Raw genomic sequence first — 55734 nt, forward strand, 5'->3', positions numbered from 1 at the left:
GTAAATCGCTCAGGTGCTTCCCCCACACAGCGGCGCCATCGTGGACCTGAACACGATGGCGCCGCTGTGCTGTGCGCGTACGCCCGCGGAGGCCGGGGCCTCTCGTTCGGATCTTGCTGGGCTCGCGACGCCTGGACCCTAGGCGCGCCCCATCGCCCGCGTCAGGGCGATCTCGATGACGACCCGGTCCGGGTTCGGCGTCGGCGTGCGGCCGTAGCGGGCCGCGTAACGCTCCACCGCGTCCGCGACGACCTCCGGCTCCGTACGGATCGTCGCGACGCCCTCCAGGGTCGCCCAGCGCCCCTTGTCGACCTGGCACACCGCCACCCGCGCGCCGCCGGGGCCCGCCGCCAGGACGTGGGCGACCTTGCGGCTGTGCTTGTTGGTGATCACCCGGGCGATGCCCTTCTCGCCGCCCTCGGGGTCGTACGTCACGCCCACCGCCACCACGTGCGGCGTGCCGTCCGGCCGGGGCGTGGTCAGGGTGGACATGTGGTACTCGCGCCAGAAGCCGAGGTACGAGTCGCCGGGGTTGCGGGGGTCGATGGCCATGCCCGCGAACCTACCGGCGACCGGTGTCCCCAACCACCCTTGAGTGGAATAGACTCAACTTTACGTACGTTCGATGAGTCATAGTCGTCAGACCCGCAGCACCGAGGAGGAGAGACCGCCCGTGGACGCCGAGCTGACCAACAAGAGCCGGGATGCGCTGAACGCCGCGACCAGCCGTGCCGTGTCCGAAGGACACCCGGACCTGACCCCCGCGCACCTGCTGCTCGCGCTCCTCGCGGGCCAGGACAACGAGAACATCACCGACCTGCTCGCCGCCGTCGACGCCGACCAGGCCGCCGTGCGCTCCGGCGCCGAACACGTCCTCGCCGCGCAGCCGAGCGTCACCGGCTCCACCGTGGCCCCGCCGCAGCCCAACCGCGAGCTGCTCGCCGTCATCGCCGACGCCTCGCAGCGCGCCAAGGACCTCGGCGACGAGTACCTGTCGACCGAGCACCTGCTCATCGGCATCGCGGCCAAGGGCGGCCGGGCCGGGGAAGTGCTGGAGCGGCAGGGCGCCAGTGCGAAGAAGCTGCTGGACGCGTTCGAGAAGACGAGGGGAGGGCGCCGCGTGACCACACCGGACCCGGAGGGCCAGTACAAGGCCCTGGAGAAGTTCGGCACCGACTTCACGGCCGCCGCCCGCGACGGCAAGCTCGACCCGGTCATCGGCCGGGACCAGGAGATCCGCCGCGTCGTGCAGGTGCTGTCCCGGCGCACCAAGAACAACCCGGTGCTCATCGGCGAGCCCGGCGTCGGCAAGACCGCCGTCGTCGAGGGCCTCGCCCAGCGCATCGTCAAGGGCGACGTCCCCGAGAGCCTGAAGAACAAGCGCCTGGTCGCCCTCGACCTCGGCGCGATGGTGGCCGGTGCCAAGTACCGGGGCGAGTTCGAGGAGCGGCTGAAGACCGTGCTGTCCGAGATCAAGGACAGCGAGGGCCAGATCATCACGTTCATCGACGAGCTGCACACCGTCGTCGGCGCGGGCGCCGGCGGCGACTCCGCCATGGACGCGGGCAACATGCTCAAGCCCATGCTCGCCCGCGGCGAGCTGCGCATGGTCGGCGCGACGACCCTCGACGAGTACCGCGAGCGCATCGAGAAGGACCCCGCCCTGGAGCGCCGCTTCCAGCAGGTCCTGGTCGCCGAGCCGACCGTCGAGGACACCATCGCGATCCTCCGCGGCCTCAAGGGCCGCTACGAGGCCCACCACAAGGTCCAGATCGCCGACTCGGCCCTGGTCGCCGCCGCCACGCTCTCCGACCGGTACATCACCTCCCGGTTCCTGCCGGACAAGGCGATCGACCTCGTCGACGAGGCCGCGTCCCGGCTCCGGATGGAGATCGACTCCTCGCCCGTCGAGATCGACGAGCTCCAGCGCGCCGTCGACCGCCTCCGCATGGAGGAACTGGCGCTGAAGAACGAGTCCGACCCCGCCTCCGTACAGCGCCTGGAGAAGCTGCGCCGCGACCTCGCCGACAAGGAGGAGGAGCTGCGCGGCCTGACCGCCCGCTGGGAGAAGGAGAAGCAGGGCCTCAACCGCGTCGGTGAGCTCAAGGAGCAGCTCGACGACCTGCGCGGCCAGGCCGAGCGCGCCCAGCGCGACGGTGACTTCGACACCGCCTCCAAGCTGCTGTACGGCGAGATCCCGGCCGTGGAACGGGAGCTGGAGGAGGCCAGCGCGGCCGAGCAGGAGGCCGCCAAGGACACGATGGTCAAGGACGAGGTCGGCGCCGACGACATCGCCGACGTCGTCGGCTCCTGGACCGGCATCCCGGCGGGCCGCCTGCTGGAGGGCGAGACGCAGAAGCTGCTGCGCATGGAGGACGAGATCGGCCGCCGGCTGATCGGCCAGACCGAGGCAGTACGGGCGGTGTCCGACGCGGTGCGCCGCACCCGCGCGGGGATCTCCGACCCCGACCGGCCCACCGGCTCGTTCCTCTTCCTCGGCCCGACCGGTGTCGGCAAGACCGAGCTGGCCAAGGCGCTCGCGGACTTCCTCTTCGACGACGAGCGGGCGATGGTCCGCATCGACATGAGCGAGTACGGCGAGAAGCACAGCGTCGCCCGCCTCGTCGGTGCGCCCCCCGGCTACGTCGGGTACGAGGAGGGCGGCCAGCTCACCGAGGCGGTGCGCCGCCGCCCGTACAGCGTCGTCCTGCTCGACGAGGTGGAGAAGGCCCACCCGGAGGTCTTCGACATCCTGCTCCAGGTGCTGGACGACGGCCGGCTGACCGACGGTCAGGGCCGCACGGTCGACTTCCGCAACACCATCCTGATCCTGACCTCCAACCTGGGCAGCCAGTTCCTGATGGATCCGGTGACCCCGGAGGAGCAGAAGAAGGAGCAGGTGCTGGAGGTGGTGCGGTCCTCCTTCAAGCCGGAGTTCCTCAACCGCCTGGACGACATCGTCGTCTTCTCGGCCCTCGACCGGGACCAGCTCGCCCACATCGCCCGGCTCCAGATCGACCGCCTGGCGGCCCGCCTCGCCGAGCGCCGGCTCACCCTGGACGTCACCCCGGCGGCCCTGGACTGGCTCGCGTCCGAGGGCTTCGACCCGGCGTACGGCGCCCGCCCGCTGCGCCGCCTGGTCCAGACGGCCATCGGCGACCGGCTCGCCAAGGAGATCCTCTCGGGCGAGGTCAGGGACGGTGACACGGTCCGGGTGGACCGCTTCGAGGACGGGCTGATCGTGGGGGCGGCGCGGTAGGCCCGGCCCCGGCTCGGGGGCGGATGCTGTCAGCTCGCAGCGGATCGCCCGTGTCCGGGGTTGCCACCCCGGGCCGGGCATGGGAGAGGATGGCAGGAATCGTTCGAAGGGAAAATCACGGTGAGCATCGACCCGGCCTCCATTCCGAATTTCGGTGGCCAGCCCCAGCCTGAACAGGCCGCAGGACCGGCGGGCCCCGTCGTCCCCGACCAGGACCTCGTCAAGCAGCTCCTGGAGCAGATGGAGCTCAAGTACGTCATCGACGACGAGGGCGACCTCGCGGCTCCGTGGGAGGAGTTCCGCACGTACTTCATGTTCCGCGGCGAGGGCGAGCAGCAGGTCTTCTCGGTGCGGACCTTCTACGACCGCCCGCACCCGGTCGAGAACCGCGCGCAGATCCTGGAGACGATCGACGACTGGAACCGCCGCACCCTGTGGCCGAAGGTCTACACGCACCTCCACGAGGACGAGCAGGGCGGCGCGACCGTGCGGCTCATCGGCGAGGCGCAGATGCTGATCGGCACCGGCGTCAGCCTGGAGCACTTCGTGCAGTCGACGGTGAGCTGGGTGCGCGCGTCGATCGAGTTCGACAAGTGGCTCGTGGAGCAGTTCGGCCTGGAGTCCGAGGGCGACGCCGAGCCCGGCGACGAGGCCTGAGCCCCGCCGGGACCTACAGCGCCATCGGGGCGAGCGTCAGCAGGTACGTCCCGTAGCCGAACGACACCCCGGCGAGGGCGGTGACCACCACGGCCGCCGCCCTCGGCCGGGCCCGGCGCAGCGCGCACGCCACCGGCACCAGCAGCGGGAACGCCGGGAGCAGGAAGCGCGGCTTGGACTCGAAGAACCCGGACCCCCCCACCGCGATCACCACCAGCACCGCCGTGTACACCAGCAGCGGCAGCGGTGGCCGCTCCAGCACCAGCAGCGCGCACAGCACGACCCCCACACCGGTGAGCAGCAGCGCCACCGTGAAACCGAGGTCCATCGGCCGGGTCAGCACCGTGCGGACGAACCCGAAGGTCCCCACCCCGAAGTCGAACCGCGACGTCCAGCCCGCCTGCACGGTGAAGTACCCGCCCAGCGGATCGCCCTTGCGCACCCCCACCCACAGCAGGTAGCCCACCCAGCCCACCGGCGCCACCGCCGCCCCGGCCCACAGCCGCCAGTCGGTGCGCCGCTCGCTGCGGAAGAGGCGGTAGCCCTCGTACGCCGCCGCCGCGCCGACCGCCGCCGCCACCGCGATCCCGTTCGGCCGCGCCGCCCCGGCCAGCGCCGCGAGGGCGCCCGCCCACAGCCAGCGGCGGGTGAGCACCGCGTACAGGGACCAGGCCGCGAACGCCGTCAGCAGCGGCTCCGTGTACGCCATGCACAGCACGATCGAGTGCGGCAGCAGGCCCCACAGCAGCACCAGCGTGGTGGCGACGCCCCGCCCGTACAGCCGCTCGCCGATCAGGAAGATCCCCCACGCGGCCGCGCCCGCCGCCGCCCAGGCGACCAGCAGCCCCGCCGTCCCGCCCGCCACCGGCACCAGGGTCGTCACCGCGCGTACGAGACCGGGGTACAGGGGGAAGAACGCCAGGTCCGACTGGACGGCGCCGTCCGGCCAGTACAGGGTCGTGCCGTAGCCGTACGCGGCGATCGCCAGGTACCAGTCGGAGTCCCAGGACAGGGCCAGCAGGGCGCGCGGCGAGCGGCCGGTGTGCCACGCCCACAGCGCCATCACCGTCATCCCGGTGAGCCGGGCCGCGGCGAACAGCCCCAGTGCCGGTGCCGCGCGGTGCAGGGCGGCGAGCCGGCGCGGCACCGGGCGGGCGCCGGAGGCTGTCACGTGGTCGAAGGTCTCGGCGGACAGGGTGCACCTCCGTGCGCGCGTGAACGGTCACCCCGACCTTGGGCGCCGCCCGCCCCGGGCGCGACCGCTGGGAGCCCGCCCGGGTGGTCCCCTCCGCCGGGCCCCCGCACGCGTGCGTGTCGCCGTGACAGGGGGCCCGCCGCGCGCTAAAGGGTCGCCAGTCGCTTCACCGCGTCCTGGAGGACCTCGGTCCGCTTGCAGAAGGCGAACCGCACGAAGGGCGCACCCTGTTCGCGGTGGTCGTAGAAGACCGCGTGGGGGATGGCGACGACACCGCAGCGGCCGGGCAGCGCGCGGCAGAACTCGATGCCGTCGCGCTCGCCCAGCGGGCGGATGTCGGTGGTGATGAAGTAGGTCCCCCGCGGCCGGAACACCCCGAAGCCCGCCGCCGCCAGCCCGTCCGCGAGCAGGTCGCGCTTGGCGCGCAGGTCGTCGCGCAGCCTGGTGAAGTACTCCCCCGGCAGGCGCAGCGCCTCGGCGACCGCGTACTGGAAGGGGCCCGCGGAGACGTACGTCAGGTACTGCTTCGCCGACCGCACGGCCGTGATCAGCTCGGGCGCGGCGGTGACCCAGCCGACCTTCCAGCCCGTGAACGAGAACGTCTTCCCGGCACTCGAAATGGTGACCGTGCGCTCGCGCATGCCGGGGAACGTGGCGATGGGGATGTGTTCGGCGTCGTCGAAGACGAGGTGCTCGTACACCTCGTCGGTGACGACGAGCAGGTCGCGCTCGACGGCGAGCGCGGCGATGGCGGCCAGCTCCTCGCGGGTGAGGACGGTCCCGGTGGGGTTGTGCGGGGTGTTGAGCAGGATGAGGCGGGTGCGGTCGGTGACGGCGGCCCGCAGCTCGTCCAGGTCGAGGACGAACCTGTCGCCGTGCGGGCGCAGGGTGACCGGGACACGGGTGCCGCCCGCCATGGCGACGCACGCGGCGTACGAGTCGTAGTACGGCTCCAGCGCGATGACCTCGTCGCCCGGCTCGACCAGCCCCAGCAGGGCCGCGGCGATCGCCTCCGTGGCGCCCGCCGTGACGAGGACCTCCGTGTCGGGGTCGTACGCCAGGCCGTACCGCTCGCGCTGGTGGCCGGCGACGGCGGTGCGCAGCTCGGGGACGCCGGGGCCGGGCGGGTACTGGTTGCCCCTGCCGTCCCGGATGGCGCGGACGGCGGCCTCGGCGATGGCCTCGGGGCCGTCGGTGTCGGGGAAGCCCTGGCCGAGGTTGACCGAGCCGGTGGAGACGGCGAGGGCGGACATCTCCGCGAAGATCGTCGTTCCGAACTCGGCGAGGCGGCGGTTGAGCGGCGGTCGTGTCATGGCGGCCATCCTGGGCCGAAGCTCTGGAGTTGCTCAAGTGTGCTTTGGCGCGTGATCACCGGGGGGATCTCCCTGCCAGATAGCCGGAACGCAAGAGAAGAGGCAGGTGAGGGCCATGGTGGACGCGGGGGTCTTCGAGGTGATGTTCATTCTGGTGGCCGTCGCCATCGTGGTGGGCGTCGTCCGGTCGGCGATCGGCGGCGGCCGCCGGAGGGGGCGCCGGAGCTGGTGGGCGGACGGCGGCGGCTCGTCCTCCTCCTCTTCGTCCTCGTCGTGTTCGAGCTGGTCGTCGTGTGGCGGCGGCTCCAGCTCCTCGTGCGGAGGCGGAGGCGGATCGTCCTGTAGCTGAACCTCTGGACTTGCTCAATTCGGATTAGCACGGGTGTGGGCGGGGGCATCCCCCTCTCACGTACGACACGGGGGATGGTGATTCGCATGGAGATGGGCCTGATCGCCGCCGGCATGATCGTCGTGGTGGGTTTCCTCATCGCGGTCGGTGTGGCGGGCGGTGGCAAGACCCGGCGCCGCTCGCACTACGGGGGCTCCTCCGGGGCTTCCGCCGGCGGCAGTTGGTGGGCCGGTGACGGGGGCGGATCGTCCTGCGGCGGGGGGTCGTCCTGCGGAGGCGGGTCCTCCGGGGGCGGCGGTGGATGTGGTGGCGGAGGTAGCTGACACGGGGCAGCCGGTCCGCGACCACGGGGAAGGCGCCCGGCAGTGAACTCCCGCCGGGCGCCTTGCCGTTGGCAATTTTTGTAGGGGTTCTCGGTTGATTCCTGTTGAACAGTTGAACCGGCTGGCCCCCCAGGGGATGGAAACCACGCCAAGTTGGGTAAAAACGCTGTGAGTTCGCCGCAGTTCATGATTCGCTCGCTGTCGAGAACATCCAGTCCTTGGACCTCGTGCGTGGATTTCGAGACGGAGATCCCCCAGTCCCCCTGAAACGTCTTCCGGGACGCCCCGGTCCACCGTCAAACCGTGTTTGCGGAGCCGACCCATGCTCACGACGCTCAAGACCTCCTACACCGATACCCGCGCCGCCGACCTGGCATGGGCGCTGGGCCGGGAGGCGCTGCCCGCCCTCGCCGTACTCGACCTCGAACTGTCCGGCGCCACGCTTCAGCTCAGACTCCTCGGTGCCTCCCACCAGGTCCTGCTGGAGGAGGAGCGGGGCCGCTGTTCGGAGACCGTCGCCTGCATGCCGGGCAGCAGCACGCCACTGCCGCTGGGAGTGGCGAAGCGGATCGGCGAGTGGGAGTACGAGTTCGCCGCGCGCGTCGAGACGTTGTCCAAGGGATCGTTCGCCGGCCGCGCGCAAGAGCTGCTGGCGCTCGTCGCCGACCATCCGAACGGCCTCGCCGGTACGTTCCCGGGCTCGCCGCACGCCTTCACCGCCATGCTCGCGCAACGGCACGAGGGTCAGGTGCGGTGGCGCACGTGGCACGCGTACCCGCAGGAGGGGCAGTTGGTGGTCACCCGGACCAGCGTGGGCGTTCGTATGCACGCCTCGCTCTAGTTGCACTCGTGTGGGTGACCAAGGGTCACCGGGGCCTGACGTAGCGTTATTCGCGTGATCGAAGCGCCGCACGTCTCCGTCGTCGTGCCGCCCGCACAGGGCGGCCCGGCAGCGTCGCAGCCCGCGCGGCAGCGGGCGGGGCGCCTTCTGGTGCTGGCCACGGTCTTCATCTGCGCGGCGTGCGGTTTGGTGTACGAGCTGGAACTGCTCGCGCTGGCCGCCTATTTGATCGGTGACTCCGTCAAGCAGGCGTCCGTCGTCCTGTCGGTGATGGTCTTCGCGATGGGCGTGGGCTCGCTCCTCGCGAAGCGGCTGCGCTGCCGGGCGGCCGTCGGCTTCGGCCTGCTGGAGGCCGTGCTCGCGCTGGTCGGCGGCTGCTCGGCCCTCGTCCTGTACGCCACGTTCGCGTGGATCGGCGAGTCGCGGTACGCGCTGGTGGGGTTCTCGCTGGCCATCGGGGTGCTCATCGGGGCGGAGATGCCGCTGCTGATGACGCTGATCCAGCGCATCTCGCGGCGGGCCGAGCAGGACGCGGGCGGGACGGTCGCGGACCTGTTCGCCGCCGACTACGTGGGGGCGCTCGTCGGCGGGCTGGCGTTCCCGTTCCTGCTGCTGCCGTGGCTGGGGCAGCTCACAAGTGCGCTGCTCACCGGGGCGGTCAACGCGGTGGCGGGCGGGGCGCTGGTGCTGTGGCTGTTCGGGCGGGATCTGACCACCGGGGCGCGGCGGCTCCTCCTGGTCTCCAATGTGGCGGTGCTGGGGGTGCTCGCGACGGCGACCGTGCTGGTCGACGACTTCGAGCGGGCGGCGCGGCGGGCGGTGTACGGCGAGCGGGTGCGCGTCGCCGTCCAGACGGACGTCCAGGAGGTGGTCCTGACGGGCGGCCGGGGCGAACCGCCGGATCTGTTCCTGGACGGGCGGCTGCGGGTCAGCGGGCGGGACGAGCACCGCTACCACCGGGCGCTGGTGCACCCCGCGATGCGCGGGCCGCACGCGCGCGTGCTGGTGCTGGGCGGCGGCGACGGGCTGGCGGCGCGGGAGGTGCTCCGGTACGGCGGCGTGGAGTCGGTGACGGTCGTCGAGCTGGACCCCGGCGTGGTGCGGCTGGCCCGGCACGATGAGGCCCTCGCCCGGCTGAACGGGTACGCGTACGGGGAGCCGAGGGTGCGGGTGGTGTACGGGGACGCGTTCGTCCGGCTCCGGGAGGCGGTGGCGGAGGGCGCGACGTACGACGTGGTGATCTCCGACCTGCCGGACCCGGGCATCACGGCCAGTACGAAGCTGTACTCGGCGGAGTTCTACGGCCTGGCCGCCCGGGTCCTCACCGATGACGGGCGGCTCGCGGTGCACGCCGGGCCGATGGCGTCCCGGCCGCACACGTACTGGACGGTGGACGCCACGCTGCGGTCGGCCGGCTTCACCACCCGTCCCTATCGCGCGACCGGGCGGCTCTCCGGCTTCGCCGCGGGGCCCGACCGGTCCACGGGCGGCGGGGCGGCGCCGCACGACTGGGGCTTCTTCCTCGCCGCGAGGGGGGAGGCGCCGCCGGACCCGGGTGCGGTGCAGGGGGTGCGCCGGGTGGCGGGGGCGCCGCTGAGGGGCCTGCCGCCGTCGACGTTGGTGCACCCGCGGTACGGCGAGTGACCCCTTTTGGCCTTGCGCACATGGCAGACGTGAGCGCCGGGCGTGGGTAGGCTCGGGCTCCATGGAGCATGAGGTGTTCGTTCCGGTTGACGTAGAGACCCTCCGGGCCGTGCTGGCGGACCCCGCCCGGGTCGCCCCGTGCGTACCGGGGCTCCAGCAGGACGCGGACGAGTCGGCCGGCCCGCTGTCGGGCCGCCTCAAGGTGCGCGCCGGCGGCCACTCGATCACCTACCGGGGCGCCCTGCGCATCGCCGCCCAGGAGGACGGCGGGTACGCCGTGGAGGGCGAGGGCACGGAGGTGCGCGGCCCCGGCTCGGCCAAGCTCGCCCTGACGGTACGGCTCTCCCCGGTGGACGGCGGTACGGCGCTGCGCTTCTCGGGCACGACCAGCGCGGAGGGCCGGCTGGCGGACCTGCCGGACGACGCGGCCCTCTCGGCGGCGCACCGCCTGCTGGACCGTTTCGCCGAATCGCTCGCGGCGACGGCGACGGCCGCGTCCGGTGTCTCGCGTGCGGACGCGACCGGCTCCGGTGACCAGGACGCCGGTGATCAGCAGGCGACGGATCGGCAGCCCGAGGATCAGCCCGCCTACGGCATGGACGCCGGCGACCTGGACGACGACGACCTGGACGTCGACGACGACGGGGTGGACCAGGGTGCCGAGAGCGCCGGGTCCGTCTTCGACGCGCCCGTGCCGCCGCCGTCGCTGGACCCGCTGGCCGACGCGGAGTTCGAGGTGCCCGACATCCCGGACGGCGCGCTGCCCGACCCGGGCGTCGAGGCCGCCCACGCACGGCGCACCATGATCGGGCGCAGCGCCGAGGAAGTCGACCACGCCCCGCCGCGCGGCCGGTACGCGCCCACGCCCGGTCCGGAGACCGCGTCGACGACCGCCACGCTGCGGTGGCTGGCCCCCGCCGCGGCGCTCGCCCTCGCCTCGGCGGTGGTGGTGGGGCGCGCACTGCGGCGCCGCAAGTAGTGTCGGTGACGTGACCAGTAGCGAACAGAGCGTCCGGCTCGCGGCCGGGGACGTCGAGTTGACGGTGCGTCCGGACAACGGATGCCGCATCGAGAGCCTGCGGATCGGCGGGACCGAACTGCTGCGGCAGGGCGACCGGTACGGCTGCTTCCCGATGGTGCCCTGGTGCGGGCGGATCGCGAACGGCCGGTTCCTCAGCGGGGCGACGTGGCACCAACTGCCGCTCAACTCCCCGCCGCACGCCATCCATGGCACCGGGCGCGACACCGTGTGGCGCACCGCCGTCGCCGACAAGGCCGAGGCGGTGTTCACCTACGACCTCGCCGAGCCCTGGCCCTACCCCGGCCGGGTCACCCAGAGCTTTCAGCTCACCGAGGACGCGCTCACCCTCCAGCTCGGCGTGGAGACGCACGGCGACTCCTTCCCGGCCCAGGCCGGCTGGCACCCGTGGTTCAACCGGAACCTCGGCGGTGAGGACGTCACGCTGGACTTCACGCCCGAGTGGCAGGAGGAGCGGGGCGACGACCACCTCCCCACCGGTCGCCGCATCGCGCCCACGCCCGGCCCCTGGGACGACTGCTTCGGGACGCCGGACGGGGTGAACGTCACCCTCACCTGGCCCGGGCAACTGGAGCTGAAGGTGACCAGCCCTGCCCCGTGGGTCGTCGTCTACGACGAGCAGGAGGCGGCGGTCTGCGTGGAGCCCCAGTCGGGCCCGCCGAACGGCCTCAACACCGCTCCGCACCTGGTGACGCCCATCGAGCCGCTGGAGATCGCCGCGACCTTCGCCTGGCGCCGGCTCTGACGGGGCGGCTTTAAGCTCGTGTCCATGACTGACGTACGAGCCGATCTGCTCCAGCAGATCAAGGACAAGGCCGTGGTGCACGGCAAGGTGACCCTCTCCTCGGGTCTGGAGGCCGACTACTACGTCGACCTGCGCCGGATCACCCTGGACGGCGCCGCCGCGCCGCTCGTCGGTCAGGTCATGCTCGATCTGACCGCCGACCTCGACTACGACGCGGTGGGCGGTCTCACCCTCGGTGCCGACCCGGTCGCCACGTCGATGCTGCACGCGGCCGCCGGGCGTGGCCGGCAGCTCGACGCCTTCGTCGTCCGCAAGGCCGCCAAGGCGCACGGTATGCAGCGCCGCGTCGAGGGCCCGGACATCAAGGGCCGCCGGGTCCTGGTGGTGGAGGACACCTCCACCACCGGCGGGTCGCCGCTGACCGCCGTCGAGGCGGTTCGCGAGGCCGGCGCGGAGGTCGTCGCGGTGGCCACGATCGTGGACCGCGCCACCGGTGCGGCCGAGAAGATCAGCCAGACGGCCGGGGTGCCCTACCTGTACGCGTACGCGCTGGACGAGCTGGGTCTCGCCTGAGCCGAACAGCGCTCATAGGGGGCTTGAGCTGCGGTTTTCTCAAGGGGTGGACGGTTTCACGTGAAACCGTCCACCCCTTGTGGCACGCGGGGTGGAGCCCACGGCGGAGTCTGGAAAGATAGGTGCGACGATGACGTCGCCCCCAGGTCAGGGATCAGCAACGCAACGCAACCGCAGATCACAAGGAGCGGACAGATGCCCATCGCAACCCCCGAGATCTACAACGAGATGCTCGACCGGGCGAAGGCAGGCAAGTTCGCCTACCCGGCCATCAACGTCACCTCGTCGCAGACTCTGCACGCCGCCCTGCGTGGTTTCGCGGAGGCAGAGAGCGACGGCATCATCCAGATCTCGACGGGTGGCGCGGAGTTCCTGGGCGGCCAGTACAGCAAGGACATGGTGACCGGCGCGGTCGCCCTGGCCGAGTTCGCGCACATCGTCGCCGCGAAGTACGACGTCACCATCGCCCTGCACACCGACCACTGCCCGAAGGACAAGCTGGACGGCTACGTCCGTCCGCTGCTCGACATCTCCGCCGAGCGGGTCGCCAAGGGTGAGAACCCGCTGTTCCAGTCCCACATGTGGGACGGCTCGGCCGAGACCCTCGCCGACAACCTGGCCATCGGCCAGGAGCTGCTCGCGAAGGCCGCCGCCGCCAAGATCATCCTTGAGGTCGAGATCACCCCGACCGGTGGCGAGGAGGACGGCGTCAGCCACGAGATCAACGACGAGCTGTACACCACCGTCGACGACGCCATCCGCACCGCCGAGGCGCTCGGTCTGGGCGAGAAGGGCCGCTACCTGCTGGCCGCCTCCTTCGGCAACGTCCACGGCGTCTACAAGCCGGGCAACGTCGTGCTCCGCCCCGAGCTGCTCAAGGACCTCCAGGAGGGCGTCGCCGAGCGCTTCGGCAAGGCGAACCCGTTCGACTTCGTCTTCCACGGCGGCTCCGGCTCCACGCAGGAGGAGATCGCCACGGCGCTGGAGAACGGCGTCGTGAAGATGAACCTCGACACCGACACCCAGTACGCCTTCACCCGTCCGGTCGCGGACCACATGTTCAAGAACTACGACGGTGTGCTGAAGGTCGACGGCGAGGTCGGCTCCAAGAAGACCTACGACCCGCGCACCTGGGGCAAGCTGGCCGAGGCCAGCATGGCCAAGCGCGTGACCGAGGCGTGCGCCGCGCTGCGCTCGACCGGCACGAAGCTGAAGTAACACCCTGATCGTCCGACACGGGCCCGGCATCGCCTCCGCGGTGCCGGGCCTGTGACACTGGTGGCATGGCCATCCACGAAAACCTGCTGGGGGGACCGCCCCCCACTCACCTGCCCGACGATCCCGAGCCGCGCGAGCTGCTCGCGAGCGGCTCCGCACCCGCCGACGTCGCCGCGAAGTACCCCGCCTCCTCCCTGGCCTGGGCCCAGCTCGCCGACGACGCGTTCGAGGCCGGCCGGGTCGTCGAGTCGTACGCGTACGCCAGGACCGGCTACCACCGGGGCCTGGACGCCCTGCGCCGCAGCGGCTGGAAGGGCCACGGCCCGGTGCCGTGGGAGCACGAGCCCAACCGCGGCTTCCTCCGCGCCCTGAACGCCCTGGCGCGCGCCGCGCAGGCGATCGGCGAGCAGGAGGAGTACGAGCGGTGCTCGACCTTCCTCCGCGACTCCTCGCCCCTGGCCGCCGACACCCTCGGCTGACCCGGGTTCCCCACGCTGAGGCCCGCCCATCCGGACTGGTTCCTTCCAGTCGGGGTGAGGCGGGTCGCACCGTTATCGATGCGTGACCGTTACGATCGCGCACACCGTCGAACGGAGATCAGTCGTGGGGAAGCGTGCTGCCGCACCGCGAGGACGTCGTCGCCGTCGGAGCACGCGAGCCGGTGGCGGTGGACGTGGTCCGGTGGGCCGGATAGTCCTGCTGTCCCTGGCCCTCATCGGCGTCTGCCTGAGCGGTGGTGCCGCCCTCGCCCACTGGCGGGGCAACGGCGACGGCGCCCCGTCCGCCGCCGGCCCCAGCACCGCCCGCCCGCTCCCACCGCCGCACGAGCCGCCCGCCGCCGGCCGTGACGCCTCCGCCTCCCCGCGCGCCGGCCGCGACGCCCCGCCCCGGCGTGACGAGCCCGGCCCTCCCGCGACCGTCCCGTCCTCCGGGCCCGGCACCTTCACCACCGCCCGGTCCACCGGCGCCAGGACCGGCTCGGGGACCCCGCGCCGCTACCGCGTCCAGGTGGAGGACGGTATCGACCTCTCGGCGGCACGGGCGGCGGAGGAGATCGAGCGGATCCTCGCCCACCCGCAGAGCTGGGCCGCCCACGGCCGGGGCTCGTTCCAGCTCGTCGCCGAGGACGCCGACTTCGTCATCCGTATCGCCACGCCCGCCACCGCCGACGCGCTGTGCCGGGCCCAGGGGCTGGACACCCGCGGTGAGTTGAACTGCGAGACGACCGACGGGGTCGTCGTGAACCTCAAGCGCTGGATGCTGGGCTCGCCGACCTTCACGGGACCGCCCGCCGAGTACCGCCACCTGATCATCAACCATGAGGTCGGGCACGAGATCGGCATCCGTGAGCACATGGGCTGCGGCGGCCCGGGCAGGCCCGCACCGGTGATGATGCAGCAGATCAAGGGCCTGGACGGCTGCACGTCCAATGCCTGGCCGTACGACGCCTCCGGCCGGTACATCGAGGGCCCGCCCGTGTCATGATGCGACTGGGACCACGCGCACAGACCCGTGGTTCCGAGGGGACCGGGGCCCCCGGTCGGCTCTCGCGAGTGAGCCGAAGGAGCGCGACGGTGCCGAAAGGGAGAACGCGCGGAGGCCGTGAGGAACGAACGGCCGAGCACGATCGACCGTCGGCACCGGCTTCAGCGCTCCGGAGGCGAACCGAGCGCTGAAAAAAGGGGCAGACCGCTACCCGGTAGCACGCATTGATGGAGACAGCGATGTCTACTTCCCCCGATGCCTCCGTGCCAGGTTCGGACACCCCGAACCTGGAGTACACAGGCACGACGCCGTACGAGGACTATGTCCAGGCGGACGTCCTCACCCACCTCCAGCACCCGCTCTCGGACGATCCGGGAGAAATGGTCTTCCTGGTGACGACCCAGGTCATGGAGTTGTGGTTCACCGTGATCGTCCACGAGTGGGAGACCGCGAGCCGCGCGCTGCGCGAGGACAGGATCCCGGTGGCGATGGACGCGCTGGAGCGTTCCGTGCGCGAGCTGGAGGCGCTGAACGCCTCCTGGAAGCCGCTGGCCCGGCTCACGCCCGCCCAGTTCAACTCCTACCGGGGCGCTCTGGGCGAGGGCTCCGGGTTCCAGTCGGCGATGTACCGGCGGCTGGAGTTCCTGCTGGGCGAGAAGTCCGCGTCCATGCTGGTGCCGCACCGGGGCGCGCCGCGCGTCCACGCGGAGCTGGAGAAGGCGCTGTACGAGCCGAGCCTGTACGACGAGGTGCTGCGGCTCCTCGCGCGGCGTGGGCACCCGGTGCCGGACAGCGTTCTGCGCCGTGACCTGTCGCAGAAGTACGAGCCCTCGCAGGTGGTCGAGGACATCTGGGCGCGTATCTACGCCAATCCGGACGAACACGATGAACTGGTGCGGCTCGGCGAGGCGTTGACGGACGTCGGCGAGCTGGTGTGGCGCTGGCGCAACGACCACCTGGTGGCGACGCGGCGCGCGATGGGTTCCAAGACGGGCACCGCCGGCTCGGCCGGGGTGGCCTGGCTGGAGAAGCGGGCCCGCAAGAACGTTTTTCCCGAGGTGTGGACGGCGCGCAGCCATGTCTGACCTCATAGCGAAGGCGGCGTCCCTGGACGCCCGGGACCAACTCGCCAAGCACCGCGACCTGTTCGCGCTCGACGACGGTGTCGTCTACCTCGACGGCAACTCGCTCGGCGCGCTGCCCCGCCACGTGCCCGGCCGCATGGCCGACGTCATCACCCGCGAGTGGGGCGAGCTGCGCATCCGCTCCTGGGACGAGAGCGGCTGGTGGACCGCGCCGGAGCGGATCGGCGACCGGATCGCGCCGCTCGTCGGTGCGGCGCCCGGCCAGGTGGTGGTCGGCGACTCGACGAGCGTCAACGTCTTCAAGGCGCTGGTCGGAGCCGTACGGCTGGCCGACGAGGACCGTGACGAGATCGTCGTGGACGCCACCACGTTCCCCACGGACGGGTACATCGCCGAGTCGGCCGCGCGGCTGACCGGCAAGCGGCTGGTGGCCGCCGCCCCCGGGGACGTGGCCGGCACGGTCGGGCCCCGCACGGCCGCCGTGCTCGTCAACCACGTCGACTACCGCACGGGCCGGCTGCACGACCTGCCGGGCATCACGGCCGCCGTCCACGAGGCGGGCGCCCTGGCCGTGTGGGACCTGTGCCACAGCGGGGGTGCCCTGCCCGTCGGCCTGGACGCGCACGGCGTGGACCTCGCCGTCGGCTGCACGTACAAGTACCTCAACGGCGGCCCCGGCGCGCCCGCCTACCTGTACGTCGCCGAGCGCCACCAGCCGCGCTTCGACTCCCCGCTGCCCGGCTGGAACTCGCACGCGGACCCGTTCGCGATGACCCCCGGGTACGCGGCGGCCGAGGGCGCGGTGCGCGGGCGCGTCGGCACGCCCGACATCCTGTCCATGCTGGCGCTGGAGGCGGCGCTGGACGTGTGGGACGGGGTGCCGATCGACGTGGTGCGGGCCAAGAGCCTGGCCCTGACGGACTTCTTCCTGGAGTGCGTACGGGCGTACGTCCAAGGCGGCCGGGTCACGTCCGTCACGCCCGAGGCGCACCACGAGCGCGGCAGCCAGGTGGCCCTGAGCTGCCCGGACGCGCCCGCCGTGATGAAGGAGCTCATCGCCCGGGGCGTCGTCGGCGACCTGCGCCGCCCCGACGTACTGCGGTTCGGCTTCACTCCGCTGTACGTCTCCTTCGCGGACGCCGAGCGCGCGGCTCGCGTCCTCGCGGAAGTGGCGGAGGAATTGGGCTGACGTTCGACCTGATCTGCGGGGGCGTCAGTCCTGGTACCGTCCCCGCAGGTCAGGCCAATTCGGCCCCGTCACCGAAAGGTTGAGCAGCATGCCCGACCCCGCCGCGCGCGATGCCGCCGAGGAAGCGTCGGCCCTGTCGCATCCGGCCGTCGACCCGGATTCCACCGCCTCGTACGGTGAACACCCGGACCAGATCGTGGACTTCTACGCCCCCCGTGGGGGCGACCGCGCGCCGCTCGTCGTCGTGCTGCACGGCGGGGCGTGGCGGGCGCCGTACGACCGGCGGCACATCACCCCGTTCGTGGACTACCTGGCGCGCCGGGGTTTCGCCGTCGCCAACGTCGAGTACCGGCGCGGCAGGGACATCCCCGCGCAGGGCGGCAGCGGCCCGGTCGCGGGGCGCTGGCCGGAGACGTTCGACGACGTCGCCGCCGCCCTGGACGCCCTGCCCGGCCTGGTGCGCACGCACCTGCCGCAGGCCGACCCGCGCCGCACGGTCGTCACGGGCCACTCGGCGGGCGGGCACCTGGCGCTGTGGGCGGCCGCCCGGCACGTCCTCCCGGCGGGTCCGGCCGGCGCGCGGTGGCGGCTGGACGCCCCGCCCGCGCTGCGCGGGGTGGTCGCCCTGGCGCCGATCGCGCACTTCGAACGGGCCGTGGAGCTGGACGTGTGCGGGGGAGCGGTGCCCCAACTGCTCGGCGGAGACGCCGAGTTCGAGTCACGGGCGGGGTACGCCGACCCGGCCGCGCTGCTGCCGACCGGGATCGCCACGGCGGTCGTCCAGGGCCGCGAGGACACCGTCGTACCGCAGGCGGTGGCCGAGGCGTACGTGGACGCGGCGGCGAAGGCGGGCGAGATGGTCGGGCTGACGCTGCTGGACGAGGTCGGGCACTTCCCGCTGATCGACCCGGCGGCGGACGCGTGCGCGGTGGTCGCGGAGGAGATCGCCCAACTCGCCTGGTGATCGCGACCGATCGCCCGGCAATCGCGGACAGAACCTGTCCGCAAGGGTTCATAGCGTGGGGGCATGACGAAGCGAACGAACCGCATGAACCTCGTGACCGGAGCCACCGGAACCGTCGGCCGCCAGGTCGTCGCCGAACTGCTGCGCCTCGGCGAGCCCGTCCGTGCCCTGACCCGCGACCCCGCCAAGGCGGACTTCCCCGAGGGCGTCGAGGTCGTACGCGGCGACCTCACCGAGCCCGACACCCTCACCGCCGCCCTCGACGGGGTCACCGGCCTGCACCTGATCACGTTCGGCGGGGCGTACTTCGCCCCGCTGGAGACCGGCCCGCGCATCCTGGAGCTGGCCCGCGAGGCGGGCGTCCGGCGGATCACCGTGCTGCACGGCGGTGGGCCCAGCCTGCTGGAGGACGCCGTGCGGGCGAGCTCGGGCTTCGACTGGACGGTGCTGATGCCCGTCGAGTTCATGGGCAACGCCCTGGAGTGGGCGGACGGCATCCGTACGGCCGACGAGGTGCGCGAGCCGTTCGTGGGGCGGCTCAGCGCCATGGTCCACGAAGGCGACATCGGCGCGGTCGCGGCCGTCGCGCTGACCCGGGACGGGCACGGAGGCCGCGAGTACGTGATCACCGGGCCGGAAGCGCTCACGGTCCAGGACAAGGTCGACGCGATCGCCGACGCCCGGGGGCGGAAGATCCAGCTCGTGGAGATGTCCCCCGAGGAGGCCGTCGAGCAGTGGCGGGCGGCGGGCCATCCGCGGGAGGTGATCGACTTCCTGCTGGAGGCGTACGGGAACACCCCGCCGGTGGGCCGTACCGTCGTCGACACCGTGGAGCGGGTCACAGGGCGCCCGGCCCGGACGTTCGGCGAGTGGGCGCGGGATCACGCCGGGGTGTTCCGCGCCTGACCAGTGGCGTGATCAGCGCCGTAGTACTCCAGGGGGACGCGGAAGGATCCACATCCAAGGTGACGACCGCGTCCCCGCCCTTGCTTACCGTTGCTGACGTGACCGACACCAAGACCCGCAGCCCGGAGTACCGGATGGCGCACGGCATGTTCATGGGCATGCGCGGTGAGCTGCTCGACGACGCCCTCGCCTACCGGATGCTCCCGCCCATGAGGACCGACGGCCCGGTGACCAGGCGGCTGCCCAGGTTCATACGCAGGTACATGGGCTGGTTCCCGCACGCCCTGGTGGCCGGCGCCGCCCTGCTGGTGCTGTCCGTGGGGTACCAGGACGGGCAGCCGCTGATCGGGCTCGTCCCGGCGGCGGCGGTGCTGCTCACCCTGGTCCGGCCGGTCGCCGCCTTCTGGCTGTCGCTGGTGAGCGCCCCGTTCGTGAGCGTCCTGTCCGACTTCTGGGACGGCTGGCCGTGGCCCCCGACCAGCTTCGGCGCCCACCTCGTGGTGCTGACCGTGGTGGCCGCCCGGACCAGGCCGCGCACCGCCGCGTGGATGTGGGCGCTCACCGGCGTCTTCGGCTTCTTCTGCGAGGCCGTCCTCAGCCGGGGCGGTGCCCACACCGCGCCGCTGCTGGTCGTCTCCGCGCTCGCCCTGCTCTTCGTCACCGTCCTGCACACCCGCCGCGAGGCGCGCGAGGAGGTCACCGCCCAGCAGACGGTCACCGCCCAGGAGCGGTCCAGGCGCACCCTCCTGGAGGAGCGCACCACCATCGCGCGCGAGCTGCACGACGTGGTCGCCCACCACATGTCGGTCGTCGCCATCCAGGCGGAAGCCGCCCCCTACCGGGTGGAGAACCCGCCGCCCGAGCTGGAGCAGGCGTTCGCCACGATCCGCGAGAACGCGGTCGCCGCGCTGACCGAGCTGCGCCGCATCCTCGGCGTCGTACGGGCCGAGGACTACGAGGCGCCCGACGCGCCGCAGCCGACGCTCGCCGACCTCGACGCGCTGATCGCCAACGTCCGCGACGCGGGCCTGACCGTGGACGCCACCGTCACCGGCGCGGCGCGCGAGCTGCCGCAGGGCGTGGAGCTGTCCGCGTACCGGATCGTGCAGGAGGCGCTCAGCAACGTGCTGCGGCACGCGCCCGGCGCGTCCGCCAAGGTGGAGGTGTCGTACGTGCTCGGCGGGCTGGGGCTGAGGGTGGTCAACGGCCCGGCGCGCGGACTGGTGAAGCCCTCGCCGGGCGCCGGGCACGGGATCACGGGCATGCGGGAGCGGGTCGCGATGCTGGACGGCGAGATGACGGCCGAGGCGACGAAGGACGGCGGTTACGAGGTCGCGGTGTTCCTGCCGGTGGCGAGGGAGGAGGCGGCATGACCATCCGCGTACTGATCGTCGACGACCAGATCATGGTCCGGGAGGGCTTCTCCGTCCTGCTGAACGCCATGCCCGACATCGAGGTCGTCGGCGAGGCCGTCAACGGCCGGGAGGCGGTCCGGCAGGTGGAGGCGCTCCGCCCGGACGTCGTGCTGATGGACATCCGCATGCCGGAGATGAACGGCATCGACGCCACCCGCGAGATCGTCGCGGCGGACGGCGACGCGAAGGTGCTGGTGCTGACGACGTTCGACCTGGACGAGTACGTGTACCAGGCGCTGCGCGCCGGGGCGTCGGGCTTCCTGCTGAAGGACGCCTCGGCGCGGCAGCTCGCGGAGGGGGTGCGGGTGGTGGCGTCCGGCGAGGCGCTGCTGGCGCCCACGGTCACCAAGCGGCTGATCACCGAGTTCGCCAAGACCGCCGAAACGGCGCGCCCGCCGGCCCTGGCGCGGGTGGGCGACCTGACGGAGCGGGAGACGGAGGTCCTGGTGCTGATCGCCCAGGGCCTGTCGAACGGCGAGATCGCCTCCCACCTGGTGGTCGCCGAATCCACCATCAAGACCCATGTGAGTCGCATCCTGGTGAAGCTCGGCCTGCGCGACCGTACGCAGGCGGCGGTGTTCGCGTACGAGGCGAGGCTGGTGACTCCGGGCTGAGCCCCGCCTAAGGTCGGCCCATGGACTTCGACCCGTGGTCGCCCGCGTTCGTCGCCGACCCCTACCCCGTGTACGCCGAACTGCGCGCCCGTGGCCGGGTGCACTGGTTCGAGCCGACGCGCCAGTGGCTGGTGCCGCGCCACGCCGATGTGTCCGCGCTGCTGCGGGACCGGCGGCTGGGGCGGACCTACCGCCACCGCTTCACGGACGAGGACTTCGGCCGTACGCCGCCGCCGGCCGCGCACGAGCCGTTCCACGTCCTGAACGACCACGGAATGCTGGACCTGGAGCCGCCGGACCACACCCGCATCCGGCGCCTGGTGTCGAAGGCGTTCACCCCGCGCACGGTCGAGCGGTTGCGGCCCTACGTCCACCGGCTGGCGGGCGAGCTGGCCGACTCCCTGGTCGCCGAGGGCGGCGGCGACCTGCTGACGGCCGTCGCCGAGCCCCTGCCCGTCGCCGTCATCGCGGAGATGCTCGGCATCCCGGAGTCCGACCGGGCGCCGCTGCGGCCCTGGTCGGCGGACATCTGCGGGATGTACGAGCTGAACCCGGACGAGGAGACGGCCGCCCGCGCGGTCCGGGCGTCGGTCGAGTTCTCCGCCTACCTCCGGGAGCTGATCGCCCAGCGGCGCACGTCGCCGGGTGAGGACCTGATCAGCGCGCTGATCGCGGCACACGACGAGGGCGACCGGCTCACCGAGCAGGAGATGATCTCCACCTGCGTCCTTCTGCTGAACGCCGGCCACGAGGCGACGGTCAACGCCACGGTGGGCGGCTGGTGGACCCTCTTCCGGCACCCGGAGCAGCTCGCCGCGCTGCGCGCCGGGCGGGTCGAGGTGTCCACGGCCGTGGAGGAACTACTCCGCTACGACACCCCGCTCCAGCTCTTCGAGCGCTGGGTGCTGGACGACATCGAGATCGACGGCAGCACCATTCCGCGCGGCTCGGAGATCGCCCTGCTCTTCGGCTCGGCCAACCGCGACGCGGCCGCCTTCGACCGCCCCGACACGCTGGACCTGTCCCGCCGGGACAACCCCCACATCTCCTTCAGCGCGGGCATCCACTACTGCATCGGCGCCCCCCTGGCCCGCATCGAGCTGGCCGCGTCGATGAGCGCGCTGCTGGAGCGCGCGCCGGCGCTCCGGCTCGCGAAGGAGCCGGAGCGGGGGCCGAACTTCGTGATCCGGGGCCTGGAGGGGCTGCTGGTGGAGGTCTGAGGCCTCAGGCCGGTACGTCCCGGCGGCGCAGCCCCGCGAGTCCCGCCGCCACCAGGGCCGCCGCCAGGGCGGTCAGGAGCAGCACCGGCGCCCAGGACATCTCCGTGCCGGGCAGCTTGGGCAGGTGGCCGTACGGGGACAGGTCCAGCACCCGGCGCGGCAGGTCCAGCGCCGGGCCGATCCAGCCGAGGGCCACGCACAGCCCGGCGACCCCCCACCCGGCCGGCGCGGCCTTCGGCAGGGCCCCGTACAGCACCACCGCCACGCCCCCGAGCACCCACACCGCCGGGAGCTGGGCGAGCGCGGCGCCCAGGACGGGGCCGCCGTCCCGGCCGTACGCGAGGGTGAGCCCGGCCGCCGCCGCGGCCATCAGGACGACCGCGCCGCCGAAGGCGATGACCAGGTGGCCGGCCGCCCAGCGGAGGCGGCCGACCGCGCATCCCAGGACCGGCTCGGCGCGCAGCGAGGTCTCCTCGCCGTACAGCCGGAGCACCGATCCGACGACGTACAACGCCGCGACCATCCCGAAGAGGCCGACCATGGTGGCGAGGAAGGCGTCCTCCAGGCCGGACTGCCCGCCCATGCGCTCGAAGATCTGCCTCGCCTGCTCGTTGTCGCCGACCAGGTCGCTCGCGCCCCCGACCATGCCGCCGAAGACGACACCCGCGACCAGGAAGCCGAGCGTCCAGCCGAGGAGGGCGCCGCGCTGGAGCCGCCAGGCCAGGCCGCCCGCCGTGGCGATGCGTCCTTCCGCCGGGCCGGGGCGGGCGGGCAGGAAGCTCATCCCGACGTCCCGGCGCCCCGCGAGCGCGTACGCCACCGCGCCCTGGACGGCGACCGCCGCCGCCATCAGCAGGAGCACCCACCAGCGCTCGCCGGCGAAGGCGCGCACGTTCTGCGCCCAGCCGATGGGGGAGGCCCAGGTCAGGGCGCGGGAGTCGCCCGCGTCACCGGCCGCCCGCAGCACGAACGCGACGCCGAGGAGCGCCGCCGACGCGCCCTTGGCGAGCCGGGCGCTCTCGGTGAACTGCGCGACGATCGCGGCCGTGGTGGCGAAGACCATGCCGGTCCCGCCGACGGCGAGGCCGAGCGCGAGTGCCCCGGCGGCGCTCTCGCCGGACAGCCCGGCGGTGATGAGGAGGGCGACGGCGGCGTTGGCGGCGAGTGCGGTGAGCAGCGCGGCCGTCAGCGGCGCCCGGCGGCCCACGCGGGCCGAGGACAGCATTTCCTGACGGCCCGTCTCCTCCTCCTCGCGCGTGTGCCGTACGACGATGACCAGGCTCATCACGGCGGCCAGCACCGCCGCGAACGTGGCGAACCGCCACGCCACCAGCGCGCCCGTCGAGTCGCCGAACACCGGTCCGTACAGCGACCGGATCGAGCTGTTGGCGTTCATCGACGCGGCGATCCGGGCACGTGCGGCGGGCGTGTCGTACAGGCCGCCGATGGCGTTCGCGCCGCTCGCGATCATGCCACCGACGATCACGGTCCACAGCGGCAGCATCAGCCGGTCGCGGCGCATCGCGAGCCGGGTGAGGGTGCCGGTGCCGGTGAAGGCGCTCATCGGGTGTCTCCGTCGTAGTGGCGGAGGAACAGCTCCTCCAGGGTGGGCGGGGTGCTGGTCAGGGAGCGGACGCCGGTCTCGGTCAGGGACCTGAGCACCGCGTCCAGCCGGTCGCTCTCCACCTGGAGGCTGACGCGGTTGCCTTGTACGTCGAGGTCGTGGACGCCCGGCAGGTGCGCCAGGCCGTTGGGCGGCCCGGCGAGCTCGGCGGTGACGCTGGTACGGGTGAGGTGGCGCAGCTCGGCCAGCGAGCCGGTCTCGACGGTGCGGCCCTTGCGGATGATGCTGACGCGGTCGCAGAGGCTCTCCACCTCGCTGAGGATGTGCGAGGACAGCAGGACCGTCCGGCCGCGCTCGCGCTGTTCTGCGACGCACCGCTGGAAGACCCCCTCCATGAGCGGGTCGAGGCCGCTCGTCGGCTCGTCGAGGATCAGCACGTCCGCGTCGGAGGCGAAGGCGGCGACGAGGGCGACCTTCTGGCGGTTTCCCTTGGAGTACGTGCGCCCCTTCTTGGTCGGGTCGAGTTCGAACCGCTCGATGAGCTCGGCGCGCCGGGCCTTGTCGAGGCCGCCGCGGAGCCTCCCGTACAGGTCGATGACCTCGCCGCCGGAGAGGTTGCGCCACAGGGTCACGTCGCCGGGGACGTACGCCACGCGCCGGTGCAGTTCGACGGCGTCGTGCCAGGGGTCGCGGCTGAGGAGCTGGGCGGCGCCGGAGTCGGCGCGCAGCAGGCCCAGCAGGACGCGGATGGTGGTGGACTTCCCCGCGCCGTTGGGGCCGAGGAACCCGTGGACCTCGCCCGCAGCGACGGTCAGGTCGAGGCCGTCCAGCGCGTGTGTCCGCCCGAACGACTTGTGGAGTCCGGAGACGGTGATGGCGTTCGTCATGCTTCAGAACGTACGGTAGTTTCACAAACTTGTGAAGTTAAGGAACCGTATAAAGTCGGGAGCATGTCCATGGGGAACGAGGAACCACCGGTCGACCGCTTCGTGGAGCGCTTCGCCGCCGAACTGACCGAGGCCGGCATGCAGCGCATGGCCTCCCGCGTCTTCGCCGCGCTGCTCGCCTCCGAGAGCGGCTCGCTGACCTCCGCGGAGCTCTCCGAGCGGCTGCGTATCAGCCCGGCCGCGGTCTCGGGCGCCGTGCGCTACCTCAACCAGGTCGGCATGGTCAGCCGCGAACGGGAGCCGGGCTCGCGGCGGGACCGGTACGTCCTGCACAACGAGCTCTGGTACGAGACGTTCACCCGCCGCGACCAGGTCCTCTCCCGCTGGGAGACCGTCCTGCGCGACGGCGTCGAGACCCTGGGCCCGGACTCGGCGGCGGGGGCGCGGGTGGCGGAGACGGCGGAGTTCTTCGCGTTCCTCCAGAAGGAGATGCACGAGCTGCTGGACCGCTGGCGGGAACACCGCTCCACGACGCGGGCGCGCGAATGAGATCATGAACGAATGTCTGTTCTCCTGCGCCGCACAGTCGCCGTGATCGTTCTGCTGGCCGGGGCCGCCCTGGGCTTCTGGGTCGTGTTCGGCTCGCCCCACGAGTGGACGGGCGGCATGCGGCTGCTGAAGCTCGCCCTGGGCCTGACCTCACTGGGCATGATCAGCGCCAGCGCGTGGCTGATGTTCCCCGGCAGCCCGGGCGACGACGAGGACGACTCCCCCTCCACCCCGGCCACGGGCCCGCTGGACGCCCTGTAGGGGGTCACCCCGCCGGCAGGGTCAGGGACCACGCCGAGGGGCGGAGGGTCCAGGTGCGGGTCCAGACCGGGCCCGTGACCAGGGCGTCCGCGCGGTAGCGGAACGAGGCGCCGGAGACGGTCACCGCGGTCGCCTCCGCCCGTACCGGCTCGGCCGAGCGGGGGCGGACGACCACCTCGGCGATCCCGTCGCGGGACAGCACCGTCACGCCCTCCACCGGGTCGTCCAGGTCGCTCAGGAGCCGCCCGTCGGCCTCGACCCGCAGCCGGTGCGTCCGCGTCGCCGGACGTATCGCCGGAACGGAGGGCGCCGGGCGCACCAGCGTCCGCACCAGCGAGCGGCACGCGTCCCACACCGACGGGGGCTCGACCACCGACAGCCCCGCGGGCCCCGCCGGGATCCGCAGCCCCCGCACCACCACGCCGTCGCTGTCGTCGACCAGCAGGTCCAGCCGCCGCGCCGCCCCGTCCAGCACGGCCCGCGCGGCGGCCACCGCCCCCAGCGGCACCCCCAGCGCCCCGGCCAGCTCGACCGAGCCGCGCGGTCCCACCGGGACCAGCGACAGGGCCCCGTCGGCCAGCTCCCGCCCCCGGTGCAGCAGGGCCACCGCCCGCAGCAGCGCCCGGTCGTCGCCGATGACCACCGGCCGGCGCGAACCCCGCCGCGCGAGGGCCCGGGCGAACTCCGCCGGGGTGTCCGGGAGGCAGATCTTCGCGCTCGCCCCGGCGCAGAGCACGTCCTTCGCGATCCGTACGGACTCGCCGTCGTTCCGGCGCGCGACCGCGTCGATGACGACCAGCAACTGGTCGGGAGCCGACACCTCGGTCCTTCCTCGGGTAGCATCTTTGTGCAAGAGCCCCTTGCGCTATTGCGCCAGGGGCTTCGTCTATTCCGGGGCACCCGGTCCGACGGCTCAGGTTGTGTCGTACACCGTCGTACGACGTCTGTACTCCCCGCGCCTTGGACATGCCCCGCCCGGAAGGGGTGTACGCCTGTGCCCGCACTTGTGCTGCTCGGTGCTCAGTGGGGTGACGAGGGCAAGGGAAAGGCCACCGACCTCCTCGGTGGATCCGTTGATTACGTGGTGCGCTACCAGGGCGGCAACAACGCCGGTCACACGGTCGTCGTAGGCGACCAGAAGTACGCGCTGCACCTTCTCCCTTCCGGAATCCTCTCGCCGGGATGCACCCCGGTGATCGGAAACGGTGTCGTCGTCGACCCGGCGGTCCTGCTCTCCGAGCTGAGCGGGCTGAACGAGCGCGGCGTCGACACGTCGAAGCTGCTGATCAGCGGTAACGCTCACCTGATCACTCCGTACAACGTCACCCTCGACAAGGTGACGGAACGGTTCCTCGGTAAGCGCAAGATCGGCACGACCGGGCGCGGCATCGGCCCGACGTACGCCGACAAGATCAACCGCGTCGGCATCCGCGTCCAGGACCTCTACGACGAGTCGATCCTGACCCAGAAGGTCGAGGCCGCGCTGGAGCAGAAGAACCAGCTCCTCGCCAAGGTCTTCAACCGCCGCGCCATCGAGCCGGGCCGGATCGTCGAGGAGATGCTCCAGTACGCGGAGCAGATCAAGCCGTACGTCGCCGACACGACGCTGATCCTCAACAACGCCATCGACGAGGGCAAGGTCGTCCTCTTCGAGGGCGGCCAGGGCACCCTCCTGGACGTCGACCACGGCACGTACCCCTTCGTGACCTCCTCCAACCCGACCTCCGGCGGTGCCTGCACCGGCGCGGGCGTGGGCCCCACGAAGATCAGCCGGGTCATCGGCATCCTCAAGGCGTACACCACCCGTGTCGGCGCCGGTCCGTTCCCGACCGAGCTGTTCGACGAGGACGGCGAGGCGCTGCGCCGCATCGGCGGCGAGCGGGGCGTCACCACCGGCCGCGACCGCCGCTGCGGCTGGTTCGACGCGGTCATCGCCCGCTACGCCACCCGCGTCAACGGCCTGACCGACTTCTTCCTCACCAAGCTCGACGTGCTGACGGGCTGGGAGCAGATCCCGGTCTGCGTCGCGTACGAGATCGACGGCAAGCGCGTCGAGGAGCTGCCCTACTCGCAGACCGACTTCCACCACGCGAAGCCGATCTACGAGTACCTGCCCGGCTGGTCCGAGGACATCAGCAAGGCGAAGACCTTCTCGGACCTGCCGAAGAACGCGCAGGCGTACGTGAAGGCGCTGGAGGAGATGTCCGGCGCGCCGATCTCCGCGATCGGCGTCGGCCCCGGCCGCACCGAGACGATCGAGATCAACTCCTTCCTGTAGGACCTGGCAGCCGCCGTACGGGGGGCCCGGTCAGTTCTCCTTGGAGAACTCGCCGGGCTCCCCGTCCGCGTCCATCCCGTACACCAGCAGCCGGTCCTTGCCCTGCACGCGCTGGATCCGCAGGTTGGTGGACGCGCCGGAGGACGTGCACTCCCGGTCGGACGCGGCGGCGTCGACCGTGGCCGGGCCCAGCACCAGCAGGTTGCCCGCGCCGCCGAGGACGGCCGTCTCGGCGCAGTTGACCGTGCCGGACAGCGGCTCGCCGGTCTCCTCGTCGGTCTGCGGGTAGCTCTGCTCGAACCGGACGAGCGGCGCGCCGACCGGGCCCTGGGTGATGATCACCTCGTGGCTGTAGAGGTCCTGGTGGGGGTCTGACACGTCGGGGTTCGGAACGTCCTTCCAGTGCCCGAGGAACTCCTTGGGCACGACGCTCGGCCCGGACCGTGCCTTGCGGAACGTGGCGGTCGCCGCGCCCGACGACCACTCCAGCACCTCCGGGGAACGGACGGTCAGCTTCTGGTGGGCGGCCGGCGTGCAGCGCCGGGCCGGCACGCTCGTCGTCACGTCGCTCTCGCCGAACACGATCTTGTCCTCGTCCGCCGAGACGAGGGTCGACCGGCCCATGCACAGCCGCTCGCCGCCGACGTGGACGTAGATCCCCGCCTTGTCGCCCGGCGCCCCCTGGGTGATCTCGATGCGGGCGGTCTCGTACGGAGCGGTGTCGGTGCCCCGGAGGACCCCTTCCCACGCGCCGAGGAAGGCGGCGGGGACGATGTCGCGGGGCTTGTCCGCCTTCGGGTCCCCGGCGGTACCGCCCTTCTGCCCGAAGCGGTCCGTCAGCCCGTACGCGACGGCCACCGCGGCGGTGAGGGCGAGAGCGACGCCTCCGATGAGGAGGGCGCGCCGCTTCGGCGTGCGGGCGGGCTCCCCCGCGGGGGTCACGGGGGTGGGGGTCACGGGGGTGGGGGTCACGGGGGTGGGGTCGCCGTCCTCGTCCAGGAGGCGGGCGGCCATCCTGCCGAGCTGGGCGAGCAGCCCGGCGGGCAGCCAGGGGTCGGTGCCCTCGACGTGCGCGGCCAGGTGGGCGGCGGTGGGGCGGGCGGCCGGGTCCTTGGCGAGGCAGCCCCGGACCAGGTCGTCCAGCTCGGCGGGCAGCCCGGTGAGGTCCGGCTCGTCGTGGGCGATGCGGAACATCATGGCGTGGACGCCGCTGTCGGCGGTGCCGAACGGGGCGCGGCCGGTCGCCGCGTACGCGAGGACCGAGCCGAGGCAGAAGACGTCCGACGCGGGCGTGAGCCGCTCGCCCCGCACCTGCTCGGGTGACATGAAGCCGGGCGATCCGACGACCGCTCCCGTGCTGGTCAGGCCGCCGTCGGTGACCGTGTCGACGGCCCGCGCGATGCCGAAGTCGATGATGCGGGGCCCGTCGACGGTGAGCAGGATGTTGGCGGGCTTCAGGTCCCGGTGGACCAGCCCGGCCGCGTGGATGTGCTCCAGCGCGCGGGCCAGCCCGACGGCCAGCGACCGCACCGACGCCCCGGGCAGCGGCCCGTACTCGTCCCCGACCACGGTGCGCAGGGACGGCCCGGCGACGTAACCGACGGCCACCCAGGGCGCCTCGGCGGCGGTGTCCGCACCCAGCACGGGCGCGGTGCCGGCGCCCCCGACCTTCTCCAGCGCGGCGACCTCGCGGGCGAAGCGGCGCCGGAACTCGTCCTGCGCGGCCAGTTCGGCGTGCACGACCTTCACCGCGACGGTGCGGCCACCGGCCGACCGGGCGAGGTACACGCGGCCCATGCCGCCGGACCCGAGCCTGCCGAGCAGGCGGAACGGGCCGATCTGGACGGGGTCTTCACCACTCAGAGGCTCCACGCGGACAGAGCATGCCAGAGCGGGGCCGAGGGTCCGTAACAAGGTCTGGTCTAGACCTTGACAGGTACAGACCATTCGCGCTTCCGTATGGCCACCCCCCACCGAAAGGGCAAGCCCTATGCTGCGACGCCTTTTGACCCTGTTCGCCGCCCTCGTCACGGCCGTCGGCCTGGCCGTCGTCCTCCCCGCCGCCACCGCCACCGCCACCGCCTCCGCCGCCGAGTGCGCAGCTCCGTGGAGCTCCGCCACCGTCTACACGGGCGGTAAGGCCGCCTCGTACAACGGCCGCAACTGGCTGGCGAAGTGGTGGACCCAGAACGAGCGCCCCGGCTCCGCCGACGTCTGGTCCGACCAGGGCGCGTGCGGTGGCGGTGGCGGCACGCCGGCCCCGTCCCCGTCGGGCTTCGTCGTGAGCGAGGCCCAGTTCAACCAGATGTTCCCGAACCGGAATTCCTTCTACACCTACAGCGGCCTGACCGCCGCGCTCAGCGCGTACCCCGCCTTCGCCAACACCGGCAGCGACACGGTCAAGAGGCAGGAGGCCGCCGCCTTCCTGGCGAACGTCTCGCACGAGACGGGCGGCCTGGTCCACATCGTCGAGCAGAACACCGCCAACTACCCGCACTACTGCGACCGCAACCAGCCCTACGGCTGCCCGGCCGGCCAGGCGGCGTACTACGGCCGTGGCCCGATCCAACTGAGCTGGAACTTCAACTACAAGGCGGCCGGTGACGCCCTCGGCATCGACCTGCTGAACAACCCCTACCGCGTGGAGCGGGAGGCGCCCATCGCCTGGAAGACCGGCCTCTGGTACTGGAACACCCAGAACGGCCCCGGCACGATGACGCCCCACAACGCCATGGTCAACGGCGCCGGCTTCGGCCAGACCATCCGCTCCATCAACGGCTCCCTGGAGTGCGACGGCAAGAACCCGGCGCAGGTCCAGAGCCGCATCAACAACTACCAGCGCTTCACCCAGATCCTCGGCGTGCCGACGGGCTCGAACCTGAGCTGCTGAGGCCCTCACCCGCAGGGGTGAATTCGGCATATGACACAGGGGTGGCCACCGGCGGGTGGCCACCCCTTTTCGGTGGGAAACCGCAGGTCGCTCCGGAAACCGGATTTCCGGCCATCGGTTTTCGAATGACCGTATGACTAAAGGGTGTTGATTGCGGTGATCGCTTCGCGTGGCGCTACATTCGCCGCACCACAAACGAAATGCCCCCGCGATGCGCCAACATCCGGGGGCTCGACACCAGGAGCCACAACCTCCCGATGCGTGTTTACCGTACCGCGCCCACGCGTGCCTTCACCATCTTCAGCAACGCTCTCCTCCGCGACGCCAGCATCTCGTGGTGCGCCGTGGGGCTGCTCACCTATCTCGTCAGCCTCCCCAACGGCGCCAAGGCGTCCATCCGCAAGCTCTCCGAGCAGCGCAAGGAAGGCCGCGACCGGATCGGCGCCGCCCTCCAGGAACTGGAGGAGGCCCGCTACCTCCGCCGGCTGACGCGCCGGGACCGCAAGGGGCAACTGCGCACGGGGTACGAGGTCTTCGACACCCCGTACGACCCGGACGCCCCCGCCCCCGTCGAGGCGCCCGCCACCGGGCCCGTCCCCGAAACGGTCGGAAACCCGGCCTCCGGTGAACCGGACGACGGCGCTCCTGGCCCGCTCCCTCCGGGAGAAAAGACGAGGGAGCAAGAACCTCCCTCCCAGGCCGTCCAGTTGCTCACCTCACTCGCCCGCCAAGAGCCGAGGCTCGCCGTGGGGGCGGGAGAGGCGGCACGCCTCGGCCCGCTCGTCGAGGAGTGGTGGGCCCTGGGCGCCACGGACGAGAGCGTGCGTGAGGCCCTGACCTCGGGCCTGCCCCCGCGCGTCCACGCTCCCGCCGCTCTGCTGGCGGACCGCCTCCGCCGCAAGAAGCCCGCCCCCCGCCCTGTGGCACCCGCACGCCCCGAGTGCGGCGTGTGCGGCGCCCCGGTGCCCAAGGGCGCGTCCTGCGCCCGCTGCGAGCAGCCGCCCAGCCCCGCCATCGCCGGCTTCGTCGCCGCGGCCCTCAGGGGCGGCGCGGCGGTACGGGGCGCCCTGCGCGCCCGCTGCTGAAGCTTCCGGCCCTCGCCCGAGGGCTGGATCACCCGAAAAGAAACGGAGTGCCATGACCATCGCACTCGAACGCCCCGAGGTGGTATACCGCCGGTATACTTTCACGGTGGCAGATACGACGATCAAGGTCGACCCCGCCGTCCGCGACCGCCTCCAGGAACTCGCCCGGGATCGCGGCATCACCATGCGCGATCTGGTGGCGCAGCTCGCCGGTGCGACGCCGACCAAGGAGGAACTCGCCAAGCGGCGCGAGGAGACCAAGGCGTACGTCGAGGAGCACTTCCTCGGCGGGCCGTACACCGAGGAGGACGCGAAGGCCGGCGAGCAGCTCTGGGCCGACGTGGTGTCCGGGCGCATCGGGGAGGTCCAGTGAAGCAGGACAGGTACCCGTTGCCGCGTGCGATCGTCTTCGACGACACCGCCGTTCTGGCGCTGGGCGGGGGTAACCGGATGGCCTCGCGTCTCGTCGTCGAGGCCGAGAACGACGCGACCCTGAGGATCTACATCCCTGCCGTGTGCCTGACGGCCGCCGAAGGCGAACGTGCGGGCGTCGCGGAGCACGTCGGTTCCCTGCCGTCCGTGGACATCACCGCCCTGGACTTCGCGGGCGCGGCAGCGGTCGGGAAGCGCCTGCGGGTCCACGGCGACGAGTGGAGCAGCGCGCACGCCGTGCACCTGGCCCAGCCCTCGGTCGAGTGGCCCAGGGGCCGACCGGTGCTCAGCGCCGACCCCAAGCGCTACCGGGGCACCGGCGTGCGCGTGGTCACGATCGAGCAGTAACCCGACCCCCAGGCACGGGCCCCGGAGCGCGCCCGGGGGCCGAGCCCGGTCAGTGCATGGGCATCGGCGTGCCGGGCGGTTGCAGGCCCGGGAGCAGCCAGTCGTGGAAGGGCGCCAGGGCGGCGAGTGCCAGGAAGACGATGCCCACCGCCGTGGAGAACACCGGCCCCAGCCGCCACAGCTTCTCGGCGAAGATCACCGCCGCCACCCCCGCCATCGCCGCGATGTTCATGACCCCCAGCGGAGCAGCAGCCGACGCAGTACAGCCCGTGGTGCGCCCCCACTCGGAAGTCCCGGGCCCAGTGCCGGAAGCCCGCGTACCGCATGAGCTGGCGCAGGCAGACGTTCTTCAGGGGCCCGAGCTGCTGGAGCCCGGCCGGCAGGAAGCGGTGGCCGCCCGCGTCACGCCCGTCGACCGCCGGCCGATTCCCCGCGCCCAAGTGATCGCCACCGGCGCGACCGACGGCAGCATCATGGCGGCCATCATCGCCGGCCACAGCAGCAGGAACAGGGGGACGCCCATCCCCATGGTTCCCGGCTCGACCCCCATGTGCCGGGCCTGCCCGACGGTCAGGACCCACGCGAGGACGGCGATCAGCGCGAGCAGCGACCAGGCGGTTACGAGCACCCGTGCCGGGAGGTTGTCCCGCCGGAGCGGGGGATCGCCCTGGTCCCGTGATCGGTGTCGGGTGCAGGATGGAAAGCGAGGTGGAGGAGGTCCGACCATGACCGACACGGCCCAGACACCACAGACCGTTCCCCGCTGGCACGTGGCCGGGGACTGGTTCGACACCTGCAAGTGCAATGTCCCGTGCCCATGCACCTTCGCGCAGCCGCCCACGTTCGGTGAGTGCGATGGAGTCCTGGCCTGGCACATACGTGAGGGCAGCTACGGAGACGTCGTCCTCGACGACCTCAACGTGCTGATGCTCGGTTCGTTCACCGGCAACGTCTGGGCTGCCGAGCATTCCGACGCCTACGCCGCCATCTTCATCGACGAGCGAGCCGATGACGCGCAGCGCGAGGCGATCCAGATGATCTTCGGCGGTCAGGCCGGAAGCTGGCCCGCCGAGTTCGCGCGGATCGGCAACTTCGAGATGCGGGGCATGGAGTTCGCCCCCATCGAGTTCCGGATCGACGAGGACCTGGGCTCCTGGAGCGCGACCGTGCCCGGCCGGGTCGAGGCCCGCGCCGAGGCTCTCACCGGCCCGACGACTCCGGAGGGCGCGCGCGTCCAGAGCACCAACCTGCCGGGCTCCGAAACGGGGCCGGGCCAGGTCGCCACCTGGGGCCGCGCCACGGCCGACCGGGCGGATGCGTACGGATTCACGTGGAGCCGGGAAGGCCAGTCCAGCAAGCACATCACCTTCGACTGGACGGGCCCCGACCAGTAAGCGAGGCCGGTCGGCGACGGCCGGTGAGAGACATGGGGCCCACATCCCGGGGCCCCACACCGGTCATGCGGTCATGCCCGCCGCTCCAGCACGTCCTTGAGGTGCTGCTCGTTCCTCCGCATCTCCTTGCGGGCCTGAGGGCGCACGACGAGCGGCACCAGGACCTTGCCGACCCCGTGCCCTTCGAAGTCGAGCTCGATGGTCACACGCGACCGTTCCCCATCGCCGACCGGCTCGATCGTGCCGTGCGCGTGGCCCCTGACCGGGCCGTCCACACCGTCGATACGCCAGCTCCTCGGGGGATCGAGCTCGCTCCATTCCATGGTCATCGGAATCTCCCGGCGACCTATCCGCCGGGTCACCGCGACGCGTGAGCCCACGCCCTCGGGGGTGTCGAGCACATGGCGTGCCGACACGGCGCTCTCCTGCCATTCGGGTAGGTGGGAAGAGTCGGTCACGTAGGCGAAGACGTCTTCGGGACGACGCGAGATTTCGATGGTTTCCTTGATCGCGGACATGTCGCCCCCTTTCGGGTGGTTTTCCTATGAATCACCCTACTCGGCCGTGGAAACGCCCGTTCAGCCCCGCGTGGCGATGACGACCGTCGCGTACAGCTCCTCGCAGGCCGTGACGTGCGGGGTCAGGCCGGCGGCCGCGACGATGGCCGTGGCGGCGGGCGCCTGGCGCTCGCTCGTCTCGAACAGCAGGCTGCCGCCCGGGGCCAGCCAGGCGGGCGCCTCGGCGGCGACGCGGCGCAGGACGTCCAGCCCGTCCGCGCCGCCGTCCAGCGCGACGCGCGCCTCGTGCACGCGGGCCTCGGCGGGCAGGAACTCCACCTCCCCGGTCGGGACGTAGGGCACGTTGGCGAGCAGTATGTCGACGCGCCCCCGCAGCGCCACCGGGAGCGGCTCGTACAAGTCGCCCTCGTACACCCGGCCCCCGGCAGCCGCGACGTTCCGGCGGGCGCAGCGCACCGCGGCCGGGTCGATGTCGGCCGCGTACAACTCCGCACCGGGCAGCGCCGATACGAGCGCGGCGCCGAGCGCGCCGGAGCCGCAGCACAGGTCGACGACCACGGCCCGCGGCGGGGCGAGGGCCTCCGCCCGCGTGACGAGGAACTCGGTGCGTCGGCGCGGCACGAACACCCCCGCGTCCACGGCGACGCGCAGGCCGCGGAACTCGGCCCAGCCCAGGACGTGTTCGAGGGGATGCCCGGCGACCCGGCGCCGCACCATGGCGTCGAGCTCGTGCGGTGTGCGGGCCGTCGACAGGAGCAACCGCGCCTCGTCCTCGGCGAAGACGCACCCGGCGGCGCGAAGGACGCCGACGACGGCGGAGCTGGTGGTGGAACCGGCGGTGGAGTTGCTGGATGCAGACATGGGAGAACCTTTCGGGAGCCGTTGGGGTGCTCCCTCGGTCCCTTCGCCCTATGTCGGGTCGACCGCACCGCGGTGAGAAGAGAGCACCCAGCCTGACCTGGCGTTGATGGGTCTCACCTCCTCGCAATCGGTCCCCGGCCGGACGGCTGGGGAGACCGCCACCTTACCGGCTCGCACCGCGCCGAGCCTCGGTTCGCCGCTCCCGGCCGCACGACACGCTCACGCAGTACGTCATGAGCGCGCCGCCCGGGCAGAGTTGGCCGCGCCCCCGGCGCCCGCCCCGCTCCCGGCGCCCCCCGCGTCCGCCGCGTCCGCCGGGGTGATCGGCGTGGCCGTCACCGCCTCCATCGCTTCCGAGAGCCGCTCAAGCACCCGCGCCGTCTCGGCGAACGCCTCCTCGCCCAACTCGGCTGCGAGGCGGGTCGCCAGCTCGGCGTGAGCCGGGTCTATGCGGGCGACCGTCACGCGGCCCAGGTGCGTCGGCGCGAGGAGCTTGGCGCGCCGGTGGGCCGGGTTCGGCAGGTACTCGGCCAGGCCCTCGTGGACCAGCAGGTCCGCGATCCGCTGCACGCTCTGACGGGTGATGCCCATCGCGCGGGCGACCCCGGAGACCGGCAGCGGCTCGGACAGCACCGCCCCGAGCACCTGCCACCACGCGGCGGTGAGCCCGGCCGGCCTCGCCATGTGCTCCGAGACGGCGAGGAACTGGCCGTTCAGCCGGAACACCCCGAGCGCGGTGCGGCTGAGCAGGCCCTGGAGCTCCCGTTCGACGCGGGTCACGAGTTGAGTTCCTCGAAGGCGGCCGGGTCGGAGTCGTGGAACAGCCGGTACCAGGCGTCCAGTCGGGTGCCCTCGAACGCGCCCATCTTCCCGAGGATCTCCCGGGCGAAGGCGACCGGCTCGGTGGGCCCGGCCGTGATCAGGTCCCCGTCGGTGACCGCGTCCGTGTCCACGTAGTGCTCGCCGCCCTTGTAACCGGTCGCCGCGAGGTAGAAGGAGACCGCGCTGGTGTGCCGCCGGTCGTCCAGCAGCCCCTCCCGCGCGAGCCCCGCCGTCGCGCCGCATATCGCGGCCACCGGCACGCCCGCGTCGAGGAAGGCCCGCGCCTTCACGGCGAACGGCGCCAGGTCGTCGCTCGTGTCCCAGAGGTCGGCGCCGGGGAGGATCACCAGCGCGCTGTCCTCCGGGTGGAGGTCGCTCAGGGCGAGGTCCGGGGTGATGCGCAGCCCGCCGATGCTGGTCACCGGGTCGGTGGTGGGGCCGACCGTGCGGATTTCGTACCCGCTGCGCGCCAGCCAGGCGGTGGCGTGCCCGGTCTCCCAGTCGGCCAAGGTGTCGTAGACGGCGAGATGAACGGTCTTGCGCTGATTGGTGCCGGACATGGTGGCCTCCTGTGTGGGCGCGTCAGCGGCTGGTGCCGACTGGAGCTGCGGATTCCGTTCAACCATTCGATCCGATGACAGAATGCTGCCATGACGACAGGATGCTGTCAACACCCCTTCGGTGTCCGCCGACGCCCGACACCCTGCCGACCCCCGCGCCTTCCGGCATACAAGATGGCCATACCGGCGCCCACCTGCGCGTCCTTACCCTGGGCGGCATGACCCCTCATGCCGATCTCGCCGATCCCCGGGCCGGCGCCGCCGTCAAGGCCGCCGACCGCGCGCACGTCTTCCACTCCTGGTCCGCCCAGGGCCTGATCGACCCGCTCGCCGTCGCCGGCGCCGAGGGCGCGTACTTCTGGGACTACGACGGAAACCGCTACCTCGACTTCACCAGCGGCCTCGTCTACACCAACATCGGCTACCAGCACCCCAAGGTCGTCGCCGCGATCCAGGAGCAGGCCGGCAAACTCACCACCTTCGCGCCCGCCTTCGCCATCGACGTGCGCTCCGAGGCCGCACGCCTCATCGCCGAGCGCACGCCGGGCGACCTCGACAAGATCTTCTTCACCAACGGCGGCGCCGAGGCGGTCGAGAACGCCGCCCGCATGGCCCGGCTGCACACGGGCCGTCCCAAGATCCTCAGCGCCTACCGCTCGTACCACGGCGCCACCTCCACCGCGATCAACCTCACCGGCGACCCGCGCCGCTGGGCCTCCGACACCGGCTCCGCCGGCGTCGTGCGCTTCTGGGCGCCGTTCCTCTACCGCTCGCCGTTCTACGCCGAGACCGAGGCGCAGGAGTGCGAGCGAGCCCTCCAGCACCTGGAGGACACCATCGCCTTCGAGTGCCCGGCCAGCATCGCCGCGATCATCCTGGAGACCGTCCCCGGCACCGCCGGCATCATGACCCCGCCGCCCGGCTACCTCGCGGGCGTCCGCGAGATCTGCGACCGGTACGGGATCGTCCTCATCCTCGACGAGGTCATGTCGGGCTTCGGCCGGACCGGGAAGTGGTTCGCGGCCGACCACTTCGACGTCGTACCCGACCTGCTCACCTTCGCCAAGGGCGTCAACTCCGGGTACGTGCCCCTCGGCGGCGTCGCCATCTCGGCCGAGATCGCCGCGACGTTCGACAAGCGGCCCTACCCCGGCGGACTCACCTACTCCGGGCACCCCCTCGCCTGCGCCGCCGCCGTCGCGACCATCCAGGTCATGGAGGACGAGAAGGTCGTCGAACAGGCCGCCCGCCTCGGCGAGAACGTCCTCGGCCCGGGGCTCCGCGAACTCGCCGAGCGCCACCCGTCCGTCGGCGAGGTGCGCGGTCTCGGCGCCTTCTGGGCGCTGGACCTGGTCCGGAACCAGGAGACGCGCGAACCCCTCGTCCCGTACAACGCGACGGGCGAGGCGAACGCCCCCATGGCGGCCTTCGGCGCGGCCTGCAAGAAGAACGGCCTGTGGCCCTTCATCAACATGAACCGCACCCACGCCGTCCCCGCCTGCAACATCACCGAGGCCGAGGCCAAGGAGGGCCTCGCCGCCCTCGACGCCGCGCTGTCGGTCGCCGACGAGCACACCGCGTAACCGGCTCCGTACGCCCCCTCCGGCTGGCTTAAGGTGTCCGGAACCGGACGGAGGGGGCCAGAAGCCATGCCCGCGAGCGGAGCTGTGACCCGCAACACCCTGCGGCAGCAGATCGCGGACGCGCTGCGTGACGAGGTGCTCGCGGGGCGTCTCCAGCCGGGCCAGGAGTTCACGGTCAAGCACATCGCCGAGCAGTACGGAGTGTCGGCGACGCCCGTGCGGGAAGCGCTGGTCGACCTCACGGCACAGGGCCTGCTCGACTCCGACCAGCACAAGGGCTTCCGCGTCCACCAGTTCTCGGTCGAGGACTACCGGGGCATGGTCGAGGCACGCGCGCTCATCGTGGACGGCATCTTCCGCCGCCTGTGCGACCGGGCCGGCGCGCTCCAGGCGCACGGGGCGCCGCTGGTGTCGGTACGGCGGCGGGCGGAGGAGGCGGCGCGGGCGGCGCGCGCCGGGGACCTGGACATCCTGATCGGCTACGACCTGCGCTTCTGGCGGGAGCTCAGCGGCTTCGTCGCCAACCGCTACATCGCCGACTTCCTGCACCGGCTGCGCGTCCAGGCCTGGGTGTTCGCCGTGCCCCACCTGCGGGCCGCCCGCGAGCCCGGGGCGTGGCTGTGGAACGGCCACGAGGAGCTCGTCGACGCGGTCACGCTCGGCGACCCCGACGCGGTGATGGCCGCCATCGACGCGTACAACGCCCACTCGATGCGCTGGGCGGACCACCTCGACGGGCTGAACGGGCCCGACGGGCCGCGCTGACGGCTCTTACCGTCCATCCCGTATGGGTATGGGATGTGCACCCGAGCCGGGCACTAACCTGTCCCGACCGCCTGTCCCGACCGCCCGCCGTAGCTGCCCGACTGACTGAAGGAGAGCGAGTCTCCCTTGGCCTGTGACCTGTGGTTGGTCCCCCTCGTCGACGTGCTGTGCCACAGCCCCGACAACCCCTTCGCGGAAGAGATCGCCGCGTACGACAAGGCCCTCACCGAGTCGGGCCTGCCGACCGTGCCCGTCTTCGCCTACATGCCGGGCCTGTCGGGCGACGTCGCGCCGGTCGCCGGGTTCGACTACGACGCCCTGCACTTCCTCCGCCGCGCCTACCTGCTCCAGATCTGCGGCCTCGCCGTCACCCCGGTCGACGAACTGGGCGGCGACTACGAGCAGCTCCTGGAGATGTTCGAGTCGACGGCCCAGCAGTCCCACCTGGTGTGGCACTACGACCACGCGGGCGCGTACGTGCCCGTCGACTTCCCCGCGCCGCTGTCCAACGAGGAGTTGCTGGCCGGCGGCGGCCCACTGGGCTCCGCCCAGGGCCTGCTGCGCGAGCTGGAGTACGTCGCCCCGTCCATCGGCATCGACCCCGCGAACCCCCCCGCCGCACCGCACCCGCCGGACCACCCCACGGCCCTGGAGGAGCCCGCGGGGCCGATCCCGTACGACGAGAGCCCCTTCGCCCGTGAACGGCACGTGTGGCTGGGGCTCCACGCGGCGGCCACCCGCAGCCTGGGCCAGGGCTCGATGATCATCTTCAGTTGACCCTCGGGCCCGACCTCCCGGGCCCGACCCCCTCGGGCCCGACGCCCGGGTCGCCCCCCCGGGTCCGCCCTCGGGACGGGCTCAGCGGGGCTCCGGCGGGCGCTGGCGCGGCATGTTGGGGCGGGTGCCCGGCGGGAGCGGGAAGCGCCCGGAGGGATGGGCGCCGCCCTCCGCGCGGGGCGGCGCGCACGACAGCGTCGACTGCATCACCAGCGGCGCCGGGCCGGAGCGGAACTCCACCATCCAGTCCGCCGTCTCCGCCCGCACCAGCTCCGTGACGTCCTCCGAGAACCGCCGCAGCACCCCCAGGCACCGCTCCGCCGCCTCGCTCGCCGTGCCCTCCGTCGGTCCCAGCACCTCCCGGATGCTCTCCGCCGCCCAGTCGAACTGGAGCGCCTGGAGGCGCCGCTGCACCGCTTGCGCCGTCGCCACGTCCCGCATCCACCCGGACGTGAAGCCGAAGTACCGGTCGCAGGCCAGGCACGCGGCGCCCAGCAGCAGCGACACGTACCCCCACCCCGACGCCCCGTCCAGCGCGCCCGTCAGGTCCAGCAGGGGCAGCCCGGCGCCGGCGATGGCGCCCAGCGCCGTACCGATCCGCAGCGTACGGGCGCCGCGCCGCTTCCAGGTGCGGTCCTCCAGGTACCACTCGGCCGTCCGCAGCGCCTGGCCCTCGACCCACCGGTAGAGCTCGTCCAGCCGCTCCGCCGGCTCGCCCCAGTCGCCGAGCGGGAACGGCCGCCCGGTCAGATCGCCGCCGTGGCCGCCGTACCGGTCGTGGCTGTCGCCCTCCCCCCGGGCGGGGCCCCCGGGCTGCATCTCCGGCTGGCTCACCGGGGCACTCCTCTGCGCTCTGCGTGACAATCCGTAACGTGCGGGCGGTGCGATGCGCGTGTGCGTACTGGTGCGCATGCCCTTTCCTACCGCCGAATGGTGGGCCGGAAGCGCGAAATCCCGGTATTTCCGCCCGCAAGAGGGGCTTGATCAGCTAGGGGGCACGCCCGTTTCTCACACGAAAGAGTGAAGCCGTGTGGATGGGGCACACCGTCCGGCGACCACGTAGGCTCGGCATACCGAATACTCATCGTCGAAATGCCAGGAGTGACCGTGATTCCCGGTGGTGGCCAGCCCAACATGCAGCAGATCCTCCAGCAGGCCCAGAAGATGCAGCAGGACCTCGCCCGCGCCCAGGAGGAGCTGGCGCAGACCGAGGTCGACGGGCAGGCGGGCGGCGGCCTGGTGAAGGCCACGGTGACCGGCGCGGGCGAGCTGCGCTCCCTGGTCATCGACCCCAAGGCGGTCGACCCGGAGGACACCGAGACCCTCGCCGACCTCGTCGTCGCCGCCGTCCAGGCCGCGAACGAGAACGCGCAGGCGCTCCAGCAGGCCAAGCTCGGCCCGCTCGCCCAGGGCCTGGGCGGCGGCGGCATCCCGGGCCTGGGTTTCTAGGCGCCGTCCGGACCGGGAGGGACGGGCCCGGCGCCCGCCCTTCTAACCCGTCCGCACAGCAACTACCGTAAGCATCACAGCACTCCAGGAGAGGCGTTCCGTTGTACGAAGGCGTGGTTCAGGACCTCATCGACGAGCTGGGCAGGCTGCCAGGCGTCGGTCCCAAGAGCGCCCAGCGGATCGCCTTCCACATCCTCCAGGCCGAGCCCACCGACGTACGCCGCCTCGCCCATGCCCTCCTGGAGGTCAAGGACAAGGTGCGGTTCTGCGCCGTGTGCGGCAACGTCGCGCAGGAGGAACGGTGCGGCATCTGCCGGGATCCGCGCCGTGACGAGGCGGTCATCTGTGTGGTCGAGGAGCCGAAGGACGTCGTCGCGATCGAGCGGACGCGCGAGTTCCGTGGGCGGTACCACGTGCTCGGTGGCGCGATCAGCCCGATCGAGGGCGTCGGCCCCGACGACCTGCGGATCCGCGAGCTGCTGGCCCGGCTGGCGGACGGAACGGTCACCGAGCTGATCCTGGCGACCGACCCCAATCTGGAGGGGGAGGCCACCGCGACGTACCTGGCGCGCATGGTCAAGCCCATGGGCCTGAAGGTGACGCGCCTCGCCAGCGGACTCCCCGTTGGCGGAGACCTGGAATACGCCGACGAGGTCACGCTCGGGCGTGCGTTCGAAGGGAGACGACTCCTCGATGTCTGACGCCACACTGCACGCGCACTCGCTGGACCCCGACAGCTTCGCGGTCCAGATCGCCGACTCGATCGAGTCCTTCATCGTCGCCACCACGGAAGTGGCCAAGGGCGACGAGCCCGACAGCGCCGTCCCGTTCCTGCTGCTGGAGGTCTCCCAGCTCCTGCTGACCGGCGGCCGGCTGGGCGCGCACGAGGACATCATCCCGGAGGAGCGGTACGAGCCGGACACCGGTCCGGACGTGGACGTCGACGAGCTGCGGATGCGGTTCGCGACCATGCTCGACCCGGTGGACGTCTTCTCGGAGGTCTTCGACCCCTACGAGCCCCGCAAGGCGCCCGTGCCGTGCCGGATCTCCGACAACCTGGCCGACATCATCATGGACCTGCGCCACGGCCTGGCCCACTACCGGGCGGGCCGCACCACGGAGGCCCTGTGGTGGTGGCAGTTCTCGTACTTCTCCAACTGGGGACCCACCGCCTCGGCGACCCTGCGGGCCCTCCAGTCGCTGGTCTCGCACGTCCGGCTCGACCAGCCGCTGGAGGAGCTGGACGGCCTCGACACGGACGAGGACATGACCGAGGAGGCCCTCGCGGAGGAGGCGGGCCGGGTGATGGCCCAGGAGATCCTCGGCCCGCTGGGGATGCGCACGGTCAAGTAGCACCCCCGTCGTCGGCGTTCCAGGCCGCACGGACCCGGTCGCGCAGCCATCTGTGCGCCGGGTCCGCGTCGTTGCGGGGGTGCCACGCCATGCCGAGGGCGAGCGGCGGGAGCTCCAGGGGCACCTCGAAGGTGTGCAGGCCGAGCGCCTCGGCGGCGCGGGCCGGGGCGAGGCAGACCAGGTCTGTCTCGCGGCACAGGAAGAGGGCGGCGGACCAGCTCGGTACGACGGTGACGACCCGGCGCCGCAGTCCCCGCGCGGCGAGCGCGTCGTCGACCGGGCCCCGCACCCGGCCCTGCCGGGAGACGCCGATGTGCTCGGCGGACGCGAAGGCCCGTGCGGTGACCTTCGTACGCGCGAGAGGGTGACGCGGGCGTACGGCCCCCAGGAGGCCGGTCTCGCCCAGCGCCTCGGTCCGGGTCTCCGGGTCCGGGTGGCCGATGACCCCGATCTCCAGGTCCAGGCGCCCGTCGCGCAGCGCCGGTGTGCCTTCCAGGCTCTCGGGGAGGAAGCGGAGGGTGACACCAGGAGCCCGGCGGGCGACGGCGGTGAGCAGCGGGGCGGCGAATTCCGCGAGGACCAGGTCGCTCGCCTGGACGGTGAACCGGCGGGTGAGGGCGGCCGGGTCGGTGACCGGCTCGGGGGCGAGCACCTCCCGGGCCTGGGCGACCACGGCGTGGACGCGTGGGCGCAGCTCGACGGCGCGGGGCGTGGGCACGAGGTGGCGACCGGCGCGTACGAGGACGGGGTCGCCGAGGGCGGCACGGATGCGGCCGAGGGCGCGGCTCATGGCGGGGGCGGAGAGGTGGAGGCGGGCGGCGGCGCCGGTGACGCTCTCCTCTTCGAGGAGCGCGTCCAGGGCGACCAGGAGGTTCAGGTCGAGCCTCGGGCCCAGCTCCGGATCGAGCGGTTCCACCGGGTGACTCCCCTCACAGGCGGGCGCGTCCGCCCGCGACCCGACCACACCGTTTGCGTGCGCCGCAAAGACACCTTGCCAGCATTGCACTGGAGTCAATGGGGCGGGGTCCGGAAGCTGGGCGCATGACGAAGACGCACAACGACGTCCTGGCGGTGGTGAGCCAGAGCGGCCCCACGGTCACCTTCTTCGACGCCGTGACGTACGACCGGCTCGGCGAGGCCGTCGTACCGCACGAGCCGCACGAGCTGCACTTCGACGCGGCACGGCGGCGGCTGTACTGCACGGTCACGTACCGCTCCGGCTACTACCACGCCAACGGCGGCCGGGCGCGTGAGCTGGTCGTCCTCGACCCCGACGGGCGCCGGGTCACCGATGTCGTCGACCTGGCGCCCGAGTGGGCGCCGCACGGGATCGCGCTCGACCCGTCGGGGGAGCTGCTGTGGGTGAGCGTCGAGGGGGCGTCCGACGGGGAGGACGGGGCGCTGGTGGCGCTGGACGCCGAGTCGCTGCGCCCGGTGCGCCGGGTGGCCGTCGGGGCGCCGGGGCCGCACTGGTTCACGCTCACACCGGACGGCACGCGCGCGTACACGGCGAACAAGGAGGCGCCGTTCGTGTCGGTCGTGGACACCGGGTCGGGCGCGCTCGTGGACCGCGTCGGGGTGCCCGGCAGCGAGGGCATCGCCGTGTCCCGGGACGGGAGCCAGGTGTACGTGGCGGCGCCCAAGGGCGACTTCGGCGGCGGGCCGGTGCGGGACGCGGGGGTGCGGGTCGTCGACACGGCGACCGGCGGGGTCGTCCGCACGCTGCCGACCGAGGGCGTCGTCTTCCCGGTGCACGTGACGTCGACGGGGCTGCTGCTGGCCGGCGAGCTGCGGATGACGGCAGGGCGGTCGGCGCTGGGCGGCCAGGGGCCGGGCGTGCTGCACGTGTACGACTGCGACGGCGACCTCGGCGAGCGGGCCCGCCTCGACGTGGGCGCCTTCCCGCTGACGATCACCTCGTCGCCGGACGGGCGGTACGGATACGTCGCCGCCGTCTCGTCCAGCACCGTGACGGTGGTGGACCTGGCGGCGGGCCGGGTCGTCACGACCCTGGAGGTGGGCCGGTCCGGCGAACCGGGGGCGCACGGGATGGCGTACGTACCGTCCGCGTGAACAGCGTGAGCAGCGGAACCCGGCCGGGGGCGAGGTGACCCGGCCCACATTCCGCGTACCTCGCCGGGCCCCGGGCAGGCACAGTCCGAGCGGCCGTGAGGCGCCCCGCGATGATCACTTCGTGAGCGGGACATCTCACGATGTGGTATGGAAGGGGCGTTTCCCGGCCGCTCGTTAGACTGAGCTGACCGCAAACGGACTGAGCGAGGAGCGCACGTGGGCCTTGTCGTGCAGAAGTACGGAGGCTCCTCCGTTGCCGATGCCGAAGGCATCAAGCGCGTCGCCAAGCGAATCGTCGATGCCAAGAAGAACGGCCACCAGGTGGTCGTCGTGGTTTCGGCGATGGGCGACACGACGGACGAGTTGATCGATCTCGCCGAGCAGGTATCGCCGATCCCTGCCGGGCGTGAGTTCGACATGCTGCTGACCGCCGGAGAGCGGATCTCCATGGCGCTGCTGGCCATGGCGATCAAAAACCTGGGCCACGAGGCCCAGAGCTTCACCGGCAGCCAGGCAGGCGTCATCACCGACTCGGTCCACAACAAAGCGCGCATCATCGATGTCACGCCGGGCCGGATCCGTACGGCGCTGGACGAGGGCAACATCGCCATCGTCGCGGGCTTCCAGGGCGTGTCCCAGGACAAGAAGGACATCACCACCCTCGGGCGCGGCGGGTCGGACACGACCGCCGTCGCGCTCGCCGCGGCGCTCGACGCCGAGGTGTGCGAGATCTACACCGACGTCGACGGCGTCTTCACCGCCGACCCCCGGGTCGTGAAGAAGGCCCGGAAGATCGACTGGATCTCGTTCGAGGACATGCTGGAGCTCGCCAGCTCCGGCTCCAAGGTGCTGCTGCACCGCTGCGTCGAGTACGCACGCCGTTACAACATCCCGATCCACGTCCGGTCGTCCTTCTCGGGGCTCCAGGGCACATGGGTCAGCAACGAACCGCGAGGGGACCGCAAGGTGGAGCAGGCCATCATCTCCGGTGTCGCCCACGACACGTCCGAGGCGAAGATCACGGTCGTCGGAGTGCCGGACAAGCCGGGCGAGGCCGCCGCGATCTTCCGCACCATCGCGGACAACGAGATCAACATCGACATGGTGGTGCAGAACGTCTCCGCCGCGTCGACCGGGCTGACCGACATCTCCTTCACGCTGCCGAAGTCGGAGGGCCGCAAGGCCATCGACGCGCTGGAGAAGCAGAAGGCCCTCATCGGCTTCGAGTCGCTGCGCTACGACGACCAGATCGCCAAGATCTCCCTGGTCGGCGCCGGTATGAAGACCAACCCGGGCGTCACGGCGGGCTTCTTCGAGGCGCTGTCCGACGCGGGCGTGAACATCGAGCTGATCTCGACCTCGGAGATCCGCATCTCGGTCGTGACGCGCGCCGACGACGTCAACGAGGCCGTCCGCGCCGTCCACACCGCCTTCGGTCTCGACTCCGACTCCGACGAGGCCGTGGTGTACGGAGGCACCGGGCGGTGACCTCGCGAGGGGCCCGGTGGGCCCGGTGAGCCGCAAGCCGACGCTCGCGGTCGTGGGAGCGACCGGGGCCGTCGGTGCGGTGATGCTCCAGATCCTGTCGCAGCACGCCGACGTCTGGGGCGACATACGCCTGATCGCCTCCCCGCGCTCGGCCGGCCGCAAGCTGGCCGTGCGCGGGGAGGAGGTCGAGGTCCTCGCGCTCGGCGAGGAGGCCCTGGAGGGCGCCGACGTGGCGCTGTTCCTGGTGCCCGAGGCCGTCGCCGCCCAGTGGGCGCCGATCGCGGCCGCCAAGGGCGCGGTGGTGGTGGACGCCTCGCCGGCGTTCCGGATGGACCCGGACGTCCCGCTGGTCGTCCCCGAGATCAACCCGCACTGCGTACGCGTACGCCCGCGCGGGATCGTCGCGTGCCCCGGCGACACCACGCTGGCGCTGATCGTCGCGGTGGGCGCGCTGCACGCCGAGTTCGGCCTGAGCGAGCTCGTCGTCTCCGCGTACCAGGCCGCGAGCGGCGCGGGACAGGGTGGCGTCGGCGCGCTGCGCGAGCAGCTCTCGCTGGTCGCCGGCACGGAGCTGGGCACCTGCCCCGGGGACGTACGCCGGGCCGTCGGCGACGACACGGGTCCCTTCCCCGCCCCGCTCGCGCTGAACGTGGTGCCGTGGTCCGGTTCCGTCCAGGAGGGCGGCTGGTCCTCGGAGGAGCTGCGGGTGCGCGACGAGGCCCGCAAGATCCTGGCCCTGCCCGGGCTGCGCGTGGCGGCGACGTGTGTGCGGGTGCCTGTGGTGAGCGCCCACTCCGTCTCCGTGCACGCGCGCTTCGAGCACGAGGTGACGGTCGCGCGGGCACACGAGATCCTGGCGACCTCGCCCGGTGTGGTGCTGTACGACGACCCGGCGGCCGGGGACTTCCCGACACCGGCCGACGTCGTGGGCACCGACCCGACGTGGGTGGGGCGCGTGCGGCGGTCGCTCGACGACGACCGGGCGCTGGAGCTGTTCGTCTGCGGCGACAATCTGCGCAAAGGCGCCGCTTTGAACGCCGCTCAGATCGCGGAGGCCATCGCCGCCGAGTTCTCGGCCTGACCGTTCGGCCTGATCCGGGCCCAAACCCCGGTGAACGGGCCGGTGGATCTTTGTAGGATCTGTGAACGCCCTGTGAGCAAGTCTTCGGTCTGTGCCACTTGAACTGGGGCGATGGCATGTTCGACGATGCTGTCCCCCTTACTGCAACCGGTGGTCGGGCGGGAAGCGTCTAAGCGGTCGCCCCTTCATGGCGGCCGCTGTATCGGGGCATTGGGGAAGAGCGGGTACGCATGAGGGCAAACGACGCACCGTCGAAAGCGGCTGCGTGCGCGTACAACCCTGGCGGGGGGAAGCGTGTCCAACAGGCGTGGCAGAGGTACTCGACATCACAGCGGTGGCTCCGCTCCGCGCCCGCAGGGCGGGGGCAGGGGTCGGAGTCGGGGTCGGCGTGGGCATGGGCGTGGTGCGCCCGCTCCGGCGGCCCCGTCAGCCCGGCGGCATGCCGGTGATCGCGCCCGTGCCCGCCGCTAGGCGTACGACCCGCATCCCGTCACAGCGCGCCGCCGAGGGCGCCGGGACGGTGACGACCGCGGGTACCACCGTCGACCACCTCACCGAGACCTACCGCGCCCACTACCGGTCGCTGCTGGGTCTCGCCGCGCTGCTGCTGGACGACACCGCCTCGTGCGAGGACGTCGTCCAGGAGGCGTTCATCCGCGTCCACTCCGCGCGGAGCCGCGTGCGTGACCCCGAGAAGACCCTGGCGTACCTGCGGCAGACCGTGGTCAACCTGTCCCGGTCCGCCCTGCGCCGCCGGATACTCGGCCTGAAGCTGCTCTCCAAGCCGATGCCCGACATGGCGAGCGCGGAGGAGGGCGCGTACGACCAGCTCGAGCGCGACGCGCTGATCAAGGCCATGCGCGGCCTTCAGCGCCGCCAGCGCGAGGTGCTGGTGCTGCGGTACTTCGCCGACATGACCGAGGCGCAGGTCGCGGAGACGCTCGGCATCTCGCTCGGCTCGGTCAAGGCGTACGGGTCACGTGGCATCGCGGCGCTGCGCGTCGCCATGGAGGCCACGGCATGAGTGAGCACAAGCACGGGTTCGAGCAGTACGGGCCCGACGGGCCGGACGGGCCGTTGAACGAGAACGACCGGACTGGGAACGGAATTGTGAACAACGGGCCGGATATGAACGACGGACCGGAAAGGGACCTCCCGGACTTCGGCAAGGCCTTCGGTGAGGGCTTCGATGAACTGGGCGCCGACGAACTGGCGCTGCGCCGGATGCTCCACGGAGCGGTCCAGGACCTGCAACCCGCCGACGGCACCCTGGAGCACCTGCGCCGGGCGGTTCCCGCGCGGCGGGCGCGCAAGCGCCAGGCCCTGGTGGGCGCCGCCGCGGCCGCGCTGCTGTTCGGCACCGCGGTCCCCGCGTTCGTCCACGTGGCGAGCTCCGGCGGCACCTCCGGCGACCGCCCCGTGAACGCCGGACACGGCGAGCAGGTGCAGGGCGGCACGGGCGAGGAGGTCGGCGGCGAGACCAGCGGGCCGGGCGCCCCCAGCGCCGAGGCCGGCGAGGTGCCGGGCGGCGGTGGCAAGGGCGGCAGCGCGTCCCCGCAGCAGCCGGGACAGCCCCCGGCCGGCGCCTCGGACGGCACCGTGGGCGGGACGGACGCGCCGACCGGTTCGGCCCCGGACGACGTACCCGCGTGCCAGCCGTCCCAGCTCGGTGTGGCGGGGGCGGAGGCCGGCCAGCCGGACGCCGAGGGCAAGGTGTACGGGACGTTCCGCATCACCAACGTGTCGGGCACGGACTGCTCGGTCACCGGCGCCGGCGGCGTCGCCTTCCGGGCGATGGGCGCGGCCGACCAGGCGAAGATCACGGTCGCCGACCACGCGGCGGGCGACCCCGCGACGGGCCTTCCCGACCCGTCCCAGGAGGCGGCCGCGCCGCTGCTGCTCAAGCCCTCGGGCGCGTACGAGGTGAGGTTCGCCTGGGTGCCGAGCGAGACGTGCCCCGTGAACGGCGGCGGCAGCGGCGGGGGCACGGGCGGCGGTGAGCCCTCGCCCGACCCGACCCCGCCCACCGACGGCGGTACGTCCTCGGGCACCACCGGCTCGGACGGCACCGACACGGGCACGGCCACGGAGCCGCAGCTCGGCAAGGAGGACGACGGCGACGGCACCCGCGCGGAGGGCAGCGTCGCGGTCACCCACACCGCGCAGCCGGGCGCCCCGTCGGCGGAGGCCACGATCCCGAACGCGTGCGCGGGCACGATCTACCGCACGGGTCTGCTGCCGGTGCAGTAGCGCGGTAGCCGTCTCAGCGCGGTGCCTGGGTACCGCCCCGGAGAGCCGGGGCGGACCGGGTGCGCCCCGCGGGCGCCGGTGGCTCAGGGCTGGTGGTTCAGGGCTGGAGCTCAGCGTTGGCGGCTCAGCGCTGGTGGTTCAGCGCGAGCCGACCGTGGCCTCGGCCGCCGGGGCCAGGCCCAGCGCCTCGTCGCGGGCCTGCTCGGCCTCCCGGCGGAACAGGCGGAACCACATGAAGAGCACGAAGCCCGAGAAGGCGAACCACTCACCGGTGTACCCCAGGTTCTGGAACGCCTTCAGGTCCAGCCCGCTGCCCTCCGCGGCGGCCGCCGGAACCGGTGTCAGGCCCGCCGGGGAGTCCGTGAGCGTGACCCAGGCGTCGTAGACGTCGTCCTGGACCACGTTCACCAGGGACGCCGCGCTGATCATGCCGACCTGCCCGCGGGGCAGGGCGCCCGTGGCGTGCACGCCCGCGCTGCCGGTGTGCTCGGACGCCTGGAGGGCGCCGGTCACCGTGACCTCGCCGGCCGGCGGTACCGGCGCCTTGCCGCCGACGGGCAGCCAGCCGCGTACCACCGGCAGGGACTTGCCGGTCCCGGTGCGCAGCAGGGTCAGGACGTACGAGCCGGCCTTGCCGTCCAGCTCACGCCCGGGGACCAGGAACTGCTCCCCGTACCGCCCCGTCGCCGTGGCGTGGCGGCCGGAGGTCTCCTTGTCGACCGGCAGCAGCTCATCCAGCGGCGCGGCCTTCACCGAGCCCGCCTCCGGCCGCCGCTCCGCCTCCTGGTGCGAGTCGACGCGGTCCTCGAACCTGCCGAGCTGCCAGGTCCCCATGAACACGCAGAAGGGGATCGCCAGCACGACGAAGATGTTGATCCCCCACCAGCGGGGCGTCGTCAGGAACCGGTACACACCCCCACGGTACGGAACACCGTCACATCCCCTCCCGCCGGGTCCCCAGATGCCTGGCGGCGAAGTCCAGCTCCAGCCGCACCTGCTTGATCCGCTCCTCCACCACGAGGGAGCCGTGCCCCGCGTCGTACCGGTACACCTCGTGCACCGCGTCCCGGGCGGCGAGCCGGTCGACGTAGTTGTCGATCTGCCGGATCGGGCAGCGCGGGTCGTTCACGCCGGCCGAGATGTACACCGGCACCCGCACCCGGTCCACGTACGTGATCGGCGACGACACCTCGAACCGCTCGGGCACCTCTTCCGGCGACCCGCCGAACAGGGTGCGGTCCAGGGCCTTCAGGGCCTCCATCTCGTCGTGGTACGCCGTGACGTAGTCAGCGACCGGTACGGCGGCGATGCCCAGCGCCCAGGCGTCGGGCTGGGTGCCCAGGCCCAGCAGCGTGAGGTAACCGCCCCAGGAGCCGCCGGTCAGGACCAGCCGGCCGGGGTCGGCGAGGCCGGAGGCGACCGCCCATTCCCGTACCGCGGCGATGTCCTCCAGCTCGATCAGCCCGACCCGGTGCTTGAGCGCGTCCGTCCACTCGCGCCCGTACCCGGTCGAGCCCCGGTAGTTGACCCGGACCACCGCGTAGCCGTGGTCCACCCAGGCGGCCGGGGCGGCGGCGTACGCGTCGCTGTCGTGCCAGGCGGGCCCGCCGTGGATCTCGAACACCGTCGGCAGCGGTCCCGCCGCCCCGGCCGGCCGCTGCACGAGCGCGTGGACGCGCCCGCCGGGGCCGTCCACCCACACGTCCTCGACGGGCACCGAGGCGGGCGCCTTCATGCCGGGCGGCTCCAGCACGACGCCGCCCGCCGTGGACCGCACCACCGGCGGCCGCTCGGCGGACGACCACAGGTACTCCACGGCCCCGTCCGGCCGTGCCGTCGCGCTCGACACCGACCCGGCGGGGGTGTCCACCCGAGCCAGCCGGCCCGTCGCGATCTCGTACCGCCACAACTCGCTGCGCGCCTCGAAGCTGTGCACCACCAGCAGCCCCGAGCCGTCCGGGTACCACTCCGCCGACACGTCTCCGGGCAGGTCCAGCCCCAGCTCCGTCTCGGTGCCGGACGCCACGTCCCACACCATCGGCTCCCAGCGCCCGCGCCGCTGGTGCCCCACCAGCAGCCGGGTGTCCCCGTCCACCGGCGCGAACCCCAGCACGCTGAGACCCAGCTCCTCGGTCCCGCCCTTGGTGTCGTCCAGCTCGGCCACCACGGCCCCGTCCGGCCGGACCACCCGGACCGCCGCGTGCATCGCGTCACCGTGCTCGGTGTGCTCGACGGCGATCAGCGTCCCGTCGTGCGACAGGTCCCCGACCCCGGCCGACTCCCGGTGCCGGTATATCTCCACCGGCGGCTGTCCGGGCCGCACGACATGGATCGTCGACCCCTCCTCGTCCGTCGACCGCCCGACCACCGCCGTCCCGTCCCGCCCGATCGCGAGCCCCGCCGGATACGACGCCGCCAGCCCGGGCACCGCCGCCTCGTCCTCCCCGCCCCCGAACGGCTGGCGCATCCACACCCCGAACTCGTCGCCGTCCGTGTCCGAGAACCACCAGATCCACTCCCCGTCCGGCGACAACACGCCGTCCGTGGTCCCGTTCGGCCGGTCGGTGACCTGCCGCTGCCGGCCACTGTCCCGGTCCCACGCGTACAGCTCGTACGTCCCGGTCGCGTTCGACACGAACAGCGCCCTGCCCGGCGCGTCCCACGCCCACTCCGGCAACGACACCCGTGGCGCCCGGAACCGCTTCTCCCAGTCGGGCATGGTCTGCGTCTCTGTCGGCTCAGTCATGCGTCCATGAAACCCGATGCCCACAAGGCCCAGAAATCCGCTCGCGTCGTCCGCAGCCTGTGGATAACCTCCGGCGCATGTACTCACCGACCCCCGACGACTGGCGTGAGGCGAACCGGTCCCTGTGGGACGAGCGCGTACCCGTCCATGTCGCCAGTGACTACTACGACCTCGACGGCTTCCGGGCCGGCAAGGACGTGCTGCGCGACTTCGAGGTGGCGGAGGTGGGTGACGTCACCGGACTCTCACTGCTTCACCTCCAGTGCCACATAGGGCTGGACACCCTGTCCTGGGCCCGGCGCGGTGCCTCCCGGGTGGTCGGGCTGGACTTCTCCGAGCCGGCCGTCGAGGTCGCCCGGTCCCTCGCCGGCGACATCGGGCTCACGCCCGAGCGGGCCGCGTTCGTGGCCGCCGACGTGTACGACGCCGCCGAGGCGGTGCCCGACACGGCGTACGACATCGTCTACACCGGCGTCGGTGCCCTCAACTGGCTCCCGGACGTGACCCGCTGGGCCGAGACCGCCGCGTCGCTCGTCGCGCCCGGTGGGTTCCTGTACCTCGCGGAGTTCCATCCGCTGACCGACATCCTGGACGACGAGACCGGCTCACGGCTGATCCACGACTACTTCGCCCGGGACGCGTGGCTGGACGAGGCATCGGGTACGTACGCCGACTTCGACGCCCCCACCGTCCACAACCGCAGCGTCGAGTGGCAACACCCCATCGGCGAGGTCGTCTCCGCCCTCGCGGCGACGGGCCTGCGCATCGAGTTCCTGCACGAACACGACGTCTCGCTGTTCGCCCGCTTCAAGGCGCTCTCCCGGCACGAGGACGGCTACTACCGCTTCCCGCCGGACCGGTCCCGTATCCCGTTGATGTACTCCCTCAAGGCCACCAGGGCCTAATGCTTCATGGGCGCCACTGGAGTCGTGTCCTCCGTGCACAGCGCCCAGATCACGAACACGGCGATCGCGATCGACACGATGGCCCAGACCGGCTGGTACGGCAGCCAGATGAAGTTCGCGATCACGGCGAGCGCGGCCAGCGCCACCCCGCTCGCCTTCGCCCACTCCGCCCCACTGAGGATGCCCGCACCGATGGCGGCGACCAACAACCCGAGCACCAGGTGGATCCAGCCCCACGCGCTGACGTTGAACTCGAAGACGTACTCCCCGACGCGCCCGTAGATGTCGTCCTCGGCGATCCCCGCGATCCCCTGGAGCATGCCGAGCACGCCCCCCACCATCATCAGCACGCCGGCGAACATCACCCCACCGGAAGCCCACCCGCCCCCGCCCCGATGCTCCTCATGACTGGTGTGGTGTGCATACGCGTGCTGAACCGGGCCCCCAGGCCCCTCGGACGGGTTGCTCATTCCCCGAGCGTGCCCCCGCCCCCACCACCCCGGCGACCTGACGAGCCCATCCGGGTGAGGGGCCCCGAGCGGCTGCTGTTCTCCAGAAACCACTCAGGGGCCCGACCCGCTCTCGCGGATCAGGCCCCTGACCTGGTACTTCTCTGTCGGGGTGGCGGGATTTGAACCCACGACCTCTTCGTCCCGAACGAAGCGCGCTGCCAAGCTGCGCTACACCCCGATGTCACCGTGTGTCCCGGCGACGTCGTTTACTTTAGCCCACCGGCGCCCGGAGACGAAATCCGGTTTTCGCGGCCCTGCCGGGGCCCCTGCCGGGGCCCCTGCCGGGGCCCACGGGCGGGGGTCGGTCGCCGGGGGTGATCAGTCCCTCGGGGTGAGTGTCAGGAGCGTCGCCTCGGGGGGGCAGGCGAAGCGGACCGGGGTGTAGCGGTTGGTGCCGCAGCCGGCGGAGACGTGGAGGTACGCGGTGTGGCCGGCGGCGTGGTGGGTGGAGAGGCCCTTGACGCGGTCGGTGTCCAGGTCGCAGTTGGTGACCAGCGCCCCGTAGAAGGGGATGCAGAGCTGTCCGCCGTGGGTGTGGCCCGCGAGGATCAGGGGGTAGCCGTCGGCCGTGAAGGCGTCCAGCGAGCGGAGGTAGGGGGCGTGGACGACGCCCACCGAGAGGTCGGCGTCCGGTTCCGGGCCGCCGGCGACGCGCTCGTAGCGGTCGCGCTTGATGTGCGGGTCGTCCAGGCCGGTGAAGGCCAGCTCCAGGCCGTCCAGCTTGAGGCGGCCGCGCGTGTTGGTGAGGTTCAGCCAGCCGGCCGTGTCGAAGGTGTCGCGGATCTCCTCCCAGGGGTTGTGCACGACTCCGACGGCCGGCGCGTTGCCGTTCAGGCCGTGCCGGCCCTGGGCCTTCTCGATCAGGTAGCGGGCCGGGTTGCGGAGCTTGGGGCCGTAGTAGTCGTTGGAGCCGAAGACGTACACACCGGGGAAGTCGAGCAGCGGGCCGAGCGCGTCCAGGAGCTCCGGTACGCCGTTCGGGTCGGAGAGGTTGTCGCCGGTGTTCACCACGAAGTCCGGCCGCAGCCCGGCCAGCGACTGGAGCCACGCCCGCTTCTTGTGCTGACCGCTCACCATGTGGATGTCCGACACCTGGAGCATCCGCAACGGCCGTGTCCCGCGCGGCAGTACGGGGACGGTGATCCGCCGCAGCCGGAAGGACCGGGCCTCGAACCCGGCGGCGTAGGCCAGGCCGGCCGCGCCGACCGCTGCGATTCCTGCGGTGACTTTCAGGGGGACTCCGTATCGCGCGCGCATGACGCCATCGTCCCAGAACGGCGAGGACGCGGAAAATGCGCGGGCGTGCAGGTCACCGCACCTGCCACACTTGTCCGCATGACCACGCTCAAGTCCAAGCTGCAGGAAGACCTCAACGCCGCGATCAAGGAGCGCGACGAGCTGCGCTCCTCGACGCTCCGGCTGACCCTCGCCGCCATCACCAAGGAGGAGGTCGCGGGCAAGGAGAAGCGCGAGCTCTCCGACGACGAGGTGCAGAAGGTGATCGCCAAGGAGGCGAAGAAGCGCCGTGAGGCGGCCGAGGCCTTCGGGCAGGGCGGTCGTACCGAGCAGGCCGAGCGTGAGAAGGCGGAGGGCGCCGTCCTGGACGCGTACCTGCCGCAGCAGCTCGGCGACGACGAGCTGAAGCAGATCGTGGCCCAGGCGGTCGAGGAGGCCAAGGCGGCCGGTGCCGAGGGCCCGCGCGCCATGGGCGCCGTGATGAAGATCGTGAACCCGAAGGTGGCCGGACGCGCCGAGGGCGGCCGGGTCGCCGCCGTGGTCAAGCAGCTCCTGGCCGGCTGAGGCCGGGGCCTCTCGCACGTCGGGCGGCCCTGGGCGGGCCCGGGCGGGCCTGGCCGCCGGCCGGCGGTACGGCAAAAGGGGGCGCCCCACCGGATTCCCGGTGGGGCGCCCCCGACCCGTATCAGCGCCAGCCGCCGCCGTTGCCCTGGCCGCGCTGGTTGCCGCCGCCGATCATGTCCGGCGGGAAGGTGATGTCGCCCCAGGGGTCGTCGCCACCGCCGTCACCCGGCTTGTCGTCGTCACCGCCCCCGCCGCCCGGCTTGTTGTCGCCGCCGGGCTTGGGCTTGCCCTTGCCCTTCCCGTCCTTCGGGGCGTCGGGGATGTGGACGTCGACGAAGCGGGGCGCCTCGCGGCCGTCCAACGCGCCGGTCATGGCGTCCCGCCAGATCGGGCCCGGTACCTCACCGCCGAAGACCGCGCCGTGGTACCGGCCACCGATCCTGATGGAGAACATCTCGACGTCCTGGCT

At 72.3% G+C, this 55734-nt stretch carries 57 protein-coding genes, 1 tRNA gene and 1 pseudogene (1 of these 59 only partly in view); 39 read left to right on the plus strand and 20 right to left on the minus strand.

Translation table 11 applies throughout. The annotated features are described in order from the left end of the window. Positions 1-138 precede the first annotated feature (138 nt). Positions 139-552 (minus strand): pyridoxamine 5'-phosphate oxidase family protein, encoded by a 414-nt coding sequence (locus tag ACZ46W_RS17750; protein WP_468338298.1) that lies wholly within the window; start codon positions 550-552, stop codon positions 139-141. A 121-nt stretch (positions 553-673) separates the two neighbouring features. Between ACZ46W_RS17750 and clpB the strand changes: the two genes are divergently transcribed. Next, positions 674-3259, plus strand: coding sequence for an ATP-dependent chaperone ClpB (gene clpB / locus ACZ46W_RS17755; protein WP_468338795.1), 2586 nt, complete (start codon positions 674-676; stop codon positions 3257-3259). Between the two features lie 120 nt (positions 3260-3379). Continuing rightward, on the plus strand, positions 3380-3916 hold the full coding sequence (locus tag ACZ46W_RS17760; RefSeq protein ID WP_468338301.1) for a type III secretion system chaperone family protein: 537 nt from the start codon (positions 3380-3382) through the stop codon (positions 3914-3916). A gap of 13 nt (positions 3917-3929) precedes the next feature. Here the strand turns inward: ACZ46W_RS17760 and ACZ46W_RS17765 are convergent, their stop codons facing one another. Together ACZ46W_RS17765 and ACZ46W_RS17770 are read right to left on the minus strand one after the other, a co-directional pair. Next, on the minus strand, positions 3930-5063 hold the full coding sequence (locus ACZ46W_RS17765) for a hypothetical protein (RefSeq protein WP_468338797.1): 1134 nt from the start codon (positions 5061-5063) through the stop codon (positions 3930-3932). A 194-nt stretch (positions 5064-5257) separates the two neighbouring features. Continuing rightward, a complete protein-coding gene (locus ACZ46W_RS17770) occupies positions 5258-6433 on the minus strand; it encodes a pyridoxal phosphate-dependent aminotransferase (protein ID WP_468338304.1) in 1176 nt (391 codons plus the stop codon). A 414-nt stretch (positions 6434-6847) separates the two neighbouring features. On the opposite strand from ACZ46W_RS17770, the gene ACZ46W_RS17775 reads away from it, so the two are divergent. From ACZ46W_RS17775 to ACZ46W_RS17850, 16 genes are all read left to right on the plus strand, one after another. Continuing rightward, positions 6848-7096, plus strand: coding sequence for a hypothetical protein (locus tag ACZ46W_RS17775; RefSeq protein WP_468338307.1), 249 nt, complete (start codon positions 6848-6850; stop codon positions 7094-7096). 322 nt (positions 7097-7418) lie between these two features. Next, positions 7419-7937, plus strand: a complete 519-nt coding sequence (locus ACZ46W_RS17780; protein WP_366128304.1) for a DUF2617 family protein — start codon at positions 7419-7421, stop codon at positions 7935-7937. Positions 7938-7991: 54 nt separating this feature from the next. Then, the gene (locus ACZ46W_RS17785) at positions 7992-9581 is read left to right on the plus strand and encodes a polyamine aminopropyltransferase (RefSeq protein ID WP_468338310.1); all 1590 of its coding nucleotides are present in this window, start codon (positions 7992-7994) and stop codon (positions 9579-9581) included. A 61-nt stretch (positions 9582-9642) separates the two neighbouring features. After that, positions 9643-10560, plus strand: a complete 918-nt coding sequence (locus ACZ46W_RS17790; RefSeq protein WP_468338313.1) for an SRPBCC domain-containing protein — start codon at positions 9643-9645, stop codon at positions 10558-10560. 10 nt (positions 10561-10570) lie between these two features. After that, positions 10571-11365 (plus strand): aldose epimerase family protein, encoded by a 795-nt coding sequence (locus tag ACZ46W_RS17795; RefSeq protein ID WP_468338316.1) that lies wholly within the window; start codon positions 10571-10573, stop codon positions 11363-11365. Between the two features lie 24 nt (positions 11366-11389). Then, a complete protein-coding gene (pyrE, locus tag ACZ46W_RS17800; RefSeq protein ID WP_468338319.1) occupies positions 11390-11938 on the plus strand; it encodes an orotate phosphoribosyltransferase in 549 nt (182 codons plus the stop codon). 177 nt (positions 11939-12115) lie between these two features. Next, positions 12116-13156 carry a class II fructose-bisphosphate aldolase gene (gene fbaA / locus ACZ46W_RS17805; RefSeq protein WP_468338799.1) on the plus strand — a complete coding sequence of 347 codons (1041 nt, stop codon included), beginning with the start codon at positions 12116-12118 and terminating at the stop codon, positions 13154-13156. Positions 13157-13221: 65 nt separating this feature from the next. After that, positions 13222-13635: a DUF3151 domain-containing protein gene (locus tag ACZ46W_RS17810; protein ID WP_468338322.1), complete on the plus strand. Its 414-nt coding sequence runs from the start codon at positions 13222-13224 to the stop codon at positions 13633-13635. Positions 13636-13837: 202 nt separating this feature from the next. Then, entirely contained in the window at positions 13838-14641 is an 804-nt protein-coding gene (locus ACZ46W_RS17815) for a DUF3152 domain-containing protein (RefSeq protein ID WP_468338325.1), read from the plus strand. Positions 14642-14880: 239 nt separating this feature from the next. Continuing rightward, complete coding sequence (locus ACZ46W_RS17820) at positions 14881-15726, plus strand: tryptophan 2,3-dioxygenase family protein (protein ID WP_468338328.1); 846 nt, start codon at positions 14881-14883, stop codon at positions 15724-15726. Next, positions 15719-16915, plus strand: coding sequence for a kynureninase (kynU, locus tag ACZ46W_RS17825; protein WP_468338331.1), 1197 nt, complete (start codon positions 15719-15721; stop codon positions 16913-16915). The genes ACZ46W_RS17820 and kynU overlap by 8 nt, the downstream gene beginning before the upstream one ends. A gap of 88 nt (positions 16916-17003) precedes the next feature. Continuing rightward, complete coding sequence (locus ACZ46W_RS17830) at positions 17004-17879, plus strand: alpha/beta hydrolase family protein (RefSeq protein WP_468338334.1); 876 nt, start codon at positions 17004-17006, stop codon at positions 17877-17879. A 63-nt stretch (positions 17880-17942) separates the two neighbouring features. After that, complete coding sequence (locus ACZ46W_RS17835; protein WP_468338337.1) at positions 17943-18785, plus strand: NAD(P)H-binding protein; 843 nt, start codon at positions 17943-17945, stop codon at positions 18783-18785. 11 nt (positions 18786-18796) lie between these two features. Next, positions 18797-20158 carry a sensor histidine kinase gene (locus ACZ46W_RS17840; protein WP_468338801.1) on the plus strand — a complete coding sequence of 454 codons (1362 nt, stop codon included), beginning with the start codon at positions 18797-18799 and terminating at the stop codon, positions 20156-20158. Beyond that, positions 20155-20814: a response regulator transcription factor gene (locus tag ACZ46W_RS17845; protein ID WP_366128315.1), complete on the plus strand. Its 660-nt coding sequence runs from the start codon at positions 20155-20157 to the stop codon at positions 20812-20814. The genes ACZ46W_RS17840 and ACZ46W_RS17845 overlap by 4 nt, the downstream gene beginning before the upstream one ends. A 20-nt stretch (positions 20815-20834) precedes the next feature. Beyond that, positions 20835-22034, plus strand: a complete 1200-nt coding sequence (locus ACZ46W_RS17850) for a cytochrome P450 (protein WP_468338340.1) — start codon at positions 20835-20837, stop codon at positions 22032-22034. A 4-nt stretch (positions 22035-22038) separates the two neighbouring features. Here ACZ46W_RS17850 and ACZ46W_RS17855 read toward each other — a convergent pair whose 3' ends face one another. Together ACZ46W_RS17855 and ACZ46W_RS17860 are read right to left on the minus strand one after the other, a co-directional pair. After that, entirely contained in the window at positions 22039-23598 is a 1560-nt protein-coding gene (locus ACZ46W_RS17855; protein ID WP_468338343.1) for an ABC transporter permease, read from the minus strand. Continuing rightward, complete coding sequence (locus tag ACZ46W_RS17860; RefSeq protein ID WP_468338346.1) at positions 23595-24485, minus strand: ABC transporter ATP-binding protein; 891 nt, start codon at positions 24483-24485, stop codon at positions 23595-23597. The genes ACZ46W_RS17855 and ACZ46W_RS17860 overlap by 4 nt, the downstream gene beginning before the upstream one ends. Positions 24486-24548: 63 nt before the next feature. Here ACZ46W_RS17860 and ACZ46W_RS17865 point away from each other — a divergent pair, with 63 nt between their 5' ends. Beyond that, the gene (locus ACZ46W_RS17865; protein WP_468338348.1) at positions 24549-25034 is read left to right on the plus strand and encodes a GbsR/MarR family transcriptional regulator; all 486 of its coding nucleotides are present in this window, start codon (positions 24549-24551) and stop codon (positions 25032-25034) included. A 12-nt stretch (positions 25035-25046) separates the two neighbouring features. After that, positions 25047-25295, plus strand: a complete 249-nt coding sequence (locus ACZ46W_RS17870) for a hypothetical protein (RefSeq protein ID WP_468338351.1) — start codon at positions 25047-25049, stop codon at positions 25293-25295. A 4-nt stretch (positions 25296-25299) separates the two neighbouring features. On the opposite strand, the gene ACZ46W_RS17875 is transcribed toward ACZ46W_RS17870, so the two are convergent. Continuing rightward, positions 25300-26115, minus strand: a complete 816-nt coding sequence (locus tag ACZ46W_RS17875) for a serine/threonine-protein kinase (protein WP_468338354.1) — start codon at positions 26113-26115, stop codon at positions 25300-25302. A 174-nt stretch (positions 26116-26289) separates the two neighbouring features. On the opposite strand from ACZ46W_RS17875, the gene ACZ46W_RS17880 reads away from it, so the two are divergent. Continuing rightward, a complete protein-coding gene (locus ACZ46W_RS17880; protein ID WP_468338357.1) occupies positions 26290-27573 on the plus strand; it encodes an adenylosuccinate synthase in 1284 nt (427 codons plus the stop codon). Positions 27574-27603: 30 nt separating this feature from the next. Here ACZ46W_RS17880 and ACZ46W_RS17885 read toward each other — a convergent pair whose 3' ends face one another. Beyond that, positions 27604-29445 carry a serine/threonine-protein kinase gene (locus ACZ46W_RS17885; RefSeq protein ID WP_468338360.1) on the minus strand — a complete coding sequence of 614 codons (1842 nt, stop codon included), beginning with the start codon at positions 29443-29445 and terminating at the stop codon, positions 27604-27606. 118 nt (positions 29446-29563) lie between these two features. Between ACZ46W_RS17885 and ACZ46W_RS17890 the strand changes: the two genes are divergently transcribed. The 4 genes from ACZ46W_RS17890 (at position 29564) to ACZ46W_RS17905 (ending at position 32328) form a co-directional block, all read left to right on the plus strand. Continuing rightward, entirely contained in the window at positions 29564-30463 is a 900-nt protein-coding gene (locus ACZ46W_RS17890; protein ID WP_468338363.1) for a glycoside hydrolase family 19 protein, read from the plus strand. A gap of 257 nt (positions 30464-30720) precedes the next feature. After that, positions 30721-31548 carry a hypothetical protein gene (locus ACZ46W_RS17895; RefSeq protein ID WP_468338366.1) on the plus strand — a complete coding sequence of 276 codons (828 nt, stop codon included), beginning with the start codon at positions 30721-30723 and terminating at the stop codon, positions 31546-31548. 106 nt (positions 31549-31654) lie between these two features. Next, positions 31655-31921, plus strand: coding sequence for a hypothetical protein (locus tag ACZ46W_RS17900; RefSeq protein ID WP_468338369.1), 267 nt, complete (start codon positions 31655-31657; stop codon positions 31919-31921). Beyond that, entirely contained in the window at positions 31918-32328 is a 411-nt protein-coding gene (locus ACZ46W_RS17905; protein WP_468338372.1) for a PIN domain-containing protein, read from the plus strand. Before ACZ46W_RS17900 ends, ACZ46W_RS17905 begins: the two co-directional genes overlap by 4 nt. A 49-nt stretch (positions 32329-32377) precedes the next feature. Here ACZ46W_RS17905 and ACZ46W_RS17910 read toward each other — a convergent pair. Then, positions 32378-33055: pseudogene (locus ACZ46W_RS17910) on the minus strand (copper chaperone). Between ACZ46W_RS17910 and ACZ46W_RS17915 the strand changes: the two are divergent. Continuing rightward, the gene (locus ACZ46W_RS17915; RefSeq protein WP_468338375.1) at positions 33054-33722 is read left to right on the plus strand and encodes a DUF1326 domain-containing protein; all 669 of its coding nucleotides are present in this window, start codon (positions 33054-33056) and stop codon (positions 33720-33722) included. The pseudogene ACZ46W_RS17910 and the gene ACZ46W_RS17915 overlap by 2 nt on opposite strands. Before the next feature lie 71 nt (positions 33723-33793). Here the strand turns inward: ACZ46W_RS17915 and ACZ46W_RS17920 are convergent, their stop codons facing one another. The 4 genes from ACZ46W_RS17920 to ACZ46W_RS17935 all read right to left on the minus strand — a co-directional run bounded on the left by ACZ46W_RS17920 (position 33794) and on the right by ACZ46W_RS17935 (position 36483). Continuing rightward, positions 33794-34240, minus strand: a complete 447-nt coding sequence (locus ACZ46W_RS17920; protein WP_468338378.1) for an SRPBCC family protein — start codon at positions 34238-34240, stop codon at positions 33794-33796. Between the two features lie 60 nt (positions 34241-34300). Then, positions 34301-35101 carry a putative protein N(5)-glutamine methyltransferase gene (locus ACZ46W_RS17925; RefSeq protein WP_468338381.1) on the minus strand — a complete coding sequence of 267 codons (801 nt, stop codon included), beginning with the start codon at positions 35099-35101 and terminating at the stop codon, positions 34301-34303. Between the two features lie 231 nt (positions 35102-35332). Next, positions 35333-35881 (minus strand): MarR family winged helix-turn-helix transcriptional regulator, encoded by a 549-nt coding sequence (locus ACZ46W_RS17930; RefSeq protein WP_468338384.1) that lies wholly within the window; start codon positions 35879-35881, stop codon positions 35333-35335. Then, a complete protein-coding gene (locus ACZ46W_RS17935; RefSeq protein WP_468338387.1) occupies positions 35878-36483 on the minus strand; it encodes a type 1 glutamine amidotransferase family protein in 606 nt (201 codons plus the stop codon). The genes ACZ46W_RS17930 and ACZ46W_RS17935 overlap by 4 nt, the downstream gene beginning before the upstream one ends. A gap of 218 nt (positions 36484-36701) precedes the next feature. Between ACZ46W_RS17935 and ACZ46W_RS17940 the strand changes: the two genes are divergently transcribed. The 3 genes from ACZ46W_RS17940 to ACZ46W_RS17950 all read left to right on the plus strand — a co-directional run bounded on the left by ACZ46W_RS17940 (position 36702) and on the right by ACZ46W_RS17950 (position 39608). Beyond that, positions 36702-38066 (plus strand): aminotransferase class III-fold pyridoxal phosphate-dependent enzyme, encoded by a 1365-nt coding sequence (locus ACZ46W_RS17940; protein WP_468338390.1) that lies wholly within the window; start codon positions 36702-36704, stop codon positions 38064-38066. Between the two features lie 66 nt (positions 38067-38132). After that, complete coding sequence (locus ACZ46W_RS17945; protein WP_468338393.1) at positions 38133-38831, plus strand: GntR family transcriptional regulator; 699 nt, start codon at positions 38133-38135, stop codon at positions 38829-38831. A 126-nt stretch (positions 38832-38957) separates the two neighbouring features. Continuing rightward, complete coding sequence (locus tag ACZ46W_RS17950) at positions 38958-39608, plus strand: hypothetical protein (RefSeq protein ID WP_468338396.1); 651 nt, start codon at positions 38958-38960, stop codon at positions 39606-39608. 81 nt (positions 39609-39689) lie between these two features. On the opposite strand, the gene ACZ46W_RS17955 is transcribed toward ACZ46W_RS17950, so the two are convergent. Then, on the minus strand, positions 39690-40442 hold the full coding sequence (locus tag ACZ46W_RS17955; protein ID WP_366128333.1) for an SLATT domain-containing protein: 753 nt from the start codon (positions 40440-40442) through the stop codon (positions 39690-39692). Positions 40443-40715: 273 nt separating this feature from the next. On the opposite strand from ACZ46W_RS17955, the gene ACZ46W_RS17960 reads away from it, so the two are divergent. The 3 genes from ACZ46W_RS17960 to ACZ46W_RS17970 all read left to right on the plus strand — a co-directional run bounded on the left by ACZ46W_RS17960 (position 40716) and on the right by ACZ46W_RS17970 (position 42410). Beyond that, positions 40716-41057, plus strand: coding sequence for a YbaB/EbfC family nucleoid-associated protein (locus ACZ46W_RS17960; protein ID WP_079136718.1), 342 nt, complete (start codon positions 40716-40718; stop codon positions 41055-41057). 101 nt (positions 41058-41158) lie between these two features. After that, positions 41159-41758 (plus strand): recombination mediator RecR, encoded by a 600-nt coding sequence (recR, locus tag ACZ46W_RS17965; RefSeq protein WP_064067261.1) that lies wholly within the window; start codon positions 41159-41161, stop codon positions 41756-41758. Next, positions 41751-42410 (plus strand): DUF5063 domain-containing protein, encoded by a 660-nt coding sequence (locus ACZ46W_RS17970; protein WP_468338400.1) that lies wholly within the window; start codon positions 41751-41753, stop codon positions 42408-42410. The genes recR and ACZ46W_RS17970 overlap by 8 nt, the downstream gene beginning before the upstream one ends. Here the strand turns inward: ACZ46W_RS17970 and ACZ46W_RS17975 are convergent. Beyond that, positions 42403-43326 (minus strand): LysR family transcriptional regulator, encoded by a 924-nt coding sequence (locus ACZ46W_RS17975; RefSeq protein ID WP_468338403.1) that lies wholly within the window; start codon positions 43324-43326, stop codon positions 42403-42405. The genes ACZ46W_RS17970 and ACZ46W_RS17975 overlap by 8 nt on opposite strands. 125 nt (positions 43327-43451) lie before the next feature. On the opposite strand from ACZ46W_RS17975, the gene ACZ46W_RS17980 reads away from it, so the two are divergent. The 5 genes from ACZ46W_RS17980 (at position 43452) to ACZ46W_RS18000 (ending at position 49302) form a co-directional block, all read left to right on the plus strand. Further along, positions 43452-44483 (plus strand): YncE family protein, encoded by a 1032-nt coding sequence (locus ACZ46W_RS17980; protein ID WP_468338406.1) that lies wholly within the window; start codon positions 43452-43454, stop codon positions 44481-44483. A gap of 216 nt (positions 44484-44699) precedes the next feature. Continuing rightward, positions 44700-45971, plus strand: a complete 1272-nt coding sequence (locus ACZ46W_RS17985) for an aspartate kinase (protein ID WP_126887848.1) — start codon at positions 44700-44702, stop codon at positions 45969-45971. Between the two features lie 25 nt (positions 45972-45996). Further along, a complete protein-coding gene (locus tag ACZ46W_RS17990) occupies positions 45997-47052 on the plus strand; it encodes an aspartate-semialdehyde dehydrogenase (protein WP_468338410.1) in 1056 nt (351 codons plus the stop codon). Between the two features lie 307 nt (positions 47053-47359). Then, a complete protein-coding gene (locus ACZ46W_RS17995) occupies positions 47360-48076 on the plus strand; it encodes a SigE family RNA polymerase sigma factor (RefSeq protein ID WP_468338412.1) in 717 nt (238 codons plus the stop codon). Then, positions 48073-49302 (plus strand): hypothetical protein, encoded by a 1230-nt coding sequence (locus ACZ46W_RS18000; protein ID WP_468338415.1) that lies wholly within the window; start codon positions 48073-48075, stop codon positions 49300-49302. The genes ACZ46W_RS17995 and ACZ46W_RS18000 overlap by 4 nt, the downstream gene beginning before the upstream one ends. 138 nt (positions 49303-49440) lie before the next feature. Here the strand turns inward: ACZ46W_RS18000 and ACZ46W_RS18005 are convergent, their stop codons facing one another. Both ACZ46W_RS18005 and ACZ46W_RS18010 read right to left on the minus strand, forming a co-directional pair. Next, on the minus strand, positions 49441-50214 hold the full coding sequence (locus ACZ46W_RS18005; protein WP_468338418.1) for an SURF1 family protein: 774 nt from the start codon (positions 50212-50214) through the stop codon (positions 49441-49443). A 22-nt stretch (positions 50215-50236) separates the two neighbouring features. Beyond that, positions 50237-52048, minus strand: a complete 1812-nt coding sequence (locus tag ACZ46W_RS18010; RefSeq protein WP_468338421.1) for a S9 family peptidase — start codon at positions 52046-52048, stop codon at positions 50237-50239. Between the two features lie 77 nt (positions 52049-52125). Between ACZ46W_RS18010 and ACZ46W_RS18015 the strand changes: the two genes are divergently transcribed. Beyond that, positions 52126-52953, plus strand: a complete 828-nt coding sequence (locus ACZ46W_RS18015) for a class I SAM-dependent methyltransferase (RefSeq protein ID WP_468338424.1) — start codon at positions 52126-52128, stop codon at positions 52951-52953. Here the strand turns inward: ACZ46W_RS18015 and ACZ46W_RS18020 are convergent. From ACZ46W_RS18020 to ACZ46W_RS18030, 3 genes are all read right to left on the minus strand, one after another. After that, positions 52950-53315: a DUF7144 family membrane protein gene (locus ACZ46W_RS18020; protein ID WP_468338427.1), complete on the minus strand. Its 366-nt coding sequence runs from the start codon at positions 53313-53315 to the stop codon at positions 52950-52952. The two genes, ACZ46W_RS18015 and ACZ46W_RS18020, sit on opposite strands and share 4 nt — an antisense overlap. Before the next feature lie 254 nt (positions 53316-53569). Next, a tRNA-Pro gene (locus ACZ46W_RS18025) sits at positions 53570-53643 on the minus strand. A 140-nt stretch (positions 53644-53783) separates the two neighbouring features. Beyond that, positions 53784-54722 carry a metallophosphoesterase gene (locus ACZ46W_RS18030; RefSeq protein WP_468338430.1) on the minus strand — a complete coding sequence of 313 codons (939 nt, stop codon included), beginning with the start codon at positions 54720-54722 and terminating at the stop codon, positions 53784-53786. A gap of 78 nt (positions 54723-54800) precedes the next feature. Between ACZ46W_RS18030 and ACZ46W_RS18035 the strand changes: the two genes are divergently transcribed. Beyond that, on the plus strand, positions 54801-55265 hold the full coding sequence (locus ACZ46W_RS18035; protein ID WP_468338433.1) for a GatB/YqeY domain-containing protein: 465 nt from the start codon (positions 54801-54803) through the stop codon (positions 55263-55265). 121 nt (positions 55266-55386) lie between these two features. Here the strand turns inward: ACZ46W_RS18035 and ACZ46W_RS18040 are convergent, their stop codons facing one another. After that, positions 55387-55734: the 3' end of a transglycosylase domain-containing protein gene (locus ACZ46W_RS18040; RefSeq protein WP_468338436.1), read on the minus strand. The gene runs 1902 nt beyond the window's last position; 348 of the gene's 2250 nt are visible here — the last part of the coding sequence; the start codon falls outside the window, past its right edge; its stop codon occupies positions 55387-55389.

Source organism: Streptomyces sp. NPDC031064 (assembly GCF_055570965.1).

What these genes read in the sequence shown, in the direction of transcription:
- ACZ46W_RS17820 (WP_468338328.1), top strand. Translation starts at nt 14,881, where the DNA reads ATGTCTACTTCCCCCGATGCCTCCGTGCCAGGTTCGGACACCCCGAAC.
- ACZ46W_RS17770 (WP_468338304.1), bottom strand. Translation starts at nt 6,433, where the DNA reads ATGGCCGCCATGACACGACCGCCGCTCAACCGCCGCCTCGCCGAGTTC.
- ACZ46W_RS17925 (WP_468338381.1), bottom strand. Translation starts at nt 35,101, where the DNA reads ATGTCTGCATCCAGCAACTCCACCGCCGGTTCCACCACCAGCTCCGCC.
- ACZ46W_RS17810 (WP_468338322.1), top strand. Translation starts at nt 13,222, where the DNA reads ATGGCCATCCACGAAAACCTGCTGGGGGGACCGCCCCCCACTCACCTG.
- ACZ46W_RS17850 (WP_468338340.1), top strand. Translation starts at nt 20,835, where the DNA reads ATGGACTTCGACCCGTGGTCGCCCGCGTTCGTCGCCGACCCCTACCCC.
- kynU (WP_468338331.1), top strand. Translation starts at nt 15,719, where the DNA reads ATGTCTGACCTCATAGCGAAGGCGGCGTCCCTGGACGCCCGGGACCAA.
- ACZ46W_RS17970 (WP_468338400.1), top strand. Translation starts at nt 41,751, where the DNA reads ATGTCTGACGCCACACTGCACGCGCACTCGCTGGACCCCGACAGCTTC.
- ACZ46W_RS18000 (WP_468338415.1), top strand. Translation starts at nt 48,073, where the DNA reads ATGAGTGAGCACAAGCACGGGTTCGAGCAGTACGGGCCCGACGGGCCG.
- ACZ46W_RS17890 (WP_468338363.1), top strand. Translation starts at nt 29,564, where the DNA reads ATGCTGCGACGCCTTTTGACCCTGTTCGCCGCCCTCGTCACGGCCGTC.
- ACZ46W_RS17945 (WP_468338393.1), top strand. Translation starts at nt 38,133, where the DNA reads ATGCCCGCGAGCGGAGCTGTGACCCGCAACACCCTGCGGCAGCAGATC.
- ACZ46W_RS17855 (WP_468338343.1), bottom strand. Translation starts at nt 23,598, where the DNA reads ATGAGCGCCTTCACCGGCACCGGCACCCTCACCCGGCTCGCGATGCGC.
- ACZ46W_RS17830 (WP_468338334.1), top strand. Translation starts at nt 17,004, where the DNA reads ATGCCCGACCCCGCCGCGCGCGATGCCGCCGAGGAAGCGTCGGCCCTG.
- ACZ46W_RS17775 (WP_468338307.1), top strand. Translation starts at nt 6,848, where the DNA reads ATGGTGATTCGCATGGAGATGGGCCTGATCGCCGCCGGCATGATCGTC.
- ACZ46W_RS17835 (WP_468338337.1), top strand. Translation starts at nt 17,943, where the DNA reads ATGACGAAGCGAACGAACCGCATGAACCTCGTGACCGGAGCCACCGGA.
- ACZ46W_RS18015 (WP_468338424.1), top strand. Translation starts at nt 52,126, where the DNA reads ATGTACTCACCGACCCCCGACGACTGGCGTGAGGCGAACCGGTCCCTG.
- ACZ46W_RS18010 (WP_468338421.1), bottom strand. Translation starts at nt 52,048, where the DNA reads ATGACTGAGCCGACAGAGACGCAGACCATGCCCGACTGGGAGAAGCGG.
- ACZ46W_RS18030 (WP_468338430.1), bottom strand. Translation starts at nt 54,722, where the DNA reads ATGCGCGCGCGATACGGAGTCCCCCTGAAAGTCACCGCAGGAATCGCA.
- ACZ46W_RS17980 (WP_468338406.1), top strand. Translation starts at nt 43,452, where the DNA reads ATGACGAAGACGCACAACGACGTCCTGGCGGTGGTGAGCCAGAGCGGC.
- pyrE (WP_468338319.1), top strand. Translation starts at nt 11,390, where the DNA reads ATGACTGACGTACGAGCCGATCTGCTCCAGCAGATCAAGGACAAGGCC.
- ACZ46W_RS17845 (WP_366128315.1), top strand. Translation starts at nt 20,155, where the DNA reads ATGACCATCCGCGTACTGATCGTCGACGACCAGATCATGGTCCGGGAG.
- ACZ46W_RS17780 (WP_366128304.1), top strand. Translation starts at nt 7,419, where the DNA reads ATGCTCACGACGCTCAAGACCTCCTACACCGATACCCGCGCCGCCGAC.
- ACZ46W_RS17750 (WP_468338298.1), bottom strand. Translation starts at nt 552, where the DNA reads ATGGCCATCGACCCCCGCAACCCCGGCGACTCGTACCTCGGCTTCTGG.
- ACZ46W_RS18020 (WP_468338427.1), bottom strand. Translation starts at nt 53,315, where the DNA reads ATGTTCGCCGGCGTGCTGATGATGGTGGGGGGCGTGCTCGGCATGCTC.
- ACZ46W_RS17790 (WP_468338313.1), top strand. Translation starts at nt 9,643, where the DNA reads ATGGAGCATGAGGTGTTCGTTCCGGTTGACGTAGAGACCCTCCGGGCC.
- ACZ46W_RS17940 (WP_468338390.1), top strand. Translation starts at nt 36,702, where the DNA reads ATGACCCCTCATGCCGATCTCGCCGATCCCCGGGCCGGCGCCGCCGTC.
- ACZ46W_RS18035 (WP_468338433.1), top strand. Translation starts at nt 54,801, where the DNA reads ATGACCACGCTCAAGTCCAAGCTGCAGGAAGACCTCAACGCCGCGATC.
- ACZ46W_RS17915 (WP_468338375.1), top strand. Translation starts at nt 33,054, where the DNA reads ATGACCGACACGGCCCAGACACCACAGACCGTTCCCCGCTGGCACGTG.
- ACZ46W_RS17865 (WP_468338348.1), top strand. Translation starts at nt 24,549, where the DNA reads ATGTCCATGGGGAACGAGGAACCACCGGTCGACCGCTTCGTGGAGCGC.
- ACZ46W_RS17860 (WP_468338346.1), bottom strand. Translation starts at nt 24,485, where the DNA reads ATGACGAACGCCATCACCGTCTCCGGACTCCACAAGTCGTTCGGGCGG.
- ACZ46W_RS17870 (WP_468338351.1), top strand. Translation starts at nt 25,047, where the DNA reads ATGTCTGTTCTCCTGCGCCGCACAGTCGCCGTGATCGTTCTGCTGGCC.
- ACZ46W_RS17935 (WP_468338387.1), bottom strand. Translation starts at nt 36,483, where the DNA reads ATGTCCGGCACCAATCAGCGCAAGACCGTTCATCTCGCCGTCTACGAC.
- ACZ46W_RS17895 (WP_468338366.1), top strand. Translation starts at nt 30,721, where the DNA reads ATGCGTGTTTACCGTACCGCGCCCACGCGTGCCTTCACCATCTTCAGC.
- ACZ46W_RS17920 (WP_468338378.1), bottom strand. Translation starts at nt 34,240, where the DNA reads ATGTCCGCGATCAAGGAAACCATCGAAATCTCGCGTCGTCCCGAAGAC.